The sequence below is a fragment of the Arsenicicoccus cauae genome (assembly GCF_043162025.1).
In the GTDB taxonomy this organism is placed as follows: Bacteria; Actinomycetota; Actinomycetes; order Actinomycetales; family Dermatophilaceae; genus Arsenicicoccus; species Arsenicicoccus cauae.
Map to the genome: position 1 here is coordinate 1 of NZ_CP171001.1, position 57242 is coordinate 57242.

The 57242-nt window shown below is 71.2% G+C and carries 45 protein-coding genes, 1 tRNA gene, 3 rRNA genes and 2 pseudogenes (1 of these 51 running past the window's edge); 19 read left to right on the top strand and 32 right to left on the bottom strand.

The features are described from left to right. Positions 1-51: 51 nt before the first annotated feature. The 5 genes from rrf to ACF3NS_RS00025 all read right to left on the bottom strand — a co-directional run bounded on the left by rrf (position 52) and on the right by ACF3NS_RS00025 (position 8972). Positions 52-168, bottom strand: a 5S ribosomal RNA gene (gene rrf, locus ACF3NS_RS00005). A 71-nt stretch (positions 169-239) separates the two neighbouring features. Further along, positions 240-3344 (bottom strand): 23S ribosomal RNA (locus tag ACF3NS_RS00010). 355 nt (positions 3345-3699) lie between these two features. After that, positions 3700-5220 (bottom strand): 16S ribosomal RNA (locus ACF3NS_RS00015). The 16S, 23S and 5S rRNA genes sit together here, the layout of an rRNA operon. A 532-nt stretch (positions 5221-5752) precedes the next feature. Then, a tRNA-Met gene (locus ACF3NS_RS00020) sits at positions 5753-5829 on the bottom strand. 59 nt (positions 5830-5888) lie between these two features. Then, positions 5889-8972 carry a UPF0182 family protein gene (locus ACF3NS_RS00025; RefSeq protein WP_392467167.1) on the bottom strand — a complete coding sequence of 1028 codons (3084 nt, stop codon included), beginning with the start codon at positions 8970-8972 and terminating at the stop codon, positions 5889-5891. A gap of 127 nt (positions 8973-9099) precedes the next feature. Here ACF3NS_RS00025 and ACF3NS_RS00030 point away from each other — a divergent pair, with 127 nt between their 5' ends. Then, entirely contained in the window at positions 9100-9642 is a 543-nt protein-coding gene (locus ACF3NS_RS00030) for a PPA1309 family protein (protein WP_154594601.1), read from the top strand. A 45-nt stretch (positions 9643-9687) separates the two neighbouring features. Here the strand turns inward: ACF3NS_RS00030 and ACF3NS_RS00035 are convergent, their stop codons facing one another. Both ACF3NS_RS00035 and ACF3NS_RS00040 read right to left on the bottom strand, forming a co-directional pair. Continuing rightward, positions 9688-10779, bottom strand: a complete 1092-nt coding sequence (locus ACF3NS_RS00035; RefSeq protein WP_154594602.1) for a PDZ domain-containing protein — start codon at positions 10777-10779, stop codon at positions 9688-9690. Further along, complete coding sequence (locus ACF3NS_RS00040; protein WP_288799021.1) at positions 10776-11210, bottom strand: molybdenum cofactor biosynthesis protein MoaE; 435 nt, start codon at positions 11208-11210, stop codon at positions 10776-10778. The genes ACF3NS_RS00035 and ACF3NS_RS00040 overlap by 4 nt, the downstream gene beginning before the upstream one ends. 167 nt (positions 11211-11377) lie before the next feature. Here ACF3NS_RS00040 and ACF3NS_RS00045 point away from each other — a divergent pair, with 167 nt between their 5' ends. Together ACF3NS_RS00045 and ACF3NS_RS00050 are read left to right on the top strand one after the other, a co-directional pair. Beyond that, positions 11378-12844, top strand: a complete 1467-nt coding sequence (locus tag ACF3NS_RS00045) for a zinc-dependent metalloprotease (RefSeq protein ID WP_392467169.1) — start codon at positions 11378-11380, stop codon at positions 12842-12844. Continuing rightward, on the top strand, positions 12841-13410 hold the full coding sequence (locus ACF3NS_RS00050) for an NUDIX hydrolase (protein ID WP_288799023.1): 570 nt from the start codon (positions 12841-12843) through the stop codon (positions 13408-13410). Before ACF3NS_RS00045 ends, ACF3NS_RS00050 begins: the two co-directional genes overlap by 4 nt. 6 nt (positions 13411-13416) lie before the next feature. On the opposite strand, the gene ACF3NS_RS00055 is transcribed toward ACF3NS_RS00050, so the two are convergent. Further along, positions 13417-13959 carry a M48 family metallopeptidase gene (locus tag ACF3NS_RS00055; RefSeq protein WP_154594604.1) on the bottom strand — a complete coding sequence of 181 codons (543 nt, stop codon included), beginning with the start codon at positions 13957-13959 and terminating at the stop codon, positions 13417-13419. A 50-nt stretch (positions 13960-14009) separates the two neighbouring features. Then, positions 14010-14843, bottom strand: a complete 834-nt coding sequence (locus ACF3NS_RS00060; RefSeq protein WP_392467171.1) for an enoyl-CoA hydratase/isomerase family protein — start codon at positions 14841-14843, stop codon at positions 14010-14012. Positions 14844-15075: 232 nt separating this feature from the next. Here ACF3NS_RS00060 and ACF3NS_RS00065 point away from each other — a divergent pair, with 232 nt between their 5' ends. The 3 genes from ACF3NS_RS00065 to ACF3NS_RS00075 all read left to right on the top strand — a co-directional run bounded on the left by ACF3NS_RS00065 (position 15076) and on the right by ACF3NS_RS00075 (position 17702). Continuing rightward, positions 15076-15231, top strand: coding sequence for a DUF5679 domain-containing protein (locus tag ACF3NS_RS00065; protein WP_019287526.1), 156 nt, complete (start codon positions 15076-15078; stop codon positions 15229-15231). 184 nt (positions 15232-15415) lie between these two features. Then, positions 15416-16366: a hypothetical protein gene (locus ACF3NS_RS00070; protein WP_392467173.1), complete on the top strand. Its 951-nt coding sequence runs from the start codon at positions 15416-15418 to the stop codon at positions 16364-16366. A 10-nt stretch (positions 16367-16376) separates the two neighbouring features. Then, a complete protein-coding gene (locus ACF3NS_RS00075) occupies positions 16377-17702 on the top strand; it encodes an ABC1 kinase family protein (protein WP_392467175.1) in 1326 nt (441 codons plus the stop codon). A gap of 42 nt (positions 17703-17744) precedes the next feature. Here ACF3NS_RS00075 and ACF3NS_RS00080 read toward each other — a convergent pair whose 3' ends face one another. The 5 genes from ACF3NS_RS00080 to nudC all read right to left on the bottom strand — a co-directional run bounded on the left by ACF3NS_RS00080 (position 17745) and on the right by nudC (position 22314). Next, positions 17745-17942: a hypothetical protein gene (locus tag ACF3NS_RS00080; RefSeq protein ID WP_392467177.1), complete on the bottom strand. Its 198-nt coding sequence runs from the start codon at positions 17940-17942 to the stop codon at positions 17745-17747. 289 nt (positions 17943-18231) lie between these two features. Next, the gene (locus ACF3NS_RS00085; RefSeq protein ID WP_392467178.1) at positions 18232-18519 is read right to left on the bottom strand and encodes a WhiB family transcriptional regulator; all 288 of its coding nucleotides are present in this window, start codon (positions 18517-18519) and stop codon (positions 18232-18234) included. Positions 18520-18706: 187 nt separating this feature from the next. Beyond that, positions 18707-18970: a hypothetical protein gene (locus ACF3NS_RS00090; protein WP_392467180.1), complete on the bottom strand. Its 264-nt coding sequence runs from the start codon at positions 18968-18970 to the stop codon at positions 18707-18709. 153 nt (positions 18971-19123) lie between these two features. Continuing rightward, on the bottom strand, positions 19124-21277 hold the full coding sequence (locus ACF3NS_RS00095; protein ID WP_195849259.1) for an ATP-dependent DNA helicase UvrD2: 2154 nt from the start codon (positions 21275-21277) through the stop codon (positions 19124-19126). Positions 21278-21336: 59 nt separating this feature from the next. Beyond that, positions 21337-22314 (bottom strand): NAD(+) diphosphatase, encoded by a 978-nt coding sequence (nudC, locus tag ACF3NS_RS00100; protein ID WP_392467183.1) that lies wholly within the window; start codon positions 22312-22314, stop codon positions 21337-21339. 42 nt (positions 22315-22356) lie between these two features. On the opposite strand from nudC, the gene ACF3NS_RS00105 reads away from it, so the two are divergent. Then, entirely contained in the window at positions 22357-23754 is a 1398-nt protein-coding gene (locus ACF3NS_RS00105) for a phosphotransferase (RefSeq protein WP_392467185.1), read from the top strand. 45 nt (positions 23755-23799) lie between these two features. Here ACF3NS_RS00105 and ACF3NS_RS00110 read toward each other — a convergent pair whose 3' ends face one another. From ACF3NS_RS00110 to moeB, 4 genes are all read right to left on the bottom strand, one after another. After that, positions 23800-27147, bottom strand: coding sequence for a UvrD-helicase domain-containing protein (locus ACF3NS_RS00110; RefSeq protein ID WP_392467187.1), 3348 nt, complete (start codon positions 27145-27147; stop codon positions 23800-23802). Next, on the bottom strand, positions 27144-30320 hold the full coding sequence (locus ACF3NS_RS00115) for an ATP-dependent helicase (protein ID WP_392467189.1): 3177 nt from the start codon (positions 30318-30320) through the stop codon (positions 27144-27146). The genes ACF3NS_RS00110 and ACF3NS_RS00115 overlap by 4 nt, the downstream gene beginning before the upstream one ends. A gap of 71 nt (positions 30321-30391) precedes the next feature. Then, complete coding sequence (locus tag ACF3NS_RS00120) at positions 30392-30778, bottom strand: MGMT family protein (protein ID WP_288798022.1); 387 nt, start codon at positions 30776-30778, stop codon at positions 30392-30394. A gap of 4 nt (positions 30779-30782) precedes the next feature. After that, complete coding sequence (gene moeB, locus ACF3NS_RS00125) at positions 30783-31967, bottom strand: molybdopterin-synthase adenylyltransferase MoeB (RefSeq protein ID WP_154594614.1); 1185 nt, start codon at positions 31965-31967, stop codon at positions 30783-30785. 108 nt (positions 31968-32075) lie between these two features. Here moeB and ACF3NS_RS00130 point away from each other — a divergent pair, with 108 nt between their 5' ends. The 3 genes from ACF3NS_RS00130 (at position 32076) to ACF3NS_RS00140 (ending at position 33533) form a co-directional block, all read left to right on the top strand. Further along, positions 32076-32738, top strand: coding sequence for a TetR/AcrR family transcriptional regulator (locus ACF3NS_RS00130; RefSeq protein ID WP_154594615.1), 663 nt, complete (start codon positions 32076-32078; stop codon positions 32736-32738). Between the two features lie 88 nt (positions 32739-32826). Continuing rightward, entirely contained in the window at positions 32827-33051 is a 225-nt protein-coding gene (locus ACF3NS_RS00135) for a DUF3107 domain-containing protein (protein ID WP_288798023.1), read from the top strand. Positions 33052-33260: 209 nt separating this feature from the next. Continuing rightward, the gene (locus tag ACF3NS_RS00140) at positions 33261-33533 is read left to right on the top strand and encodes a GlsB/YeaQ/YmgE family stress response membrane protein (protein ID WP_154594616.1); all 273 of its coding nucleotides are present in this window, start codon (positions 33261-33263) and stop codon (positions 33531-33533) included. A 90-nt stretch (positions 33534-33623) separates the two neighbouring features. Here ACF3NS_RS00140 and ACF3NS_RS00145 read toward each other — a convergent pair whose 3' ends face one another. Continuing rightward, on the bottom strand, positions 33624-34283 hold the full coding sequence (locus ACF3NS_RS00145; protein ID WP_154594617.1) for a ferritin-like fold-containing protein: 660 nt from the start codon (positions 34281-34283) through the stop codon (positions 33624-33626). A gap of 213 nt (positions 34284-34496) precedes the next feature. Between ACF3NS_RS00145 and ACF3NS_RS00150 the strand changes: the two genes are divergently transcribed. Then, positions 34497-36092, top strand: coding sequence for a DEAD/DEAH box helicase (locus ACF3NS_RS00150; protein ID WP_154594618.1), 1596 nt, complete (start codon positions 34497-34499; stop codon positions 36090-36092). A gap of 200 nt (positions 36093-36292) precedes the next feature. Continuing rightward, positions 36293-38179, top strand: a complete 1887-nt coding sequence (locus ACF3NS_RS00155) for a BCCT family transporter (protein WP_392467193.1) — start codon at positions 36293-36295, stop codon at positions 38177-38179. Positions 38180-38309: 130 nt separating this feature from the next. On the opposite strand, the gene ACF3NS_RS00160 is transcribed toward ACF3NS_RS00155, so the two are convergent. The 4 genes from ACF3NS_RS00160 to ACF3NS_RS00175 form a co-directional block, all read right to left on the bottom strand. After that, positions 38310-39191 (bottom strand): RecB family exonuclease, encoded by an 882-nt coding sequence (locus ACF3NS_RS00160; protein ID WP_392467195.1) that lies wholly within the window; start codon positions 39189-39191, stop codon positions 38310-38312. 97 nt (positions 39192-39288) lie between these two features. Beyond that, the gene (locus ACF3NS_RS00165; protein ID WP_154594620.1) at positions 39289-40137 is read right to left on the bottom strand and encodes a PHP domain-containing protein; all 849 of its coding nucleotides are present in this window, start codon (positions 40135-40137) and stop codon (positions 39289-39291) included. A gap of 35 nt (positions 40138-40172) precedes the next feature. Beyond that, entirely contained in the window at positions 40173-41228 is a 1056-nt protein-coding gene (locus ACF3NS_RS00170; RefSeq protein WP_154594621.1) for a MaoC family dehydratase, read from the bottom strand. 58 nt (positions 41229-41286) lie between these two features. After that, positions 41287-42843: a threonine/serine exporter ThrE family protein gene (locus tag ACF3NS_RS00175; protein ID WP_392467197.1), complete on the bottom strand. Its 1557-nt coding sequence runs from the start codon at positions 42841-42843 to the stop codon at positions 41287-41289. Positions 42844-42912: 69 nt separating this feature from the next. On the opposite strand from ACF3NS_RS00175, the gene ACF3NS_RS00180 reads away from it, so the two are divergent. Further along, positions 42913-44412 carry an aminopeptidase P family protein gene (locus ACF3NS_RS00180; RefSeq protein WP_154594623.1) on the top strand — a complete coding sequence of 500 codons (1500 nt, stop codon included), beginning with the start codon at positions 42913-42915 and terminating at the stop codon, positions 44410-44412. A gap of 413 nt (positions 44413-44825) precedes the next feature. Here the strand turns inward: ACF3NS_RS00180 and ACF3NS_RS00185 are convergent. Together ACF3NS_RS00185 and ACF3NS_RS00190 are read right to left on the bottom strand one after the other, a co-directional pair. Continuing rightward, positions 44826-45071 (bottom strand): annotated as a pseudogene (locus ACF3NS_RS00185) (general stress protein); the annotation flags it as partial. A 58-nt stretch (positions 45072-45129) separates the two neighbouring features. After that, positions 45130-46326, bottom strand: a complete 1197-nt coding sequence (locus ACF3NS_RS00190; protein WP_154594624.1) for an acyl-CoA dehydrogenase family protein — start codon at positions 46324-46326, stop codon at positions 45130-45132. Between the two features lie 401 nt (positions 46327-46727). Here ACF3NS_RS00190 and ACF3NS_RS00195 point away from each other — a divergent pair, with 401 nt between their 5' ends. Continuing rightward, a complete protein-coding gene (locus ACF3NS_RS00195; RefSeq protein ID WP_392467199.1) occupies positions 46728-47447 on the top strand; it encodes a serine protein kinase RIO in 720 nt (239 codons plus the stop codon). Positions 47448-47683: 236 nt separating this feature from the next. Here ACF3NS_RS00195 and ACF3NS_RS00200 read toward each other — a convergent pair whose 3' ends face one another. Then, complete coding sequence (locus ACF3NS_RS00200; RefSeq protein WP_154594626.1) at positions 47684-48493, bottom strand: L,D-transpeptidase family protein; 810 nt, start codon at positions 48491-48493, stop codon at positions 47684-47686. A gap of 87 nt (positions 48494-48580) precedes the next feature. Between ACF3NS_RS00200 and ACF3NS_RS00205 the strand changes: the two genes are divergently transcribed. From ACF3NS_RS00205 to ACF3NS_RS00215, 3 genes and pseudogenes are all read left to right on the top strand, one after another. After that, positions 48581-49861 (top strand): magnesium transporter MgtE N-terminal domain-containing protein, encoded by a 1281-nt coding sequence (locus ACF3NS_RS00205; protein WP_288798394.1) that lies wholly within the window; start codon positions 48581-48583, stop codon positions 49859-49861. A 124-nt stretch (positions 49862-49985) separates the two neighbouring features. After that, positions 49986-50288 (top strand): annotated as a pseudogene (locus ACF3NS_RS00210) (DUF1003 domain-containing protein); the annotation flags it as partial. 201 nt (positions 50289-50489) lie between these two features. Then, positions 50490-51623, top strand: a complete 1134-nt coding sequence (locus ACF3NS_RS00215; RefSeq protein ID WP_288798395.1) for an Mrp/NBP35 family ATP-binding protein — start codon at positions 50490-50492, stop codon at positions 51621-51623. An 85-nt stretch (positions 51624-51708) separates the two neighbouring features. Here ACF3NS_RS00215 and ACF3NS_RS00220 read toward each other — a convergent pair whose 3' ends face one another. Both ACF3NS_RS00220 and sigE read right to left on the bottom strand, forming a co-directional pair. Next, positions 51709-52110 carry a twin-arginine translocase TatA/TatE family subunit gene (locus ACF3NS_RS00220; protein WP_154594630.1) on the bottom strand — a complete coding sequence of 134 codons (402 nt, stop codon included), beginning with the start codon at positions 52108-52110 and terminating at the stop codon, positions 51709-51711. Between the two features lie 101 nt (positions 52111-52211). After that, entirely contained in the window at positions 52212-52895 is a 684-nt protein-coding gene (gene sigE, locus ACF3NS_RS00225; protein WP_154594631.1) for an RNA polymerase sigma factor SigE, read from the bottom strand. Between the two features lie 139 nt (positions 52896-53034). On the opposite strand from sigE, the gene ACF3NS_RS00230 reads away from it, so the two are divergent. Further along, positions 53035-53667 carry an O-methyltransferase gene (locus ACF3NS_RS00230; RefSeq protein WP_154594632.1) on the top strand — a complete coding sequence of 211 codons (633 nt, stop codon included), beginning with the start codon at positions 53035-53037 and terminating at the stop codon, positions 53665-53667. A 124-nt stretch (positions 53668-53791) separates the two neighbouring features. On the opposite strand, the gene ACF3NS_RS00235 is transcribed toward ACF3NS_RS00230, so the two are convergent. Next, entirely contained in the window at positions 53792-53959 is a 168-nt protein-coding gene (locus ACF3NS_RS00235) for a DUF3117 domain-containing protein (RefSeq protein ID WP_019286178.1), read from the bottom strand. Positions 53960-54174: 215 nt separating this feature from the next. Here ACF3NS_RS00235 and ACF3NS_RS00240 point away from each other — a divergent pair, with 215 nt between their 5' ends. Further along, positions 54175-55005 carry an enoyl-CoA hydratase/isomerase family protein gene (locus ACF3NS_RS00240; protein WP_311966746.1) on the top strand — a complete coding sequence of 277 codons (831 nt, stop codon included), beginning with the start codon at positions 54175-54177 and terminating at the stop codon, positions 55003-55005. A 103-nt stretch (positions 55006-55108) separates the two neighbouring features. Here ACF3NS_RS00240 and ACF3NS_RS00245 read toward each other — a convergent pair whose 3' ends face one another. From ACF3NS_RS00245 to ACF3NS_RS00255, 3 genes are all read right to left on the bottom strand, one after another. Then, positions 55109-56341, bottom strand: a complete 1233-nt coding sequence (locus ACF3NS_RS00245; protein WP_392467202.1) for a hypothetical protein — start codon at positions 56339-56341, stop codon at positions 55109-55111. Beyond that, entirely contained in the window at positions 56338-56814 is a 477-nt protein-coding gene (locus ACF3NS_RS00250; RefSeq protein ID WP_311966748.1) for a DivIVA domain-containing protein, read from the bottom strand. The genes ACF3NS_RS00245 and ACF3NS_RS00250 overlap by 4 nt, the downstream gene beginning before the upstream one ends. Before the next feature lie 163 nt (positions 56815-56977). Then, a protein-coding gene (locus tag ACF3NS_RS00255; RefSeq protein WP_154594634.1) for a TIGR00730 family Rossman fold protein crosses the window boundary here: on the bottom strand, positions 56978-57242 show its 3' end. The gene runs 491 nt beyond the window's last position; only the last 265 of its 756 coding nucleotides appear in the window; its start codon lies off the right edge, out of view; it ends in the stop codon at positions 56978-56980.

The following is a 57242-nucleotide window of genomic DNA, read 5'->3' on the forward strand; positions in this document are numbered from 1 at the left end:
GAACGCAGAAAAGCCCCGGACCTGGTGGTCCGGGGCTTCCCCACAATGTTTGTCCGGCGGCGTCCTACTCTCCCACACCGTCTCCAGTGCAGTACCATCGGCGCTGTCAGGCTTAGCTTCCGGGTTCGGAATGGGACCGGGCGTTTCCCTGACGCTATGACCGCCGTAACTCTATCGACTTGTCAAACCACCTGAATGGTTTGTGTGTCGGGAACTACACAGTGGACGCGAGCAATCTTCGGGTCAAGTCATCGGCTTATTAGTACCGGTCAGCTCCACACATTGCTGTGCTTCCACATCCGGCCTATCAACCCAGTAGTCTAGCTGGGAGCCTCTCACCCACAAGGGGCATGGAAACCTCATCTTGAAGCGTGCTTCCCGCTTAGATGCTTTCAGCGGTTATCACTTCCGAACGTAGCTAATCAGCGGTGCCCTTGGCAGAACAACTGACACACCAGAGGTTCGTCCATCCCGGTCCTCTCGTACTAGGGACAGCCCTTCTCAAGTTTCCTACGCGCACAGCGGATAGGGACCGAACTGTCTCACGACGTTCTAAACCCAGCTCGCGTACCGCTTTAATGGGCGAACAGCCCAACCCTTGGGACCTACTCCAGCCCCAGGATGCGACGAGCCGACATCGAGGTGCCAAACCATGCCGTCGATATGAACTCTTGGGCAAGATCAGCCTGTTATCCCCGGGGTACCTTTTATCCGTTGAGCGACGGCGCTTCCACAAGCCACCGCCGGGTCACTAGTCCCGACTTTCGTCCCTGCTCGACATGTCTGTCTCACAGTCAAGCTCCCTTGTGCACTTACACTCGAAACCTGATTGCCAACCAGGCTGAGGGAACCTTTGGGCGCCTCCGTTACCTTTTAGGAGGCAACCGCCCCAGTTAAACTACCCACCAGGCACTGTCCCTGATCCGGATCACGGACCGAGGTTAGATATCCAGAACGACCAGAGTGGTATTTCAACGACGACTCCACACACACTGGCGTGCATGCTTCACAGTCTCCCACCTATCCTACACAAGCCGTACCGAACACCAATACCAAGCTATAGTAAAGGTCCCGGGGTCTTTCCGTCCTGCTGCGCGTAACGAGCATCTTTACTCGTAATGCAATTTCGCCGAGTTCGCGGTTGAGACAGTGGGGAAGTCGTTACGCCATTCGTGCAGGTCGGAACTTACCCGACAAGGAATTTCGCTACCTTAGGATGGTTATAGTTACCACCGCCGTTTACTGGCGCTTAAGTTCTCAGCTTCGCCGTAAGGCTAACCGGTCCCCTTAACGTTCCAGCACCGGGCAGGCGTCAGTCCGTATACATCGAATTACTTCTTCGCACGGACCTGTGTTTTTAGTAAACAGTCGCTTCCCCCTGGTCTCTGCGGCCACTCACGCTCAACACGCAAGGTGCGTCACGATCATGGCCCCCCTTCTCCCGAAGTTACGGGGGCATTTTGCCGAATTCCTTAACCACGATTCACTCGATCGCCTTGGTATTCTCTACCTAACCACCTGAGTCGGTTTGGGGTACGGGCGGCTCAGTCCCTCGCTAGAAGCTTTTCTCGGCAGCATAGGATCACCCTCTTCCCGCATACGCGGTCACTATCAGATCTCACCCGTACAGTGTGCGGATTTACCTACACACAGGGCTACATCCTTGGACGTGGACAACCATCGCCACGCGGAGGCTACCTTCCTGCGTCACTCCATCGCTTAACTACTACTGGCTCAGGTCACCTCATCCACTCCTCACCCACCCGAAGGCGGTTAAGAGAAGCTTCACCAGGTTTAGTATCACCAGCCTCGCTAGGGGCGGTACTGCGCCGGTTCCGGAATATCAACCGGATGTCCATCGACTACGCCTGTCGGCCTCGCCTTAGGTCCCGACTTACCCAGGGCAGATTAACTTGACCCTGGAACCCTTGGTTATTCGGCGGACGGGTTTCTCACCCGTCATTCGCTACTCATGCCTGCATTCTCACTCGCGTAGCGTCCACGGCTGGATCACTCCGCCGCTTCACTCGCCACACGACGCTCCCCTACCCATCGACACGCCTGAACCACAAAGGCTTGGCAATGTGTCAATGCCACAGCTTCGGCGGTGTGCTTGAGCCCCGCTACATTGTCGGCGCAAAATCACTTGACCAGTGAGCTATTACGCACTCTTTAAAGGGTGGCTGCTTCTAAGCCAACCTCCTGGTTGTCACAGCAACTTCACATCCTTTTCCACTTAGCACACGCTTAGGGGCCTTAGCTGGTGATCTGGGCTGTTTCCCTCTCGACTACGGAGCTTATCCCCCGCAGTCTCACTGCCACGCTCTCACTTACCGGCATTCGGAGTTTGGCTGACGTCAGTAACCTGGTGAGGCCCATTAGCCATCCAGTAGCTCTACCTCCGGTAAGAAACACGTGACGCTGCACCTAAATGCATTTCGGGGAGAACCAGCTATCACGAAGTTTGATTGGCCTTTCACCCCTACCCACAGCTCATCCCCCCAGTTTTCAACCTAGGTGGGTTCGGTCCTCCACGCGGTCTTACCCGCGCTTCAACCTGGCCATGGGTAGATCACTTCGCTTCGGGTCTAGACCCAGCGACTCTGACGCCCTATTCGGACTCGCTTTCGCTACGGCTTCCCCACACGGGTTAACCTCGCCACTGAGCACTAACTCGCAGGCTCATTCTTCAAAAGGCACGCTGTCACCCCACAAAGAGGCTCCAACGGATTGTAAGCGCACGGTTTCAGGATCTATTTCACTCCCCTCCCGGGGTACTTTTCACCTTTCCCTCACGGTACTAGTCCGCTATCGGTCACCAGGGAATATTTAGGCTTAGCGGGTGGTCCCGCCAGATTCACACGGGATTTCTCGGGCCCCGTGCTACTTGGGATACTCATCCACAGTCTCGAACGTTTCGGCTACGGGGGTAACACCCTCTATGCCCGGCCTTTCAAGACCGTTCGCCTACGAACAAGATTTCTCACTGTGCGCCCGCATGTCAGTACGGGCAGACAAGTCCCACAACCCCGACCGTGCAACCCCTGACAGGTATCACACACGACCGGTTTAGCCTCTTCCGCGTTCGCTCGCCACTACTGACGGAATCACTGTTGTTTTCTCTTCCTGTGGGTACTGAGATGTTTCACTTCCCCACGTTCCCTCCACACACCCTATATATTCAGGTGCAGGTGACTGGACATAAACTCCAGCCGGGTTTCCCCATTCGGAAATCCTCGGATCACAGTCTGGTTATCGACTCCCCGAGGCTTATCGCAGATTCCTACGTCCTTCATCGGTTCCTGGTGCCAAGGCATCCACCGTGCGCCCTTAAAAACTTGGCCACAAAGATGCTCGCGTCCACTGTGTAGTTCTCAAAACACAAACCCCAACCACCTACACACCCAAGCACACGCTCGAGCTATCAGCAGTCCAGGCACAACCAAGACAACCAGTCCCACCACCAGCACGACCCCCACACAGGAGACCCCACCAGCAGCCGGCCCGATGTCTCAGGACCCAACAGCGCGCCACCACACCCAGCCAACACCACCAACTTTCCCCACCACCACACTCCCCACCAGGAGAAGCATGACAGCCGTACTCGCCAGCAGCGCCAACCAGACGCGACCCATTCGATGTTCCACCCTTGAGCACCCCCACCACACGAACGGTGGTGCAGAGGCATATGCTCCTTAGAAAGGAGGTGATCCAGCCGCACCTTCCGGTACGGCTACCTTGTTACGACTTAGTCCCAATCGCCAGTCCCACCTTCGACGGCTCCCCCCACAAGGGTTAGGCCACCGGCTTCGGGTGTTACCGACTTTCGTGACTTGACGGGCGGTGTGTACAAGGCCCGGGAACGTATTCACCGCAGCGTTGCTGATCTGCGATTACTAGCGACTCCGACTTCATGGGGTCGAGTTGCAGACCCCAATCCGAACTGAGACCGGTTTTTTGGGATTCGCTCCACCTCGCGGTATCGCAGCCCTTTGTACCAGCCATTGTAGCATGCGTGAAGCCCAAGACATAAGGGGCATGATGATTTGACGTCATCCCCACCTTCCTCCGAGTTGACCCCGGCAGTCTCCTATGAGTCCCCGCCATCACGCGCTGGCAACATAGAACGAGGGTTGCGCTCGTTGCGGGACTTAACCCAACATCTCACGACACGAGCTGACGACAACCATGCACCACCTGTACACCGACCTTGCGGGGCACCCATCTCTGAGTGTTTCCGGTGTATGTCAAGCCTTGGTAAGGTTCTTCGCGTTGCATCGAATTAATCCGCATGCTCCGCCGCTTGTGCGGGCCCCCGTCAATTCCTTTGAGTTTTAGCCTTGCGGCCGTACTCCCCAGGCGGGGCGCTTAATGCGTTAGCTGCGGCACGGAACTCGTGGAATGAGCCCCACACCTAGCGCCCAACGTTTACGGCATGGACTACCAGGGTATCTAATCCTGTTCGCTCCCCATGCTTTCGCTTCTCAGTGTCAGTTATGGCCCAGAGACCTGCCTTCGCCATCGGTGTTCCTCCTGATATCTGCGCATTTCACCGCTACACCAGGAATTCCAGTCTCCCCTACCACACTCTAGTCTGCCCGTACCCACGGCAAGCCCAACGTTAAGCGTTGGGATTTCACCGCAGACGCGACAAACCACCTACAAGCTCTTTACGCCCAATAATTCCGGACAACGCTCGCACCCTACGTATTACCGCGGCTGCTGGCACGTAGTTAGCCGGTGCTTCTTCTGCTCCTACCGTCACTTTCGCTTCTTCAGAGCTGAAAGAGGTTTACAACCCGAAGGCCTTCATCCCTCACGCGGCGTCGCTGCATCAGGCTTTCGCCCATTGTGCAATATTCCCCACTGCTGCCTCCCGTAGGAGTCTGGGCCGTGTCTCAGTCCCAGTGTGGCCGGTCGCCCTCTCAGGCCGGCTACCCGTCGTCGCCTTGGTGAGCCACTACCTCACCAACAAGCTGATAGGCCGCGAGTCCATCCTCCACCACAAAAGCTTTCCACTCCCACCCCATGCGAGGAGGAGTCATATCCAGTATTAGCCCCGGTTTCCCGGAGTTATCCCAGAGTGAAGGGCAGGTTACTCACGTGTTACTCACCCGTTCGCCACTAATCCACCCAGCAAGCTGGGCTTCATCGTTCGACTTGCATGTGTTAAGCACGCCGCCAGCGTTCGTCCTGAGCCAGGATCAAACTCTCCGTAGAAAAATTTGCAACCCCAGCAAAAAGACAAAACAACATGACGTTGAATCGTCCATCTACCAAAGGAACCTCAAACGAGGTCAAAAACTTGGCATCGAATTTCGGCACGCTGTTGAGTTCTCAAACATCGGACGCTCACGACCGACTCACGAGTGTTTCGCTCGATCTCCGTCGTGGCAACCATTCAATCTTACGCTTCCGCGCTCCCCGCGTCAAGTCCGCCTCGCTACTCGCTGTGGAGTGAGCTTGGATCGTGACTGTCCGCGCCGAGCACCCGCTAAAGGTACTCAGTGCTGGCCACCTCGTCAACTCGGCGTGATCGTCCTCCCCCGAGGGGGTGACTCCCGCTTTGCGCTCCGTGGCCGGGGCACGAGCGGAAACATTACACAGTCGTCCGGGTCGTGCCAAATCGGCCCGAGCGGACCTGGTGGCCGCGCGCAGCGACCCGGATGCGAGCACCCCGTCGGCTGCGTCCTCCCCGGTACGCACGAAGGCCCGGACCAGCTGGTCCGGGCCTTCGTGTCGCCGATGCGATTGGTAGCGGGGGCAGGATTTGAACCTGCGACCTCCGGGTTATGAGCCCGGCGAGCTACCGAGCTGCTCCACCCCGCGTCGGTGACTCCAGGTTACGCGACGGTGTACGGGGGTGCAAATCGTGGTCCCGCCCGAGCTCAGGGGCTTGGCGACGGTGTCGCCGAGGTCGATCCCGTCACGGACGCAGAGGGCGTCGAGGGCACGACGGTGGTCTGTCCTGGCTGCTGGGCCTTGAGCGCGGCGTCGACCGCGGCGCGCACCCGCTTCTGCGCTTCGCCGTACGCCCCGAAGTCACCCTTGGCCAGGGCCTCGTCGGCCGCCTTCATCGCCTCCTGCGCAGCCGTCAGCTGCTTGACCACCTCGGTGTTGCCCGTCGGTGACGTGGGGCGCTGACCGGGTTGGGGTGCTGTCGGTGCTGTCGATGCCGTCGGACCGGAGGCCCCCTGGTCTCCCGCCGTCGCGCCGGAGTTGCCCCCGAAGAGCCCGTCCAGGGCTCCGGCCAGCGTGTCCGACCAGGCCAGCTTGTCGCCGAACGAGGCGACGATGGCTTTGGACTGCGGGTATGCGGAGGATCCCGAGGATGCCTGGACGTAGATCGGTTGGACGTACAGCACTCCCCCGCCGACGGGCAGTGTCAGCAGATTGCCCATGGACACCTTGGAGCCGCCCTGCGAGTTGTTGTTGAGGAACTGACTCAGCGTCAGGGCGAAGCGCGGCGACGAGTCGTTGGAGGAGAAGATGTTGTTGGCCACCTGCCCCGGCCCCTGCACCTGCGTGTCCCGGGGCAGCTCCAGGAGCCTCAGGGTGCCGTACCCCTCCTTGCGCTGCCCGTCCTTGCCCCCCGCGTCCGCGTCGGCCGCGAGGAAGGCGGACAGCACCGAGCGCTTCTCGGGCGTGTACGTCGTGGTGAGCGAGAAGGTCGGCGAGGCCTGGCCCGGCACGGCCAGGGAGAGGTAGTAGGGGGGCTGGCTGGGTGCGCCCGTCGTGCGGTCGCTCGGATCGGTGGGGACCTTCCAGAAGTCCTGCCCGCCGAAGAAGCTGTTGGCGTCGGTCACGTGGTACTTGCCGAGCATGGATCGCTGCACCTTGAACATGTCCTCGGGGTAGCGCAGGTGCTGCATCAGCTCCCCCTTGATCGCCGACATGGGCTCCACCGTGCCTGGGAAGGCCTTGGTCCAGGCCTTGAGCAGCGGGTCCTGGTCGTCCCACGCGTAGAGGTGGACGCTGCCGTCGTAGGCGTCGACGGTGGCCTTGACCGAGTTGCGCATGTAGTTGACGCGCGCCGGCGCCAGGGCCGCGACGTTGGCGGACCGTGCCGTGAGCGCGTCCGAGGTGGCGTCCTCGATCTCGGTCAGCTGGGAGTAGGGGTAGTTGGCACTGGTCGTGTAGCCGTCCACGATCCACTGCACCCGCCCGTCGACCACCGCTGGGTAGGGGTCACCGTCCAGGGTCAGCCACGGCGCGACCTTGCCGATGCGCTCGCGCGGCTTGCGGATGTCGAGCAGGCGCGACTGAGGGTTCACGGCGCTCGACAGGAGGATGTTGGGCTCGCGGTAGGCGATCGCGTAGGCGAGCCGGCGGGGGAAGGACCCGATCTCCACGCCGCCGGCGCCTCGGTAGGTCGTGTTGCGCTGGCCGCCGGCGCTCCCGTCGGGGTGGTCCAGCTCGGCGTCTCCGCTGCCGGCGGGGGCGCCCACGATGGAGTAGGTCGGGGACTCCTCCCCGAAGTAGATGCGGGGCTCGTAGGTGCCGAGCTTGCCCGTGGAGGGAATGTTCTGCTCGAAGAAGACCGGCTGACCGTCAGGTCCGCGCCGGTTGCCGTACGCGGCCACCAGGCCGTAGCCGTGGGTGTAGACGGTGTGGTCGTTGACCCAGTTGCGCCAGGAGCGGTCCAGGTCGTCCAGGCGCAGCTCTCTAGCACCGACGACGGCGTCGACCAGCTTGCCGTCGAGGCGGTAGCGGTCGACGTCGAGGCTGGCGGGGAAGGAGTAGAAGGCCTTGACCGCCTGGATGGCTTCGAAGGTCTGCCCCACGATGGCCGGGTCGACGATCCGGATGCCGGGGATGGTGTCCGCATCACCGCGCAGCTGCCCGCTGGAGACCGTGGTCTCGGCCTTGTACGGCGTCTTGACCACCTTGTCGAGCCCGAAGGCCGATCGCGTCGCCTCGATGTTGCGCTGGATGTAGGGCGCCTCCAGGGTGCGCTCGCTGGGCTTGACCTTGAGGCTCTGCACGAGCATCGGATAGATGGTCCCGATGACCAGGGCGCACACGGCGAGCAGGCTCACGCCCACCACGGGCAGCCGCCAGGACCCGGTCCAGATCGAGGCGAGGAAGAACAGGGCGCAGAGCAGCGCGGCCACCGCGAGGATCGACCGTCCGGGCAGCACGGCGTGAGCACCGGTGTAGGTGATGCCCGTGATCCGGCCCGAGTCGGCCACGGCCAGGTCGTAGCGTCCGAACCAGTAGCTGAGCCCCTGCACCAGGGCCACCGCTGCAAACAGGCAGGAGAGGTGCACGATCGCCGCCTTGGTGGACCGGCCGCTCATGCCCGGTGGGCGTAGACCGCCATACAGGTAGTGGGTGAGGGCCGCCACGATGGCGGCGAGGACCAGACCCATCAGGGCGAAGTCCAGCAGGAAGCTCACCCACGGCAGGGTGAAGACGAAGAACCCGATGTCCATACCGAACTCCGGGTCGTCCTTGCCGAAGGGCACCCGGTGCAGCCACAGGAGGAAGGTCTGCCACTGGCTGGCCAGGGCGGTGCCGCTGAAGACGCCCAGCACCCCCGGCACGACCCACACGGCCAGCCGGCGCAGGGGGTCCAGCATGGCGCGGTACCGGTCGAGGGCGACCTGCTCGTCGGTGACGGGGGCGTAGACGGGCCGCAGGCGGTGCCCGATCACGATGCTGGAGCAGGCCAGGGCCCCGACGACCAGCGCACCCGCCACGAACAACCCACCCTTGGTGACCAGCTCGGTGGTGAGCACCCGGCTGAAGCGCACGCTGTCGAACCACAGGACCTGGGTCCAGAGGGCCGCCAGGGCGCCCAGGGCCAAGGCGGCGACCGCGACGATCGTCAGGAGCGGTCCGAGCCAGCCGCGACCTGCCCTCCCGCCGCCCCGACGGCGGCGGGCACGTGCCGCGCCTCCAGGGCCCGCGGGCTCACCCGGACCCGACGCGGTGCGCCCCTCGTCACTCACTGCGCGGTCCTCCTGCATGATCGGTCCGTCGGGCCGCGACTGCAGCCCGTGGTGCTCGCGGTCAACCTACCCCGCCTCGCTGGACGCCGGCGGGAGACGTCACCGCAGGCCGCCGGGCTGGGGGTTCGGGTCCCGGTCAGGCAGCATGGACCCCGTGACCCCGACACCCCAGCTCGTCCCCACCCCCCTGATCACGTGCGCCGTCGACACGGAGCAGCACGTGGCCCGCTCCGGATGGGACCAGCCCACGCGGTTGTTCGCCCTCGTCCGCACCAGCGAGCTGCTCGCGGCCGAGCCGCAGCTCGCTGCCCGGCTCGAGGGCGAGGACCCGGACGGCCTGACTGCCATCGAGCAGGAAGAGCTCCCGGAGGGATCCGGGCTCGACGGGCTGCTGGCCGGCATCGTGTGGCCTGCCGAGGTGGCAGGCGCCGCCATCAGCGTCGAGCGCATCGTGGTGCCGCCCGAGGCGGAGGCGGGCCTGCCCGATGACCCCGAGGCCGCCCTCGAGCACCTGGCCGCCCACCCGGCTCGCCAGGACGTACGGCTGCTGGTGGCGGTGGACCGGACCGGTGAGCAGGTGACCCTCCTGCGCCAGCGCGCGCACGACAGCGACGACGCCGTCGCCATGGGCGCGGACATCGCGCCGGGCCTCGTCGAGGCGCTGCGGGCCACCCTCGTCGAGGGCTGAGCCGAGGGCCGTCCGGTCACCGGGTCCCCAGACCCCTCAGACCCCTCAGCCACAGCCCTGCAGAGCCGACCCCTTGCCCGCGGCGATGGCGCGGACGTCCGCGAGCGCGTCGTCGAAGTCCTCCACCCGGACCACCGTCAGCCCTGCCGGCACGTGGCCGACGACCTCGCTGCAGTTGCCCGCCGGTGCGAGGAACCACTGGATCCCCGCTGCCCGCGCGCCGGCGAGCTTCTGCTGGATCCCCCCGATGGGGCCGACCCGGCCGTCCGACGAGATGGTGCCGGTGCCCGCGATGCGCTGGCCCGCGGTCAGCTCCCCGGGGGTGAGCCGGTCGAGGACCCCGAGGGCGAACATCATGCCGGCGGAGGGTCCCCCCACGTCGCCGGCGTCGATGGTGACCTTGACGGGAAATCTGTAGTCGACCTTGAGCCCGACGCCGATGACCTTGCGCCCCTGCTGCTCGCCCACCGGCAGCGACACCTCACGGCGCACCCCGTCCCGCTCGACGGTCACGGGCGCGGACTGACCGACCTGGTAGGCCTGGATGGCTGACCGCAGGGCGGCGCTGCCGGTCACGGAGGTGGAGCCGATCCGCACGAAACGGTCGCCGGGCTCGAGGCGCCCGATCGCGGCGGACCCGGTCGGGAGCACGCCGACGGAGACCGTCTCCGGCACCGTCATCCCCAGCGCCCGCTCGGCCACCACGACGGCGTCCTCCTGGGAGTGCGTCATCTCGGCGGCGTTCTCCCGCTTGATCTCCTCGTTGGTGGCACCCCGGGGGAAGACCTGTTCCTCCGGGACGACGGATCGGGCGTCCGAGACGGAGGCTGCCAGCAGGTCGTATGCCGTGACCGTGGCACCCGGGCCGCCGCGGACGGACACCGTGGTGAAGCTGAGCACGCCGGAGGCCGGATGGTCCTCGGCCTTGGGCACCGAGATGAGCGGACGCCCGTCGCGCGTCGCACCCAGGGTGTTGGTCACCGGACCAGGACCCATCACGACATACGGCAGCGGGATGAAGGCGAGGGCGACCAGCAACGCGCACAGCAGGGCCAGCGCCAGGGTCAGCGCTCGTCCGCGTCGCGGGCGGCGGCGGGGCGCCGGCGGGCCCCCCGCGGCGGGGAGGCTCCCCGTCATGGGAGGCCCACCCACTCCTCGGTCCCGTCGGTGAAGGCCTGGTGCTTCCAGATCGGGACGGTGCTCTTGAGCGTGTCGATGAGCTGCCGGCACGCGTCGAAGGCCTCGCCGCGGTGCGCCGCGCTCACCGCGCAGACGACGGCGATGTCGCCGATGTCCAGGTGCCCCACGCGGTGCACCGCCGCCACCGAGAGGACGCCGGGCAGCTCCTCGATCCGCGACACCACCTCGGCCAGGCGGTCGAGCGCCGTGGGGTGGGCGGAGTAGTCGAGCCCGGTGACGCCCTGGCCGCCGTCGTGGTCGCGGACGATGCCGACGAACGGCACGACCGCCCCGGCCCGGGGATCGTTCACGGCCGCCAGGACCTCGTCGACCGACAACGGCTCGTCACGCACGGCGACGAGCCGGGCGCTGGGGACTGAGTGGCTCACGGTGGCCCTTCCGTCGAGGGGACGTCTGCGGGAGAGGCTAGTCTCCACCACCGCCCGGGAGACGCACGTCGCCCACGTCGTCCCTGGACGCGGGTGACGGAACGCCCCTTGGCCTCCTAGCGTTGACGCTGCAGTACCCCCTGATCCGCCGACCGGAGGAGCACGTCGTGACCGTCCCACCCACCCACGGACCCGGGTCCGGACCGCACGACCCGCAGGACCCCGACGCCCTCGCCCGCATGCTCGGTGAGATGATGGGCGACCCGTCGCTCGCGGACAATCCGCAGGTGCGCGACGCTTTGCGCCAGCTCGGCATGGAGCAGCTCGACCCCACCCAGCTGGCCATGGTGCGCCAGCAGGTCCAGGCCATGTTCGCGGGCCCGGCCCCCGAGGGCGCGATCGACGACGCGGTCGCCCTCGACCTCGCCCGCAAACGGGTCGCCCAGGGGGGCGACGCGGTGGTGGGGGACGCCGACCAGCGCTCGCACGCCGACGCCATCCACGTGGCACAGCTGTGGCTCGACCAGGTCACCGCGATGGAGGCGGCGCCGTCGCCCGACGCGGTGTGGAGCCGCGCCGAGTGGGTGGAGGCCACCATGCCCACGTGGATCGAGCTGGTCACCCCGGTCGCGGACGGGGTGACGGCCGCCATGACCACGGCGATGCGGGGCCAGCTCGACGACCTAGCCGAGCACGGCGGGCTGGAACAGCTGTCACGCACGCCGGGGATGCCACAGCTCCCCCAGGGCCTGGACCCGACGGCGATGATGGCGCAGATGGGCCCGATGGTGCACCGGATGGGGGCCGCCATGTTCGCCGCCCAGACGGCCGAGGCGGTCGGTGGCCTCAGCGAGGACCTCGTCTCGGGCACCGAGGTGGGGCTGCCGCTGGTGCCCGGGCACGCCGTGGCCCTGCTCCCGTCGGGGATCCGGGCCCTGTCCGAGGGCTTGGAGGTCGACCCCGCCGAGGTGCGCCTGTACCTCGCCGCGCGAGAGGCCGCCCGGTCCCGGTTGTTCACCGCCGCACCGTGGCTCACCGCGTCCCTCACCGCTGCCGTGCAGGCCTACGCACGTGACATCTCGATCGACGTGGAGGGCATCTCCGCCCGCATGTCCACCGTCGACCCGAGCGACCCCGCCGCCCTGCAGGAGGCGCTGGGGTCCACGCTGTTCACCCCCGAGCCCTCGGAGGCCCAGCAGCGGGCCCTCGCCTCCCTCGAGACCCTGCTGGCACTCGTCGAGGGCTGGGTCGATGTGGTCGCCGACCGCGCCACCCGGCAGCACCTGCCGGAGGCGGCTGCCCTCGGCGAGACCGTGCGGCGACGCCGCGCGACCGGCGGCCCGGCCGAGAGGGCTTTCGCCCAGCTCGTCGGCCTCGAGCTACGACCCCGCCGGCTGCGCGACGCCGCCAACCTGTTCGCCGCCCTGGAGGACGCCGGCGGCCAGGAGCTGCGCGACAGCGTCTGGGCCCACCCCGACGTGGCGCCGACGGGCGACGACCTGGACGACGTCCTCGGCTACGTCGAGCGCGTGCGAGCCGGCCAGGGCGATGACCTGGACGCCGAGCTCGACCGGCTCCTGTCCGAGGGCCGAGAGGACCGCTCGGGGGACGACGCCACCGACGGCCGGGCGTGACCGCCCCCGCGCGTCCGGGCAACCTCGATGACCTCCGGGCGGACGCCATACGGCACCTCGCCCAGCTGTCGCCCGTCGACGCGAGGGAGGCGTCGCTCCGCCAGGAGTTCCTCGCGCACCTGGAGCGCCACCCCGACGCGTGGTGGAAGCACGGGCCGCCCGCCCATCTGACGGCGAGCGTGCTCGTGCTGTCGCAGGACCGACGTCAGGTCCTGCTCACCCACCACCGCAAGGCCCGCACGTGGTTCCAGCTCGGGGGTCACGCCGAGCCCGGCGACGAGGACGTCGTGGGGGTCGCGCAGCGCGAGGGGCGCGAGGAGTCGGGCATCCACGGGCTGCGCGTCGACCCTCGCCTGGTGGACCTCGACCGGCATGCCCTCGGAGCAGCCTTCACCGTGTGCCGCGAGCACCTGGACCTGAGGTTCGTCGCCGTCGTCGGCGACGTCTCCCCCGTCGTCAGCGCCGAGTCGCTCGACGTGGCCTGGTGGCCGGTGGATCGGCTGCCCCACCCGCACAGCGAGGAGCTGCCGCGGCTGATCGAGCGCGCCGCGCTGCGCGCGGCCTGAGGCCGCTCACTCGTCGACGCAGTCCCCGGCGGCTCCCGGCTCCCCGGGCGGGGCGTCCTCGCGCGACCCGTGAGCCACCCCCTCGAGGAATCCCTTGGCGCGTTCGAGCTTGGGGTAGGTCCGCAGCAGCCGCCAGAACTCCGGGCCGTGCCCCGGCTGCAGCAGGTGCGCCAGCTCGTGCAGGATCACGTAGTCCTGGACCCAGACGGGCAGCGTGGCGACCCGGTGGGAGACCCGGATCGTGCCGTCGGCCGGGGTGCACGACCCCCATCGTCGGCGTTGGTTGGACACCCACGTGATGCTGGTCGGTTTGGCGAGGCCTCCGAGGTAGGAGTGGGACAGCTCCGCCGCGCGCGCGGCGAGCCGCTCGTCGCTCGGGCGGACCCGCTGCTCGCGGGCCTCGATCCGACCGACCATCTGCTCGATCCACTCCTGCTCCTGGCGGCGGGAATGACCGGCGGGAATGAGCACGACGATGCGGTCGCCCTCGCGGTAGGCGCTCACGGTCCGCCGACGACGGGTGCTGCGGCGCACCTCGACCTCACTCATGACGGCACCCTAGCGACGCCCCGGCACGCCCTCTGGCAAGCGCGCCGTGCTCACCGACCGGTGAAGGCGGGTGCGCGACGCTCGGTCGCCGCTCGCACACCCTCCTGAAGGTCCGCGGTGGCCATCGTGGTGGCCTGCGCCAGGGCCTCCCACTCGAGCGCCGCACCGGGGTTGGCGTGCCCACCGCCGCGCAACGCGGCCAGGGTCAGCCTCGTGGCCACCGGTGCTGCGGCGGCGACCCGGTCGGCGGCGGCGAGGGCCAGGCGCAGCACCTCGTCGGCCGGGGCCGCGGCGGAGGCGAGCCCGAGTCCGACCGCCTCGTGCCCCATGACGACCCGACCCGTGAGCAGCATGTCGGCGGCCAGCGCCGGACCCGCGACGGCCGGCAGCGACCATGTGGTCGCCATACCGGGGTGCAGACCCAGCCCGGTGAACGGCACCGCGAGACGGGCCTGCTCGGCGACGTAGCGCACGTCGCAGGCCAGCGCCAGGGCGAGTCCCGCCCCGATCGCGTGACCGTTGACCGCAGCGACGACCGGCACCTCGAGCCGCGTCATGGACAGCCAGCGGCAGTAGAAGTTCCGCATGCGGGCCCGCAGGTCGCTGACCGAGGCATCCGGCTCGGCCATGAGCCACCCGAGGTTGCCACCGGAGGTGAAGGCGCTGCCGGCGCCCGTGACCACGACACACGCCAGCTGAGTGTCGTCCCGCAGCAGGTCGGCCAGACGGGCCCACGAGGACGTCATCTCCTCGCTCATGGCGTTGCGCTGCTGCGGCAGGTCCAGGGTGATGACGGCGGTATGGCGGTCCCCCTGCTCTCGTCGGGTCACCGACAGGTGCTCGAAATCCTGCTCCCACCAATATTTTTCGGGGTACATGACCATCCTCGTCGACGTCGCTGCGCTGGCGTGCTCCGGGTGCGGCCGCCCGCGCCTCCCGAGCCTAGCCATCGTCTGCGGACCGTGGGTCCGGCGGCAGGCGGCAGCATGGGGGCCGCAGCACGGCTCCGTGCTCAGCAGGTGACGGGGCGTAATCCCCGGAACCTGCTCCCGTGTGCTCTATGGTGACCGGAGTCCGATTGCCGCACCCGTGGCACGAACGACAAGGAGAGACGACATGGCCGACACCTACAAGGGTGAGTTCTACTGCGTCAAGTGCAAGGCCAAGCGTGAGGCCGAGGGCAACATCGTGGAGACCAACGGTCGCCGCATGGCCAAAGGCAAGTGCCCTGAGTGCGGGACGAACCTCAACCGCATCCTCGGCAAGGCCTGAGCGCCGCCTGCGCAACCTGCCGTCCGAGAGGCGGTGCTGGCACCTGTGCCGGCACCGCCTCTCTCTGTGCATCCCCAACCCCCCGGCCAGCATCGACGTTGTCCACAGGGCTGGTTTCATGCAATTTGCGTGCGCTTGCATGTGGAATGCTCGGTTCCTCATCCCTCGGTGCAGGAGAGACCCGATGACCCGTTGCGACCGCCCCGCCCTCCGTCCCGGCCTCCGGCTGCTGGACCGTGGCGGCGACGAGCTCCAGCTCGGAGCCCATCACCCGACCGCCGTGGTGCTCGGCGGCCTGAGTCCCGCCGATCGCGAGATCGTCCGCGCGCTCGACGGCAGCCGTTCCAGGGCCGACCTGCAGCTGGTCTACACCCGCCACGGCGAGGACAGCCGCCGCCTGGACGACCTGCTGGACCTGCTCGGCAACCATGGCCTGCTCGACCCTCGGCCCCCGGGCACGGGCCGCCCCGCGGACGTGCTGCCGTTGCGGGCCCCCGCGTGCGAGCCACCGTCGGACCCGTCAGACCTGTCCCACACGCCCGTGCTCGTCGCCGGGACCGGCGACCTGGCACAGCACGTCGCGGCCACCCTGCAGCGGCAGCACCCCCGCCTGCACCTGCAGGACGAGCTGGGCCCCTCCGGCCTGCCGTCACCGTCCACGGGCACCGCCAGGGGGTCGCGGCGCCCTCCGGCCCTCGCGGTACTGGTCGCGGACGGGGCCATCGACCCCGTGGTCGCCCGGCAGTGGGCGCCGTGGGCCATGGTCCTGCCCGTCGTCGTGGCCGACAGCTCGGTGACCGTGGGTCCGCTCTGGAGCAGCCTGGCCGACCCCTGCCCACTGTGCCTGGACCGCTACCGCACCGACCGGGACCCCGCCTGGCCCCGCCTGCTCGCGCAACTGACGACGCGTCACCTCGACGGTCTCCATCGCCCCGCGCGGACCGATCCCACCACCACAGCGCTCGCGGTGGGGGCCGTCGCGGCGCACGCCCGCGATGCCGTGGGTCGGCGACGCCTCCCCGTCGGGTTCACCACCGAGGTCCACGACGCAGACCCCGTGCCGCGGCAGCGCATCTGGTCGGTCCACCCTCGATGCCTCACCCACCTACCGGCCCGGGTCTCGCTCGCGGGGTGACAATCGAGGGGTGAACGACATCCCCCGCCGGTCCGCCCATCGCACGGCCCGACTGGCCTCTCTCCCGCTGACCTATGCCGGACGGACCGCCGTGGGGCTGGGTCGGCGGCTCGGGGGCGCCCCGGCCGAGGCCGTCGTTGCCCAGGTCGCCGCACGCACCGCCGACCAGCTCTTCTCCGTCCTGGGGCAGCTCAAGGGGGGTGCGATGAAGGTCGGACAGGCGATGTCCATCTTCGAGGCGGCCCTGCCCGAGGAGGTCGCCGCGCACTACCGCGGCGCGCTGACGGCCCTCCAGGACGCCGCACCCTCGATGACGGCCGAGACGGTGCACCGCGTCCTGGCGAGCGAGCTCGGCGACGACTGGCGGTCCCTCTTCCACGAGCTGGACGACGTCCCCGTCGCCTCCGCCTCGATCGGACAGGTGCACCGCGGTCGATGGGCCGACGGCCGCACGGTGGCGGTCAAGGTGCAGTACCCCGGCGCCGGGGACGCGCTGCTGTCCGACCTGCGCCAGCTCGCCCGCGTGGCACGAGTGACCGGCTCGCTCAGGACCGGCATCGACATGCGGGCCGTGACCGACGAGCTGCAGGCCCGGATGGTGGAGGAGCTGGACTACACGCGCGAGGCGGAGGCGCAACGGCAGTTCGCGGACGCCTTCGCCGAGAGCGAGTTCTTCGTCATACCGAGGGTGCTCGAGGCGACGGCCCGGGTCATCGTGATGGACTGGCTGGACGGCACGCCCCTGTCCGCCGTCATCCGCGAGGGGACCGACGAGCAGCGGGACCGCGCCGCCACGCTCTATCTCGACTTCCTGCTCGCGGGCCCGGACCACGTGGGTCTGCTGCACGCGGACCCGCACCCCGGGAACTTCCGGATCACCGAGGACGGCCGGCTCGGGGTCCTGGACTTCGGGGCCGTCAACCGGCTCCCCACAGGCATGCCCAGCGCGGTCGGGCGCCTCCTCGGGCTCGCGCTGAGCGGGGAGGACACGGGGCCCGCCGTGCTGACCGGGCTGCGGGAGGAGGGGTGGGTCCATGCCGGAGCCGATCTCGACCCCGATCTCCTGCTGGCGTTCCTCGACCCCTTCCTCGAACCCGCACGCCATGACCGCTACACCTTCAGCCGGGCCTGGCTGCGGGGGTGCTTCGCCCACGTCGGCGAGCCTCGTTGGCAGCCCGTGCTGGGCGTCCTCGACCTCCCCCCGGACTACCTGCTCATCCACCGCGTCTGGGCCGGCGGCATCGGTGTCCTGTGCCAGATCGGCGGCGAGGTGGAGGCGCGGGCCATCCTCGGCCACTGGCTGGACGACCTGACCCTGCACCCGTCGGCCGAGTGAGCCGGGCTGGCGGGTCGACCGGCCGTCGACGCGCCGGGCGCCCTACCACCACTCGGAGTCGAGCTTGCCCTCGATCGACCGGGCGTGCAGGCGGCTGCAGCGGTCGCAGACCCACACCGTGCGCCTCCGCTCCGTCCCGAAGGTCCACCGGACCCGAGCCTCGGCCAGGCCCTCACCGGTCGCCTGCCGGCCGCAGGTCCCGCACGTCATCGTGTCGTCGCCCGCCCCGCCGTGATCCACCCGGGGATCGTATGACGACCCCGACCCAGCCGCCACGCCGGGCCGGCTCGCCACCGCCCCTGCACGCATGACGAGGCGGGCAGGACCCCTCGGTCCTGCCCGCCTCGCGTGATCCGACGACCGTCAGGTCATCGCTGCTGCCGGCGCCGCACCGCCACCCGGATCTCAGCCGCGCCCCGCGGCTGCCGGGGCCTCGGAGCGCGGTCGACGCGCACGCGCGCCAGCTCCTGGCTGAAGTGGTGGAACATGATGGAACTCCTTGCTGGTCAATCGTGCTCATGGCCGTCGCCTAGGCGGCGGCGGTGTTCTTGCGCGGCCGTCCACGCGGCCTCTTGCGGGGCAGGACCACTCCCGCGACGAACAGCTCTCCGCCCCAGACGCCCCAGGGCTCCCGACGCTCCAGAGCTCCGGCGAGGCAGTCCTCCCTCGCGGGGCAGGTGCCGCACAGCGCCTTCGCGAACTCGACGCCGTCCGGCGTGTCGGCGAACCACATCTCGGGCTCGTTCTCCTGGCAGGGGATGGTCTCGGCGGCCGCGATCGCGGCGACCTGGTTGTCGATGAGCTCCGTGAGTGTCATCGCTGCCTCCTCGGTGTGGTGCCCCTGGGTGGTGGGGCGGCGGGTGCCCTGCTGGGGCGGTTGGTGGGTGCGGTGGTGCGACATGCGGTCCTCTGCGGTGGTGGTCGGGGGCTGCCCTGAGATGCACGAAGGCCGCGGATCCCGGATGTCGGGTTCCGCGGCCTTGGAGAGGACCTGGGTCTAGGGACTAGACCGGCGGCCTCCCGAGGGGCGGGACGACATAGGAGACGGCGAACGGGGTGGACGGCGCGATGGTGCGGGCGTAGCCGAGACGCCCGCCGTCGACGACGCGCGTGTCGGTGCCGCCGACGCCGGACACACCGATCCCCTGACCGGTGCCACGGGCGTCCACGGACGCACGGGGGGTGCGCAGGTCGGGGGCGGTCGAGCGCAGGGGCGCGACGGCGTCGACGCGGATGCGCGTCGCGATCGTCATCGTCGTGATCTCCATGCGGAACACCCTCCCCTCTGCTCTCGTCGGCACCTCGGTGCCGGGACGTGCGTCACGAGCACCGCTCGCGACAGGACACCTCGGACTGTAGCCCCCGCCCCCGAGAGGGGGCAATGCATTTATCCATCCCACCGGGCCGGCGACTCGGTGGCGTCAGCCGCCCTCCGCTGATCCCTTTGCGGCAGAGAGGATCTCATCGACATCAGCGCCCCCCAGGATGGCCAGGACCGACTCGCCGTAGAGCCCCAGCTTGCGGGCTCCCACCCCGGACACCCTGGCCAGCGCCGCGACGTCGGCGGGCTGCTGCTCGGCGATCGCCGTCAGGGTCGCGTCCGTGAAGACGACGTACGCCGGCACCCCGGAGGCCGCGGCGGTGGCCTTGCGCCAGCTGCGCAGCGCCTCGAAGGTGGCCTCGTCGTAGGTGGGTGGGCACTGCGCGCAGCGCCCTGTCTTGCGCTCGGCAGCGGTGCTGAGCTCGGTCCCGCACGTCCGGCAGTGGGCCGGCTTGGCCACCGACGGCTTCCGCTGGCGGCCTGTGGTGCCCGTGCCGCCGCGGGGCACCGACCTGGCTCCGTCTCCGAGGACCGAGGCCGCGTCGTCGAGGAATCGGCTCGGTCGACGCGTGGCACGTCCCCCCACGTTGCGGGACGCCGCCCAGGACAGGGCGAGCTCGCGGCGCGCGCGCGTCAGACCGACGTAGAGCAACCGCCGCTCCTCCTCTATAGCCTCCCAGCCCTCCGCCATGGAGATCGGCAGGAGGCCGTCGCTGCACCCCACGAGGTGCACGACGTCCCACTCGAGGCCCTTGGCGCTGTGGAAGGACGCCAGCGTGACGCCCTGGACCGTGGGCACGTGCTGGGCCGAGGCGCGCTCGGTGAGGTCGGCGACGAGCTCCGGGAGTCGGGCCTGCGGCTGCGCGGCCACGAGGTCGTCGGCGAGGGCCACCAGCGCCTGGAGGGACTCCCAGCGCTCGCGGGTGGCCCCGCCCGACGCCGGGGGCTTGGCCGACCAGCCCACGCCGCCGAGGACGTCGCGCGTCAGCTGGCCTAGGGGCACCGACCCGTCGTCGGCTCGCGCCTGCCCCCGCAGCAGCAGGATCGCGTCGCGCACCTCGCGTCGGGAGAAGAACCGCTCCCCGCCTCGCACGAGATAGGGGACGTCCACGTCGGCGAGCGCTGACTCCAGGGCCTCGCTCTGGGAGTTGGTGCGAAAGAGGACGGCGATCTCGGCGGGGGGCGTGCCGGCGTCGATGCGGCGCCGGATCTCGGCGGCGACCCCGCGCGCCTCGGCCTGGTCGTCGTCGTACGCCGTGAGCCGGGGCGGGGGGCCGTCCTCGCCCTGGGCCTGCAGCTGCACCAGGGCTCGACCTGCGCCGGTGCGGCTGGCCTGCCCCTGGGCCCGGAGCAGCACGTTGGCGAGACCGACCACCTGAGGCGTCGAGCGGTAGTTGCGGACGAGCTTGACGACGGCCGCGTCCGGGTAGCGCGCCGAGAAGCCGAGCAGGTGCGCGGGCGAGGCCCCGGTGAAGGAGTAGATGGTCTGGGCCGCGTCACCGACCACGCAGACGTCCTGACGGTCACCGACCCACAGGTCCAGGAGCCGCTGCTGCAGCGCGTTGACGTCCTGGTACTCGTCCACCACGAAGTGGCGGTACTGCCCGCGGACCTCGCGTGCCACCGCGGGGTGCTCGTCGAGGATGCCGGCCATGATGAGCAGGACGTCCTCGAAGTCGATGACGCCGCGCTCGCCCTTGACCTCCTCGTAGGTCTGGAGCAGGCGGGCCATCGCCGTCGCATCGAGCCCCGCGGGGTCGCGCCGAGCGTGCCGCGCGGCGGCCGCGTAGGTCTCAGGGGTCAGCAGGCTGACCTTGGCCCACTCCACCTCGGCCGCGAGGTCCCGGATGGCGGGCCGGTCGAGCTGCAGGTGCAGCCGGGCCCCGGCCTCCGCGACGGCACCGGCCTTGTGCGGCATCACCTCCGGGGCCGCGCCCCCGATGGCCCGGGGCCAGAAGTAGTGGAGCTGACGCAGCGCAGCGGCGTGGAACGTGCGGGCCTGGACGCCCGCGGCCCCGAGGTCGCGCAACCGCGTGCGCATCTCGCCGGCCGCCCGCGCGGTGAAGGTGACGGCGAGGACCCGCTGCGGCACGTAGACCCCGGAACGCACGCCATAGGCGATGCGGTGGGTGATGGCGCGGGTCTTGCCGGTGCCCGCGCCCGCCAGCACGCACATGGGCCCGAGGGGTCGCTCGGCGACCGCCCGCTGCTCGGGATCGAGGGCGGTCAGTATGTCGTCGGGGGTGGCAGCCATCGCCGGAAGCCTCCCAGATGCCACCGACATACCTCGTCGTGCCGCTCGTCCTCGGGCGCTCACCGCGGGACGGAGGGACCCTGCTGCAAGGCGGCGATGGGCTCGCCCAGCCACCGCTCGATGAGGTGGTAGGCCACCGAGATCGGCATCCCACCGGCCAGCACGGCCCCGGCGCGGATGTCGCCCCGCAGCTCCTCGCGGGAGTACCACCTGGCCTCGGCGATCTCGTCGTCGGCGAAGCACAGCTCGCCGGCGCGCGCGCGAGCCGTGAACGCCAGCATCAACGACGCGGGGAAGGGCCACGGCTGGTTGCCGGAGTACTCGACGGCCTCCACCTCCAGCCCGACCTCCTCGCGCACCTCACGGACCACCGCCCCCTCGAGGGACTCCCCCGGCTCGACGAACCCCGCGAGCACGGAGAGCCGTCCCTGCGGCCAGGACGCGTTGCGGGCCAGCAGCAAGCGGTCGCGGCCGTCGACGACCGCCATGATCACCGCGGGCGACGTGACGGGATAGGACTCGTGGGCGCCAGAGCACCGCCGCACCCATCCCGAGCTGACGACGGACGTGGGCAGCCCGCACCGGGAGCAATAGCCGTGCGCGCGGTGCCAGTGCGACATGCCGATCAGGGTGGCGGCCAGGGCGACGTCGAGCGGGTCGAGCGTGAGGCCCAGGTCGCGCAGCCCGGCCCACCGGGTCGAGCCGCCGGCGACGTGGCCGTCCCCGGGCGCCTGCCGACGGTCCTCGTCCTCCAGAGGACCTCGCACCAGGCCCAGGTGCTGACGACCCCGCTCGTCCGCCCCCAGGTAGACCACGATGTCGTCCGTCGTGACGGTGACCTCGGCCGGGGTATGGCGCACCAGCGCGGATCCGTCGGTGCGCGCCTCGAGCAGGTCTCCCCGAGCGAGGACGACCTGGGTGCTCTCGTCGTCGAGGAGCCGCGGCACCCAGGTGACGTCGCCACGGAGCCAGCTGGAACGGTCCAGCGCAGACGGGGACAGGGCAAGTTCAGGCAGGATTCGCGGCGCTCCGGTCACGCCTCACAGCCTAGACGCCGGGGCTCGCCTACCGTGGGTCGCGTGACAGCCGCCCCTCGTTCCCCCCTGCACCTCGCAGCCCTGGCCAGCGCCGCCGTCAAGGGCCTGGACCCGGTGTCGGTCGAGCCGGTGCACGGGGAGGACGACCGCTGCGACGTCGCCCATGTCCGGGACTCGCAGCGTCGCAGCTGGACGGTCCGGGTCCCCCGCTCCGCCGCCGACGCCGCGCAGATGGAGTCCGCCGCGGCGCTGCTGCCCCACCTCGACAAGCGCCTACCGTTCGAGATCCCCCAGGAGGCCGGCAGCGTCACCCTCCCCCACTCGGGCCGCGCCATGGTCTATCCGCAGGTGAGGGGGCGCAACCTCGACTTCTCGGGGCTACCCTCCGGTCCAGGCCTGGCGGCGGCCCTCGGGCGGGCGCTCGGGGAGATCCACAACCTCGACCCGCGCCTGTACGACGAGGCGGGGGTCCCCGTGTACGACGCCGAGACCTATCGTTTGCGACACCTGGCCGAGCTCGACCGCGCGGCAGGGACGGGGCACGTGCCCGCGCGACTGCTCGGCCGGTGGGAACGCGCTCTGGAGAACGTCGCCCACTGGCGATTCGCCCCCGCCACCATCCACGGCCGCCTGTCCGGTGAGCTGCTCCTCGCCGACTTCGACGACGACGACGCGGCGAGCGGACGGATCGTCGCGATCACCGGCTGGGACGAGGCCCGCGTCGCTGACCCCGCCGACGACTTCGCCGTGCTGTGGTCGCAGGCGACCCCCGAGGCGTTCGACACGGTGCTGGAGGCGTATGCCGGAACCCGGCACGAGCGGCCGGACCGCGCGCTGGAGATGCGGGCCAGGCTGGCGGGCGAGCTGCGGCTGGTGCGTGAGCTCGTCCACGCTGAGGCCGGGCAGGACGACCGGGGCCGCGCGGAGGCGCTGGCCGCCCTGCAGAGGCTGGACGACGAGGTGGCTGGCGACGACCTGGTCGCCCACATCCCTTCGGTGACCCTGCCTGCGCCCGTCGGCGACGCGGATCCCGAGCTGCGGGGGCCACTGGCGTCGGCCCCTCGGAGCAGTCCCACCCAGCCTGTGGTGCTGCAGGACTCGGGCCCCGCTCAGACCCCGCGCGCCGGTCTCGCCCAGGCACCCATCGAGTCCCCGCGGGTCATCCCGGTGGCGGACTCCGGGGCGGAGCCGGACGCCGTGTCAGGTCGGGACCGTGCAGCACGGCGGGGCGCCCCAGCAGAGCACGACGAGGCAACGACGAGCGCCGCGGCCGCAGCGACCCGCCCGTCCGAGGAGGACGCCGCCCAGGAGGCCGGCTCCCCCGGCCACGGGGCGCAGCTCTCCCCGAGGGGCGTCGAGCAGGTCCAGGAGGACGAGTACGTCGTGGACACCGCTCGGCACACGACCACCCATCTGCGTCCCGGCGACCGGTCCGGCTGACGGGCCAGGTCCGGAGCTGACGGGAGCCACCGACGCGGTGGACCCTCACCCTCCGGTGAGCCCCGCCACGATCGTCTCCAGGGCCACCTCGTCCGGGAGGTCCGGTCGCACGGTCTCGCCGGTAGCCGCGTAGTAGAACGCGCCGTCGACCAAGGCCGGGTCGACCTGCCGCAGCCGGGCATAGGCCAGCCGGTAGACGGCCAGCTGGAGTCGGCGCACCTCGGCCCGCCGACCGGTCGGCGGGGCGCCTGTCTTCCAGTCGACCACGGTGAACCCACCGTCCTGACGGGGGAACACGGCGTCGATGCGACCACGCAGGCTGGTGCCCGCGACGGTGGACTCGACGGGCAGCTCGATGTCGACCGGCGAGAGCGCTGACCACTCGCTCTCGAGGAAATGCGCCTTCATCGTGTCGAGATCCTCCGCGTCGCAGGCTGTCTCGTCCGCGCTGCCCGGCAGCTCGGACAGGTCGATGATGGCCGCCTGGGCGTAGTGCTGCTCGACCCAGGTGTGGAAGGCGGTGCCACGTCTGGCTGCCGTGGCGGGTGCTGCTGGCATGGGTCTGCGCAGCCCACCGGCGAACTCGTCGCGATCGTCGGCGAGCGCGACGAGCGAGGACGTGGACAGGTGCGGCGGCAGCGCGACCAGCACCTCTGAGCGTTGCTGCGACGCCTCGCGCTCGGCGAGGAGGACGGCGACCTCCCGGTCCAGGTCGCTCCACTCGTCGAACGGCTCGTCGACCCCCGGGCGAGCCGGCGGCTGCGCGGCAGGCCCCGTGGTCATGCCGGACTCGGCGAACGAGGCTGACGAAGCGTGGCCACGCGCGGCCCGGACCGCCTCCGCAGCCCGGGCGAGGGCAGGATCCGGGGCGTCCCGCGCCGGCCACGGCAGGCTGAGCTGCTCCGCGAGCCGCGGGTTGCCGAGGTCCTCATCCCGTGAGTCCGGCATCTCCGCCCAGGTGGTGACGTGGGCGACACCCGCCTCACGCATCTCGTCGAGCAGGCGGGACGTGATGCGTGGGGTCCGCTGGGTGGCCCAGACGGGAGCGGTCAGCAGCAGCTCGTGACGTGCCCGGGTGACGGCGACGTAGGCCAGTCGACGTTCTTCGACCACGGCATGCTCCCCGCACGCCAGCGCGAAGCTCTCGATCCGCGCCGCCAGCTCCTGCCGGTCCGGGCAGGTCGCCCAGTCGAGGTGCGGCAGCCCGCCCCGGTCGCCGCGCAGGCCGAAGGGGAGACTGTCGAGGCCGCTCAACCATGCCTTGTCCTTGGGCGGTGGCACGCGCCACCCACCATCCTCGCGCCCGGCCACACGGGCGTCGTGGGCGGGAAAGGTGCCTTCCTCCAACCCGGGGACGACGACCAGGTCCCACTCGAGCCCCTTGGAGGCATGAACCGTCAGCAGCTGGACCGCCCCCGGCACGGGAGGGACCTGACCGGCGGCGAGTCCCCTCTCACGGTCCTCGGCGACCTCCAGCCACGACAGCAGGCCCCCGAGGTTCGGGCGTTCGGAGGAGGCCGCGTAGGCGGTCACGACGTCGGCGAAGGCCTCGAGGTGCACCCGGGCGTCCGCGACCGGGCGGCCCGGCCGGGCCATCAGCTCGAGGTCCAGCCCGAGCACGCGCTCGGCCTCCCCGACCACCTCGGGCACCGTGGCGCCGAGCAGCTCGCGCACCCGGCGCACCCGGCGCCGCAGGTCGACCAGCCGTGCTCGCCCGGTGTCCCCCAGCCCGCGCCCGTGGGGGTCCTGCCAGCCCGGTGGCGGGAGGCGGTCCACGGCCTCGACGAGGCCGACCTGGTCGGGCTGGCCCGACTCGCCGCCAGGCCCGAGCGAGCGGGCCCACGCGTGCAGGCCCGCCAGGTCGGCGGGGCCGAGACGGACGAGCGGTCCCGTGAGGAGGCGCATGAGGTGGTCGCCTCGGGACGGGTCGTCCACCACGTGCAGGAAGGACACGAGATCGACGACCTCGGGCATGCTCAGGAGTCCTCCGAGTCCCACGACCTCGACCGGCAGTCCGGCGGCGGCGAGGGTCTCGGCGAGGAGGGTGAACTGGCTCCGCTTGCGGCACAGCACGGCCGCCGTCGGGCGGGGCTCTGGCGGGGAGGCCGCCGCGATCGCGGACCCGGGTCCGGTCCAGGGCCCCAGACGCTCACCAAGCCAGGAGGCGATGTGCGCCGCCTCGGCCTCCAGGGTGTCGAGCCGGGCTGCCTCGACCTGCCCCCGCCCGGCCGCGGGACGTGGCGTAAGGACCGCGACGTCCACCGGGCACGCGGCGCTGAGAGGTGCGGCGACCACGTTGGCGGCGGCGAGGATGGCAGCGTCGTTGCGCCAGGAGGTGGACAGCGGCAAGGTGCGGGCAGGCCCGTCCGGCCCCGGGAAGTGCCCGGGGAAGGACGTGAGGGTGGTGGAGCTCGCTCCGCGCCAGCCGTAGATCGACTGGTGCGGGTCGCCGACGGCCATGACCGGGACGGCGTCGTCCGCCTCGGCGTAGAGCCGCCGGAGGAGGACCAGCTGCGCCTCGCTGGTGTCCTGGAACTCGTCGAGCAGGACGGCGCGGTAGCGCCGGCGCTCCGCTCGTCCGACGTCAGGGAAGGCGCCGGCGATGCGGGCAGCCAGGGACATCTGGTCGGCGAAGTCCAGGCTCTCGCTGGCCCGCTTGGCGCGCTGGTAGTCAAGGATCAGCGGAACGAGGGCCTGCCGCTGCCGCAGGACCCCGAGCGCGTCCAGCACCGGCTTGAGCGAGGCCTTGCGTCCCTCGCCGTCGGGCAGGCGGTCCCAGTCCGACAGCAGCCGGCCGAGGTGGTCGGCGAGCGCGTCGGGGGTGCACAGGTGCTCGGCGAGCTCCCCGGACAGGGACAGGACCGCGTCGACGACCGTGGACACGGCCGGCACGGTGCGACCGGCCGCGTTGCTCACGGCGTCCAAGGGACCGGGGTAGGCCTCGACGACCTCCTGCGCGAGCTGCCAGCAGGACGCCTCGGACAGCAGGCGCGCCCCGGGCTCGTAGCCGAGCCGCAGCCCGTGCTCGGACACGAGCCGGCCGGCGTAGGCGTGGTAGGTGGACACCGCGGGCGTGAGGTCGAGCCCGTCGTCGCCCGTGACCTCACGCCACAGGCCGACGGACTCGAGCTGGCGGAGTCGACGTCCGATGCGCTCCGCCAGCTCGCCGGCGGCCTTGCGCGTGAACGTGAGCCCGAGCACCTCGTGGGGCTGGACCAGGCCGTTGGCCACCATCCACACGACGCGGGCAGACATCGTCTCGGTCTTGCCCGAGCCGGCCCCTGCCACGACCAGCAGGGACTCTGCGGGAGCCTCGATGACGGCCTGCTGCTCCGGTGTGGGGGGCGCCTGCCCCAGGGCCTGGGCGATGTCGAGAGCGCCGATCCGCGTCACAGGGTCCTCCCCTCGGGCTGCGCCGGGCAAGACCGACGGACGGGGCAGTAGGAGCAGTGGTCGCCCGGTGTGGCAGGGAAGCTGGCGCCCGCCATGCCCTCGGCCGTCGACTCCACGAGGTCACGAGCCCACCCCGGGTCGGCGGCGTCGACGACCGGCGCCTGCGGCTGGACCCGGGGGGCACGCCGGTCCCCGCCCAGCTGCAGGAGCGCCGCGCCTGCCGACCCGGTGCCCGCGGGGAAGGCGCCGGCCTCGACAGCGGCCTGGTAGGCCGCCAGCTGCGCGTGCTCGGCCAGCTCGGCCTGGGTAGGGGCGCTGCGGCCGGTCTTGATGTCGACCACCCGCAGCCGACCGTCCGGGGCACGCTCCAGGCGGTCCACCCGGCCGGTGAGCAGGGCACGGCCGATCTCGACCCGGGCCTCCTGCTCGACGGCGACGAGCTCCCACCCCTCGTCCCGGATGGTGCGGGCATAGTCCGCGAGCTTGTCGACCATGCGACCCGCCCGGTCGTGGTCGTGCCGGCTCCGCCAGCTGTCGGCGAGACCGAGCTCCGGCCATCGGCGGTCCAGCTCGCGCCGCAGGGTCGAGGCGTCGGTCAGATCCAGGGCAGGGTCCGCGGCGACCTCGTGCACGAGGGTGCCCAGGTCGGCAGCCCCCCGGTCGGCCCCCTCGCCACCGTGGGTGCGAAGGATCCACATCAATCGGCAGCGACCGAAGCTCTCGATGCGGGACGGCGACACCGGGACCGGCAGGTCGTCGGGGTAGAGGGGCCGGGCGTCCGTCTCCTGCCGCAGTGCCCACCAGCCGTCGGGATCGGCGCCCGGGACCCCGGCCTCTGCCAGCGTCGCCAACCGAGCGGCCGCCTGCTGCCGCGTCGACGGGTCGTCGGACAGCGCACGACGCCGCAGCTCGGCCACCACGCCGCTGAGGGTCATCGGTCGCGGGACCTCGTGGACGACACGGGCATCGCCCGACGGAGGGTCGACGACGTCGAGGTAGGAGGACGGCTGCTCGTCCTCGGAGGACACGGCGGTGACCACGAGCCGTCGACGGGCCCTGCTCACGGCGGTCAGCAGCAGGCGTGCCTCGTCGGAACGGACCGCGGCCAGCGCCTCGCGGGGGCCGTGGCCTCGTCCGGCCAGCAGGTCGACGAGGTGCTCGGAGCCCAGCAGCGACCCGCGCAGGCGCAGGTCCGGCCAGACCCCCTCCTGAACCCCGGCGACGACCACGAGGTCCCACTCCCCGCCGGCCGCGCCCTGAGGGGTCAGGACCTGGACGACGTCGGTCAGGGGCGCCTGGGGGACGAGCGAGTCGGCCGCGACCTCCTGGCCCTGGACCTGCTCGAGGAAGGCCTGGGGCCCTGCTCCGGGGAGGCGTTCGGCGAACGCACCGGCCGCTCCGAACAGCGCCACCACGGCGTCGAGGTGCCGGTCGAAGCGCACGGACATCGGGCCACCGGACAGGGCCGCCGCACGCCAGGTGTCGGCGACACCGAGGGCGGACCACAGCGCCCAGAGCAGGTCCTCGGCGGTGACCTGCGGCGCCCACCGTGCGCCGTCGGCGGGTCGGGCCGCGTCGGCGGCCGCTGCGATCGCACGCCCGAGGCGCCGGATCGGCTGGGTGTCCACGGACGAGAGTGGCTCGTCGTCGAGGTCTGCCTGGTCCAGCAGGGCGACCACGAGGAGCTGGTCCGGGGATCGGTGACCGCCCGCGGCCTGCTCGCGCCGCCGGAGGGCGCGGCGCAGTCGGCGCACGGCGACCGGGTCGCTCCCTCCGAGCGGCGACAGCAGCAGTTCGACGGCGACGTCGGGCTCAAGTGGGCGCTCCTGGCCCCGCGCGACGCGGATCGCCACCTCGAGCAGGCCGAGCAGGGCCCGGGCCGCCGGCTCCTCCCGCACCGGCAGGTCGGTCATCGCGGTGGGGACCGGCACACCGGCTGCTGCCAGCGCCCGCCTGAGGGCGGCCAGCCTGGACCGACCGCGGCACACCACGGCCATCTGGGCCCACGGCACCCCGTCGACGAGGTGGGCCCGCCGCAGCAGACCGGCCACGTGCGCGGCCTCCTGGGCGGCGCTGCGGAGCAGGACCGTCTCGACGGCACCCTCGCCGGGCGGCGTCGAGCCGGTCCCGGCCGGGTCGTGACGGTGCGTCGTGACCCCCACGGAGCCCACCTGACGCGCAACCCGCGCGGTGACGGCAGCGAGGGCACCACCCTGTCGATGCGAGGGCCCGAGGACGTGGGTCTCACCCAGGCTGAGCAGGTCGTCGCCTCCGAACCATCGCTCCCAGTCCGAGGCGAAGACCCGGGGGTCCGCCCCACGGAAGGACTGGACGGCCGTGTCCGGGTCTCCCACGAGGACGAGGGGCGTCGACGGCGCCCGCACGACCGACAGCAGCTGCGCCGCGGACCAGGTCAGCTCCTGGGCGTCGTCGACGACGACCAGCCCGATGCGGCCCCGCACGCGGTCCAGCGCCTCCGGCGACTCCTCCAGCCGGTCGGCGGCCGCCGACAGCACCCAGGCCGGGTCATAGGCCCCGGGGCGCGAGAAGGCCGTGACCTGGTCGTACTCCTCGAGGACCGCCGCGGCGGCCCGCCACTCGGGCCGGCCGTGCCGCTCGCCCAGCGCGACCAGGTCGTCGGGGACGAGGCCGCGCTCCACGGCCCGCATCAGCAGGTCGCGCAGCTCGGCGCGAAAGCCCCTGGTGCCCAGGGCCTCTCGCACGGAATCCGGCCACTCGGGGCCGCGCCCGAGACCGAGGGCGTGGCCGTCGAGCAGCTCCTTGAGGATGGCGTCCTGCTCGGCGCCGGACAGCAGGCGCGGCGCCGGGTCCCCCACCAGCGCGGCCTCGGAGCGCAGCAGACCGAAGCCCAGCGACTGGTGCGTGCGCGCGAGCGGGGTCGTGGTGGTGCCGCCCAAGCGCCCGGTGATCCGGTCCCTCAGCCCTGCTGCGGCCACGCGGGAGGAGGTGAGCAGCAGGGCTCGGTCCGCCTCGACCAGCCCCCGACGGACGCGATCGACGACCAGCTCGACCGCCAGGGTGGACTTGCCCGAGCCCGGACCTCCGACCACCTGCACCAGCGGGGAGGTGGACGCGAGCACGGCTCGTTGCTGCTCGTCGAGGACGGGTGACCCGACGAGGGCGGGAGTCGGCGTGCGCCGGAGCTGGACCATGCACAGATCACACCAGAGACCACCGACACACCCCTGCGCGACAGCCCGGCGGCGCCTGGTGGAGCGGAGGGTCACCCCGTCGTCGCCGCCGGGGGCGGGCACGAGCTCCCGTCACCGGGGACCCACGCGCCGTCGGCACCCCACCGCGCACGGGCGAGGTCGATGCGCGTCCCGGTCGTGAGCCCCCCGACGAGCGGCATCGACTCCGCCCGCCAGTGCTCCCGGGCCCTCGCCGTGAGCTGCTCGGGCAGCGACCCGTCGGCGCGGACGACGCGCCACCAGGGGGAGCTCCCGGCATACCGGCTCATCACCGACCCGACATGGCGTGGGCCACCACGGCCGAGGAGCCGCGCGACGTCGCCGTAGGCGAGGGCGCGCGCGGGTGGGATCTGCTCGACGACCTCGAGGACGTCCTCGGCGAAGTCCCCGATCGTGCCGGCGCCGGCCCCCTCCACCACGACGTCAGTAGGTCGGGAGGGAAGGGTCCACCTCACGCACCCAGGCGAGCACGCCTCCCTCGAGGTGCCGGGCGTTGGTGTGGCCCCCGGCGATCAGCGCCTGCAGGGCAGTCGCCGACCGGCCCCCGACCTTGCAGTGGATGACGACCTCCTCGCCCTCCTCGAAGCGCGACGCGGCCCTCCCGGAGACGAACTCCTCGAGCGGGACGGGCTCGGCTCCGGGGATGGAGACGATGGACCGCTCGTCCTCGCCCCGCACGTCCACCAGGCGGAAGCTCTCGGGACGGTCGCGCAGCATCTGGGCGAGCTCGGGGGCGGTCACGGTCGGGAGCATGGCGTGCACGTCGTCCTCCTGCTGGGTGGGCAGTCCGCAGAACTGCTCGTAGTCGATGAGCTCGGTGATGGTCGGGTGGTCGCCGCAGAGGGGGCACTCCGGGTTGCGCTCGACGTGCAGCTCGTCCCAGCGCTGGGACAGGGCGTCGTGCAGCAGCAGCCGGCCGAGGACCGGCTCCCCCATCCCCACGATCAGCTTGACGGCCTCGGTCGCCTGGACCGACGCGACGGCCGCGCACAGGACCCCGAGCACGCCACCCTCGGCGCACGACGGCACGGATCCGGGCGGCGGCGGCGTCGGGAAGACGCAGCGGTAGCAGGGCCCCTCCCCCGCCCACCAGACGCTCACCTGGCCCTGGAACCGGAAGATGGAGCCCCAGACGTGGGGTATGCCGACCAGCGCGCACGCGTCGTCGACGAGGTAGCGGGTGGCGAAGTTGTCGGCGCCGTCCACGACGAGGTCGTAACCCCGGAGGAGCTCGAGGGCGTTGCTCGAGTCCAGCCGCAGCTCGTGCTCGACGACGCGCACGTACGGGTTGACCTCACGGACGGTCTCGGCGGCCGACCTGACCTTGGGACGGCCGATGTCGGACTGGCGGTGGATGATCTGGCGCTGGAGGTTGGACTCCTCCACCACGTCGGCGTCGACCACGCCTAGCGTCCCCACGCCAGCGGCGGCGAGGTAGAGCAGCGCGGGCGACCCCAGCCCCCCGGCGCCCACCACCAGGACGCGGGCGTTGGCGAGGCGACGCTGACCCTCCCGACCCACCCCGGGCAGGAGCAGGTGCCGGGAGTAGCGTTCCACCTGCGAGGTGGACAGCTCGGGCCCTACGTCGACGAGCGGTGGTCGTGCCATGCCGCGACGATACCGTGCCCGGGGTGCGAGGCGGCAGGCGCGAGGCCGTCCGAGTAACATGGCCGGACCCGCGGCCAGGTGCCTCGGGCCTCGGCTGAAAGGACCCCGATGACCGCCGCACCTGACCACGTCTCCGCCGACGCCGCCCGTCCGGGGCGCCTGCCACGGTCGGAGCGCCGGGCGCAGCTGCTGGAGGCCGCCCAGGACATCTTCGTCGAGGCGGGCTACCACTCCGCCGCGATGGACGCGATCGCCGAGCGCGCGGGGGTCTCCAAGCCTGTTCTCTACCAGCACTTCCCCAGCAAGAAGGACCTGTACCTGGCGTTGTTGGACCAGCACTGCACCGCCATCGTCGACCTCGTCCGCGAGGCGCTGGGGTCGACGGACAACAACCGGGCCCGCGTCACCGCGACGATCGCGGCCTACTTCGAGTTCTTCGACCGCGACGGCGCCCCCTTCCGCCTCGTCTTCCAGTCCGACCTGACGGGCGAGCCAGCGGTGCGCGAGCGCCTGGACCGCGTGGAGACGGAGTGTGCCGAGGCCATCGCCGACGTGATCAGCGACGACGCCGCCCTGCCTCGCGAGCACGCCCTCATCCTGGGGATGGCGCTGGCGGGCGCCGCCCAGAACTCCGCGCGCCACTGGGTCACCAGCAGCGCCGAGACCGGTGTCGCCCGGACCGAGGCCAGCCGGCTGGTGGACACGCTGTCCTGGCGCGGCATCGGTGGCTTCCCCAAGGCGGATAGGGCCAGCGAGGCCGCCCCGGCCTGACCGGGAACACCACAGCCCTCCTGGCGGTTGCTCACCGACGAGAGCCCCCGGCGAACCCGCCGGCCCGACCACGACGAAAGGACCCCCCGTGGAGGTCAAGATCGGCGTCCAGCACGTCGCCCGCGAGATCACCTTCGAGTCCGCCCAGTCCCCCGAGCAGGTGTCCGAGGCCGTGGCCTCGGCGGTCCGCGAGGGTTCGCTGCTGACGCTTCAGGACGATCACGGACGCACGGTCGTCGTCCCCGGGGACCGGCTCGGCTACGTCGAGATCGGCGAGTCCACCAAGTCCCGGGTGGGCTTCGGTTCCCTCTGACCGGGGGTCTGCGCCGCAGCACATCGGGGGTTCGGCACACGCCCCGCCCCAGGTCTCTTGCGGTTGTCATCGTTTCGTGATGGTGGAGTGATCGAAGAATCGCGCGACGGCGATCCCGACATGACACCGTGTCAACAGCCCCCCGAGACCGCGGGGTAGCTCACGAGGCGAGGCACCCCTCGCGTCACGCAACTACCAAGGAGAGTCACATGTTGGGCACCATCATCACCGCCATCATCATCGGCGCCATCATCGGCGGCCTCGCCCGTCTGGTCATGCCGGGCAACCAGAACATCTCGGTCCTGATGACGATCGTCCTGGGCATCCTCGGCTCGGCCATCGGCTCCTGGCTGGTCTCCCAGTTCGGCTACCGCAACTCGTCCGGCGGCATCGCCTGGATCGCCGTCCTGGCCGGCGTCGTCGTGGCGGCCATCCTCATCTCGATCTACCTCAGCATGACCGGTCGCAAGGGCCGCGTCTGACCTGCGCCCACACCGTATGCCGGAGGGCGGCACCCCCATGAGGGGTGCCGCCCTCCGCGCGTGCCGCCAGCGGACGGCATAGGTGCGTGGTCAAGCGGTCAGGCCGAGCCGGGACATGCGCTCGGTGTGGGCCTCGGCGAGCCGGGTGAACATCCGCGACAGCTCGACGAGGTCGTCGCCCGGGACGAGCAGGGCGACCAGCTCCGGGTGCACCGCGGCAAGCTGCTGGGCCTGGGACATCGCCTCGCCCATGAGCCGACGCCCCCACAGGGACAAGCGGCCGGCCGCGGCCGGATCGGCGTCCAGGACCTTGCGGAGCTCCTGCTGCACGAACTCCGCCTTGCCCTCCGACTGGAGCACCCGGTGCATGAGCGGCCGCTCCGCCTCGCCCACGAAGTCGCTCGCCTCGCGATAGAGGTCCATCGCCAGCCCGTCGCCCACATAGGCGTTGACCAGTCGCTCTGCCCAGGACCCGGGAGCGGTGCGACGGTGGAAGGCGTCGATGGCGTCCACGAACGGGGCCATGGCCTCCTGCGGGTCGGCGCCCAGCTCGCGGAGCCGCTGCTCAAGGGCCTCGTAGTGCCGGAACTCGCGAGCTGCCAGCCGTCCCAGCCCGGCCCGGGCGGCCGTCGTCGGGGCCAGCTCGCTGTCCCCGGCCAGCCGGGCGAAGCCCGTGAGCTCGCCGTACGCCAGGGCTGCCAGGAGCTCGACCACGCCGTTGTGGGGTGCGGTGGACGCTGTGGGGGTCATGTGCACCCAGAGTAGTCGGCCCGCCGGTAGACTGGGGCGGACCAAGGTGCCCGGTCGGCACGAATCCAGGAGGACCACGTGGTCCCCTCCGCAGCGCTCAGGCTGCCCGAAGACCTCCGATCGGCTCCGCTCACCACGTGAGCCTCGTCGCAGGTCGCCGGCCGCCCCGCGGCTGTAGCCCCGGCGGCTCACCCTGCCCGACAGGACACCAGCATGACTGATCCCGACCTCGACACCTCCGTCGACGAGCAGACTCGCGCCGAGGCCGCGCAGGTCGCCCCCGAGCTGACCTTCGCCGACTTCGACGTCCACCCGGACATCGTGGCCTCGCTGGCCGCGCTCGGCATCGAGCACCCCTTCCCCATCCAAGCCATGACCCTTCCGGTCGCCCTGGGCGGCCACGACATCATCGGCCAGGCCAAGACCGGCACGGGCAAGACCCTGGGGTTCGGCATCCCGATGCTCGACCGGGTCGTCTCCCCGTCCGACGAGGGTTTCGCCGACCTGCGTCACGCCGGCAAGCCGCAGGCCCTGGCTGTCGCGCCCACCCGTGAGCTCGCCGTGCAGGTCGCCGGCGACCTGGAGCGAGCAGGGCGTCGGCGCGGCGTGCGCATCGCGACCATCTACGGCGGGCGCGCCTTCGAGCCCCAGGTCGAGCAGCTGCAGCGCGGCGTCGAGATCGTGGTGGGCACTCCCGGACGCCTGCTCGACCTCGCCAAGCAGGGGCACCTTGACCTCTCGCATGCCTCGATCGTCGTCCTGGACGAGGCCGACGAGATGCTCGACCTGGGCTTCCTGCCCGACGTCGAGCGGATCCTGGCGCTCACCGCCCCCAGCCGGCAGATGATGCTCTTCTCCGCCACGATGCCCGGTGCCGTCGTCGCGCTGGCCCGCCGCTACATGAGCCAGCCCACGCACATCCGCGCGATGGGCGACGAGACCGAGAACAAGCACACCGTCAAGGCCATCGAGCAGTTCGTCTACCGCGCCCACGCCCTCGACAAGGTCGAGATGCTCGCCCGCATGATGCAGGCCAGGGACCGCGGCCTGACCATCATCTTCAGCCGCACCAAGCGCACGGCGGCCAAGGTGGCCGACGAGCTCACCGACCGCGGCTTCGCGGCCGGTGCGATCCACGGCGACCTCGGCCAGGGTGCGCGGGAGCAGGCGCTGCGCGCGTTCCGCAACGGCAAGATCGACATCCTCGTAGCCACCGACGTCGCCGCCCGCGGCATCGACGTCGAGAACGTCACGCACGTCGTCAACTACCAGTGCCCCGAGGACGAGAAGACCTACGTCCACCGGATCGGCCGCACCGGCCGCGCAGGCCACACCGGCATCGCCGTGACCTTCGTCGACTGGGACGACGCGCCCCGCTGGGGCCTGATCAACAAGGCCCTCGACCTCGGGATCCCCGAGGCCGTGGAGACCTACTCCTCCTCCCCGCACCTGTACACCGACCTCGACATCCCGGAGGGCACCAAGGGGCGGCTCCCCCGGGCCGCCCGCACGCGGGAGGGCCTGGACGCCGAGCGTCTCGAGGACCTCGGCGAGACCGGCCAGCGTGCCGGCAAGGGGCGTCAGGGTGGCGGGGGTGGCCGCCGAGCCCGTGACGGCGGCAGCGGGGGACGCGACGGTGGCCGCGGCGACCGGGATGGCTCCCACGGCACCACCGAACGTGATCGCCGGTCCCCGGATGGCGGTGACGGTGGCCCGGCCCGCCCGCGTCGCAACCGCAGCCGCCGCCGCACCCGCGGTGGGCGCCCGATCGACGGCCAGGCTCCCACGCAGGGCGGTCAGGACTCCTGACGCAGGCGCCGCACGGCACCCTAGGTCTGCTGACTGCGCAGGTCACGGGCCCCTCGACGACATCGTTGAGGGGCCCGTGACCGTGTTGTCCGATTTGCCAGGCGGCGGTCAGACCCGACACAGTGGTTGCTTCCTGGGGACGACCAACGACGGGCCGGGATCCTCGGGGGGTCTGCTGGCCTCCTGAGGAGGAACCACCCATGTCCGATCAACCACCACGCACGGTGACGACTAACCCGACCGACGGAACCAGCGCGAAGCCCGACAGCACGGGGAGTCCGGCGCCCCAGGCGCCCGCGTCGGACGGCGCACCTGCTCCCGGTCACGACCACGAGCTCCTGACCGGCCTCACCAATCCCCTGCCGGAGTCCCAGCCGCGTCGGCCCGGGGTCGACCGGATCACCTTCGGTACCACCGCCGCCATCGCGCTCGGGTTCGTCGTGTGGGGCTTCGTCGGAACGTCATCGCTCTCGACCGCCTCCTCCTCGGCCCTGGACTGGGTGATGACCAACGCCGGCTGGAGCTTCGTGCTCATGGCCTCGATGTTCGTCGTGTTCGTCCTGTGGCTGGCGGCCAGCAAGTACGGCGAGATCCCGCTCGGCTCCGACCGCGAGGAGCCGGAGTTCTCCACCCGCTCCTGGATCGCCATGATGTTCAGCGCGGGCATGGGCATCGGTCTGATGTTCTACGGCACCGCCGAGCCCCTCAGCCACTACATCGCGCCGCCGCCGCGCTCGGGCGTGACCGGTCAGCAGCCGGAGGCGGTGCAGATCGCCATGGCGACCACGCTGTTCCACTGGTCCCTGCACCCCTGGGCCATCTACGCCGTCGTCGGCGTCGCCATCGCCTACTCGACCTTCCGCAAGGGGCGCAGCCAGCTCATCTCGTCGGTCTTTGCCCCGCTGCTCGGCCGTCACCGTGCCACGGGCCCGATCGGCCGCGTGATCGACATCCTGGCGATCTTTGCCACGCTCTTCGGCTCCGCCGCGTCGCTGGGCCTCGGGGCGCTGCAGATCGGCGCCGGTCTGGAGCTCAACGGCTGGGCCGCCGGCGTCACCGCTCCGCTGCTGGTCGGGATCATCGCCGTCCTGACCGTCTGCTTCATCGCCTCCGCGGTCAGCGGCATCGCCCGTGGCGTGGAGATGCTCTCAAACGTCAACATGGTCCTCGCGCTGCTGCTCGCCGTCTTCGTCTTCCTCGTCGGCCCCACCCTGTTCATCCTCGACCTCCTGCCCAACGCCCTGGGGTCCTACGCCGACCAGCTGGCCCGCATGGCGGCTCGGTCCGACGCCAGCGGCCTCGAGCCGATGAAGGCGTGGCTGTCCAGCTGGACGGTCTTCTACTGGGCGTGGTGGATCTCGTGGACGCCGTTCGTCGGGATGTTCATCGCCCGCATCTCACGCGGCCGTACCATCCGGCAGTTCGTGACCGGCGTGCTGCTCGTCCCGAGCCTCGTCTCCCTCGTGTGGTTCGCGATCTTCGGCGGCGCCGCCATCGACGCCCAGCGCACCCACCAGGACATGGCCAGCTCGGTGGACGGCGTGCTGACCGTCGACACCAACGCCTCGCTCTTCCAGCTGCTCAACCACTATCCCTTCGCGGGCGTCACGACGGTGCTCGTGATGATCCTGGTCGCCAGCTTCTTCGTCTCGGGCGCCGACGCCGCATCCATCGTGATGGGTACCCTCTCGGAGTACGGCACCATCGAGCCGACGCGCAAGACCGTGGTCTTCTGGGGCGCGGCCACCGGGGCCGTGGCGGCGGTCATGCTGCTCGCGGGCAGCATCGCCGGTGACATGAAGGAAGCCCTCAACGGGCTGCAGAGCATGACGATCGTGTCGGCTCTCCCCTTCGGGATCGTGATGGCGGCGCTGTGCGTGGCCCTGGTCAAGGACCTGCGGACCGACCCGGTCGTGCGTCGCGCCGACCTGGCCACGCGCCTGGTCAACGAGGCCGTCGTCAAGGGCATCACCGACAACGGCCATGACGACCTCGAGATCGTCGTGCGACCGGTGGGCGAGCCCGACCCGGAGCCCACGCGCACCCGCGTCTGGGACCGGCTGATCAAGACCTACACCCGCAGCTGACCCAGGTCTGCCCCCGGCGACCGAATGCGCCGGGGACGGGAGCCACCGAGGGGTCGCGCATGTCCTGTCGCACGACGTGCCGGATGACGTCGTGACCCCTCGGCGGCCCGCACGACCCCACTCGAGTCGGTCACGCCGGGTCGTCCGGCTCCAGGGCCGCCCACGGTGAGCGTTCGGGCACCTGGCTGCCCTCTGCGCAGCGCGCGCGGTAGTCGCACCACCCGCACAACGCCGACACGCGCGGAGGGAACTGGTCGGACTCGGGGCCGCGCCCCTGGAAGTCGGCGTCCGCGCGACGCAGGTCGAGCGCGATGGACTCCACCTCGGCGACCTTGCGGTCCAGGGACTCGGGCGTGTGCCGGTGCCGCGCCACGGCGCCCGTGGGCACGTGGTGCAGCTCGACGTCCACGCAGGGCCGCTGGAACATGCGGGCGACCGCCACGGCATACATCGCCATGGGCAGGGAGGTCCGCAGCTCCTCCACCGTGGAGGGCCGTCGTGAGGTCTTGTAGTCGACGACCACGAGCGCCCTGCCCCCGTCCGACGTCGGCCGATCGTCGAGCCGGTCGATCCTCCCGGTCAGGGCCACGGTCCGCGTGCGGACCGAGACGGTGCGCTCGATCCCGGTCGGACGGTTGCCGGGCGCGATCCCTCGCAGGTAGTCCGTGACCTCCTGCTGAGCCGTCCGCAGCCAGCGGCGGGACATGGCGGAGTCCCGGAAGCCCACGTCGACCCAGCTCTCCGCGACCAGGGCGTGCGCCCGGTCCACCGACCACTCGGCGACGGGGACGTCCCACCAGTCGCGCAGGGCGTTGTGCACGGCGATGCCGAGGCTGGTGTGGGCGCGCTGCGGGGCGGCCTGGGGCTTGGGGCGGTCGAGGTACTGCAGTCGGTAGCGCCGCGGGCAGTCGAGGTAGGCGAGCAGGCGGGACGGGCTGGCTGAGTACAGGCGCTGCGGCATGCCGGCGAAGGTGCCCTGGCCGGCCGGCTGGTCCGTGGACTGCTGCGTCATGCCTGCGACCCTAGGCACGTCGCCCGGAGCGAGCCACGCACCGCGCCGCCCTGTGGACGAGCGGGCTCGGGACGCGACGCGCTGTGGACGGCGGGGGTCAGGGACGCAGCACGGGCACGCCGCTCGCCCGGTCCTCGATCTGCTCCAGCACCCCGGGCGCCGTCGTGTGCTCGCCGATGCGGTTGAGCTTGCCGTCGCCGTGGTAGTCGCTGGACCCGGTCTGGAGCAGCCGCAGGGACCTGGCCATCGCGGCTCCGTGGGCGCGTTGGCGCGGGTCGTGATCGCGGTGGTCGATCTCCAGGCCGGCGAGACCCGCCTCGGCCATCGCCTCGATCACGGCGTCGTCGACCACGCGCCCACGCTTGGCGGCGAACGGGTGCGCCATCACCGGCACGCCCCCGGCCGCGATCACGAGCCGCACCGCCTCGACGGGGTCGGGTGCGTAGTGGGAGACGTAGTAGGGCGACCCGTCGTGCAGGTAGTCGCGGAAGACCGCGTTGCGGTCGGGCAGGGCACCGAGCGACACCAGGGCGTCCGCGATGTGCGGCCGCCCGATCGTGGCGCCCTCCCGCGCCTGCGCCAGGACGGTGTCGTAGGTCAGGTCGGGGAAGGGCTCCTGCAGCCGCTCGACGATGCGCCGCGCGCGGCTCTCGCGCGACTGCCGGGCGTGCTCGATCTCGGCACGCAGCCCCGCGTCGGCGGGGTCGTGCAGGTAGGCCAGCAGGTGGATGCCGATGCCCCGGTGGGCGCACGACATCTCCATCCCGCGCACGAGCGCCACGCCGGTCTCCTCGACGACGCTCGCCGCCTCGTCCCAGCCGCTCGTCGTGTCGTGGTCGGTGAGCGCGACGACGTCCAGCCCGGCGTCGCGTCCCGCCCGCAGCACGTCCCCGGGCGGTTGCGTGCCGTCGCTCGCCAGCGAGTGCGTGTGCAGGTCGATGCGCATCCCACCAATCTAGGGCCTGCGCGCGTCCGGACAGGTCAGCGGCGGGGCATCAGGACGGTGTAGTCCAGGTCGAGCACGACGTGCGGCAGATATCTGCCGTCCTCGCCGCGCAGCGGGAAGTCCGCGCAGGGGTGGTCCTTGGCCGCGACGGTGCGGATCCGCAAGGCACCGACGTCGTGCCGGCCGGGCAGCTCGAGCCGCTCCAGCACCTCCGACCACGCATAGATCGTGTCCCCGGCGAAGGTCGGGTTGGCGTGGTTGCCACCGTTCACGGCCGCCACGGACAGGGCGTTGCCCAGGCCGTTGAAGGACAGCGCCCGGGCGAGGGAGATGACGTGGCCCCCGTAGATCAGACGACGACCGGTCCTGGTGGTCGCCTGTGCGTGCTGGTCGAAGTGGACCTTGGCGGTGTTCTGGTAGAGCCGGGTGGCCAGCATGTGGTCCGACTCCTCGATGGTCATGCCGTCGGCGTGGTCGATCCGCTCGCCGACCTCGTAGTCGTCCCAGAGGTAGGGGCTGCCCGCGAGCGCCGTGTCGTAGCCCCCGACGACGCGCCACGGCACGACCAGGTCCTCGGCCGGCACCGCGCCCGGCAGCTCGGGGATGGTCGCCTCGCCGAGCTCGTCGGCCGCGACGCGAGAGCGTCGGTTGACCATCACCCAGCGCACGTAGTCCACGACCGCGACGTCGTGCTGGTTGCGCCCGATCGTCCGCACGTAGACGTTGCCGGTGGCCCCGCTGGAGTTGGGCTTCAGCCCGATCACCGTGGACGTGGCGGTCAGGGTGTCGCCGACGTGGACCGGAGCCCCGAACCGGCCCCCGGCATACCCGAGGTTGGCCACGGCGTTGAGCGAGACGTCCGGCACCGACTTGCCGAAGACCACGTGGAAGGCGAGCAGTCCGTCGACCGGCATCCGCTCCATCCCGAGTCCCCGGGCGAAGGTCTGCGCCGACGTCAGCGCGAACCGCGCGCCGTACAACGCGGTGTACAAGGAGACGTCACCCTCGGTGATGGTCCGGGGGGTCGCGTGGACGATCTCCTGCCCCAGCGCGAAGTCCTCGAAGTAGTTGCCGGCCATGGTCTTGGACATGGCGACCATGCTGCCGCAGCCCGTCTGCGGTCGGCACCCGGGCGCGGCGTGCCCTTGCTCACTCCGGCCGTATGCCGTCCCCCGGCACGACGGGGATGGTGCCCGTGGTCGCCGCCTCGAGCCGCTGGGTGGCACCCTCGGCCTCGGGGCTGCCGGCCGCCGCCGACTTCTCCGCCCGGGAGCCGTCGCCGCGCGGCGAGGCGTGGCGCAGGTTGCCCCGCCCCTGACGGGCGAGGTAGGTGCCGAGCGAGGCCCCGGCGGCCAGCGCGAGGCCGACGCCCGCGGCGTTGAGCAGCGTCATCGTCCCCTCGCCGGCGGAGGTGCGCGAGCCCGCATGCACCATGATCTCCAGGAGTCCGCGATAGACCATCGAGCCAGGCATCAGCGGCACCAGCGCGGCGGTGGTGAGGGCGAGCGACGGGACCGTCAGGCGGCGGCCGAGGTGCACGGAGACCAGGGTTGCCACGAAGGCGCCGACGGCGCTGGACGAGATGCTGCCGAGGCCGAGGAGGGTGCCGCCGAGGTAGCCGACCCACCCCAGCACACCCATCCCGGCGCACAACACCACGGTCCTTGGGCCGGCATAGGTGGAGATGGCGAAGAACGCGGAGATCAGCAGCGAGCCGCCCAGCTGCTGGCCGAGGCTCCCGAGGGGCGGGGCGGCGCCGCTGAGGACCACGGGGACCCCCACCCGCTGGGCGAGCTGGAGGGTGATCAGGATGCCCACGACGATCCCGAGGGTGAGGATGACGACCTCGAAGGACCGGGCGCCGGCGGTGACGTAGTAGCCGTCGATGGCGTCCTGCGCAGCACCGACGACGGACAGCCCGGAGAGCATCATGACGATGCCTCCCGCGACGATCAGCTCCGGGCGCACCCCCTCGAGCCACGTGATGCCCTGGTAGGCGCCGGCCATCAGGGCGGTCGCGGCGACGGTCGGCACGGCGGCCGCGCACGCCTGCATGAAGAACGGCGGCACCTGCTTGCGCGCCAGCCAGCAGATGAGCAGGTCGATCGCCGCGGAGGCGAGGAACGCGACCACGGTGATCAGGAGGGAGGCGTCGAGCAGCACGCACACGGCCCCGGCCACGCCGGCGTTGCCGAAGGTCACGACCCACCGGCGGTAAGGGTGGGGGGCCCGCACGATGGCGGCGAAGAGCTCGAACGCCTCGTCGACGTCCTGGTCCTCCTCGATGCGTTGGACAAGCGCCTGCAGGCGCTGCAGGCGGGTGTAGTCGATGCTGCGGGCCCGCACGACGCGTAGCGTCGTCAGCGGCTCGCGGTCGTGCCCGCGGTAGTAGGACACCGAGATGGAGGTGTAGGTGACGTCCACGTGGACGGCCTTGAGGCCGAAGGCCTTGGTGATGCGCAGGGCGTCGAGCGTGACGTCGTTGGCCGAGGCCCCGTGCGACAGCATCATCTCCGCGACGCGCATCGCGAGGTCCAGCGCCTTGCGGCTCAGGGTCGGGTCCACCTCGTCGGGGTGCAGCTGGAGGACGCTCGTGCCGTCGCTCGGCCGAAAGACGCGGACGGCCTGCTGGGCCGTGCGTCGCAGCCCCCGGGGCGCGGACGGGCGCCGCGGCAGGGGCGACGACGGGTAGGACGGCTCGGTCACGCTCCGTACTGTCCCCGGCGCTGCACCCGCGGCGCAAGCCGCCTCCCCGTGCGTGGCACGATGGTCGCCATGACGAGCGAAGAGCAGCCGAAGGCCGAGCACCGGAGCCGCCCCACCAGCGCCGAGTTCCGCGACTTCGTGGCGACGGGGTGGTCGCCACGAGCGAGCGAGCCGACGCCCCGCTCCGAGGTCGCCGACGTGACGGCGCCCCGCCGCGAGGCGGTGTCGGCGGAGTTCACCGGCGAGCGGCTCGTCATACCGGCCGGTGGTCTCAAGGTTCGCAGCAACGACTGCGACTACGTCTTCCGCCCGCACACGGCCTTCGCCTGGCTGAGCGGGCTCGGCGCCGACCGCGAGCCCGACGCCGTCCTCGTGCTGGACCCGCTCGCCGAGGGCGGCCACGAGACCACCCTGTTCTTCCGGCCGTTGGCCCCGCGCGACAGCGAGGAGTTCTTTGCCGACAGCCGGTATGGCGAGTTCTGGGTCGGCGCCAGGCCCACCATCGCCGACGTGGAGTCCGAGCTCGGCGTGCGGGCCCGCCACATCGACGAGCTCAAGGACGTCCTCGCCAAGGACGCCGGCCAGGTGCAGCTGCGGGTCGTCCGCGACGCCGACGCCGCCGTCACGGCGCTGGTCGACGAGGTGCGTCAGGAGGCGGGCGTCACCGAGTCCCAGACCGAGGCGGACGAGGCGCTGTCCCGCTCGCTGTCCACCCGACGCATGGTCAAGGACGACTGGGAGGTCGGCGAGCTGCGCAAGGCCGTGGCCGCCACGCACCACGGCTTCGAGGGGGTCATCGCCGACCTGCCGGAGGCGGTCCGTCGCGGTCGGGGCGAGCGTTGGGTCGAGGGCGTCTTCGGCCTGTACGCCCGGCACGAGGGCAACGGCGTCGGCTACGACTCGATCTGCGCGTCCGGCGACCACGCCAACACGCTGCACTGGATCAAGAACACCGGGGACATCCGCGACGGCGACCTGATCCTGGTGGACGCGGGCGTGGAGGTCGACTCGCTGTTCACCGCGGACGTGACCCGCACGCTGCCCGTCAGCGGCCGGTTCAGCGAGCCGCAGCGGCGGGTCTACGAGGCGGTGCTCGCCGCGCAGGAGGCGGGCCTCGCCGCCGTGAAGCCGGGCAACAGGTTCAAGGACGTGCATGCCGCCGCCATCCGGGTCATCGCCGAGCACCTGCACGGGTGGGGCCTGCTGCCGGACGGCGTCACGGTCGAGCAGACCCTCGACGCCGAGCACGGGCAGTACCACCGCCGCTGGATGGTGCACGGCACCTCGCACCACCTCGGCATGGACGTCCACGACTGCCAGCTCGCCCTGCGCGAGGACTACATGGACGCCGAGCTGGTGCCGGGGATGGTGCTGACCGTCGAGCCGGGGTTGTACTTCAAGGCGGACGACGAGCTCGTCCCGGACGACCTGCGGGGCATCGGCGTGCGCATCGAGGACGACGTGCTCGTGACGCGAGACGGCCACGAGAACCTCTCGGGCGACATGCCGCGGACGGTCGAGGACGTGGAGCGCTGGATGGCCCACGTCCAGGAGCGCGGCCGCCCCTGAGCGTCGGCGGCGGGGTCAGCGGCGCTGGTCGTCCTCGCCCACGCGGGTGGCGCCCCCGTCCACGCCCTGGTGGGTCCGGGGCAGGTCGTCGGGCTGCTGCCCGGCCGACGGCGGGGGCGGCACGTCCTGCTGGTGCGCGGGCCCCCCTGCGCGCCGAGCAGGCCGGCGCTACGGAGCATCTCGCGGGCCTGAGCCTGGACCTGGTGCTCGACGAGCACCTCGTACTTGGTGGCCACGACCTGCGAGATCGAGGTGAAGTCGCGCTTGCCGCGGGTGAACGCGTAGCCGAGCAGCGCCCAGACGAGGCCGAACAGCGCGCCGAACAGGACGGTCGTGATCACCGTGCGCATCCCCTGGCCGTCGAAGATCGAGAAGATAAGCCCGACGAACAGACCCATCCACATGCCCGAGGCGAGGCCGCCCAGGGCGACCTTCTGCTGGGTGAGGCGCCCGGTCACGCGCTCGACCTGACGCAGGTCGGTGCCCACGATCATGACGTTCTGCACCGGGAAGGCGTTGTCGGCCAGGTGGTCGACGGCCTCCTGCGCCTGGGTGTACCGGTCGAAGACGGCCACGGACGCCGGCCACTCGAGGGTGAGGCGCTCCGCCATGGACGCGGCGCCGGGGGTGTTGATCGGGCTCGGGGACATGGTCGCCATTATGCCGTCCGGCCCCGGACCCACGCTGGACGTCCACGGCCGCCGGACCGGACGCTACTCACCGTCTGGCGTAGTCCTTGAGCAGACGGCGGCCGATGATCATCTTCTGGATCTCCGCGGTGCCCTCGCCGATGAGCAGCATCGGCGCCTCGCGGTAGAGGCGCTCGATCTCGTACTCCTTGGAGTAGCCGTACCCGCCGTGGATGCGGAAGGACTGCTCGACCACGTCGGCGCAGTACTCGGCGGCAAGGTACTTGGCCATGCCGGCCTCCAGGTCGTTGCGCTCGCCCTTGTCCTTGAGGCGGGCGGCCTTGACCATCATCTGGTGCGCCGCCTCGCACTTCGTGGCCATGTCGGCGAGGCGGAAGAGGATCGCCTGGTGGTCGATGATCTTCTTGCCGAAGGTCTCGCGCTGCTGGGCGTAGTCGATGCCGAGCTCGAAGGCTCGCTGGGCGACCCCGCACGCCCGGGCAGCGACGTTGACGCGCCCGACCTCGACGCCGTCCATCATCTGGTAGAAGCCCTGGCCGGGCTCGCCGCCGAGGATCTGCGCGGTCGTGGTCTGGTAGCCGTCGAGGACGAGCTCGGTCGTGTCGACGCCCTTGTAGCCCATCTTGTCGATCTTGCCGGGGACGGTGACGCCGGGCGCGACCTCCCCGAAGCCGGGTTCCTTCTCGACCAGGAAGGTCGTCATGTTCTTGTAGACCGAGTCGGCGCCGGTGTCGGTCTTGACGAGCACCGCGACGAGGGTGGAGGAGCCGCCGTTGGTCAGCCACATCTTCTGCGCGTTGATGGTCCACGCGTCGCCCTCACCGGGGACGGCCTTGGACTTGATGGCGGAGACGTCGGAGCCGCAGCCCGGCTCACTCATCGAGAAGGCCCCGCGGATCTCGCCGGTCGCCATCTTGGGCAGGTACTTCTGCTTCTGCTCCTCCGTGCCGTGCTGCAGCAGCATGTAGGCCACGATGAAGTGGGTGTTGATGATGCCGCTGACGCTCATCCAGCCGCGCGCGATCTCCTCGACCGTCAGCGCGTAGGTCAGCAGCGACTCCCCCAGCCCGCCGTACTCCTCCGGGATCATCAGGCCGAAGATCCCCATCTCCTTCATGCCCTCGACGATCTGCGTCGGGTACTCGTCCTGGTGCTCCAGCTCCGTCGCGACGGGGATGATCTGCTCGTCGACGAACTCCCGCACCAGCGCGAGCAGCTCGCCCTGCTCCTCGGTCAGTCCGTCGGTGGTCTGGATGCGTCCCATGGGGATCTCCCGGATTCGGTGGTGGGTGGCCTCGGTCTACCAGGGAGTATGACGAAAGGCCGTGGCCGCCGACAGGCCGGGCCGCCGTGAGCCTCACCACGCGACCCCACCCGCCGGGTGCGCGGGAGGGAAAAGGGGTTGCCGGCGCGGTGCGGTGTCGCGGACAGTGGGTGGGCCTGCCGCCATACGGCCAGGCACCGGACGATCTCCAGGAGGTGGCGACATGACGGTCCTCGTGCGCCAGCACCGCCCCGACATCCCCTCCCACCTGGAGATCTCTCATGAACTTCCCTGCCCAGCAGGATCTTTCGTCTGACTCATCGCCTGATGGCCCGCCCGAGGGTGACCGCTGGTCCACCTGGGACGGTGCGCAGCACGGCCCCGAGCCCCACCCCGGCTGGGTGGTGACCGCCCTCGGCGCCGTCGACCAGGACCTCGGCGTCCTCAAGACCGGCAAGGAGGCCGACGTCCACCTCGTCCGACGCTGGGTCCCCGGGGTCGACGGCTCCGAGGTCGCCCTGGCGGCCAAGCGCTATCGCAGCAACCAGCGCCGCCTGTTCCACCGCGACGCGGGCTATCTCGAGGGCCGTCGCGTCCGCAAGTCGCGCGAGACGCGCGCCATGGCGCACCGCACGGCCTTCGGCAAGGAGGTGATCTCGGGCCTGTGGGCGGGCGCGGAGTTCGCCGCCCTGGGGACCCTGTGGGAGGCCGGGCTGCCGGTCCCCTACCCCGTCTCCCTCGACGGGACCGAGATGCTCATGGAGTTCATCGGTATGACGGACGGCCCGACGCCCGTGGCGGCACCGCGACTGGCCGGGTCGAGGCCGGAGCCCGACCTGCTGGCCGAGCTGTGGCAGCAGCTGCGGACCGCGATGCTGCGGCTGGCCTCGATGGGCTGGACGCACGGCGACCTGTCGCCGTACAACGTGCTGCTGCACGACGAGCAGCTCGTCATCATCGACTGGCCGCAGATCGTGGACGTCATCGGCAACCCGCACGGCTTCGAGATCCTCGAGCGGGACGCGACGCACATGTGCGACTGGTTCGTGCGACGCGGGCTCGAGGTGGACGCCGGTGAGCTGGTGGGCGAGCTCGTCGCCGAGGCGACCGCGCGCTACTGACGCCGGCTGCGCTCTTGACCCGGCTGACCCAGCTGACCCCTGCTGCCCGCAGACAGGTGAGGAGGCCGCCGGCACCCCCATGCCGACGGCCTCCTCGGACCGGTCCGAAGGGTGTTGGATCGACCGGTCGTGCGTGCCGGTTCGAGCCCCCGCAAGACCCGGCACATCTCGTACGACGCCGCACCCCGCCATCAGGTTGGGGCCCCCTTCGCGATGTCTCCGCGGGGTCTCCGTGGTCAGTAGACGACCACCGACCCGCGCAGCCCGATCAGCCGCTGACCACGCAGCTCGTCCATGTTGGCGTTGTGGATGCGGACGCACCCGTGGCTGCTCGGGTAGGCCCCGATGTCGAAGCGGCTGCCGTGCACCGCGATGCCGCCGTTGAAGTACATCGGGCGGTACATGCTGCCGAGCCGGCCGTGCTGCCAGCCGGACCCGTCGCCGTACTGCGTCCAGAACCGGAAGCCGCCCGACGGCGTGACGGCGCGCACCCACCGGCCGCGGTCGCGGTAGCGCTTGTTGTTGCCGGTGCTGACGTTGTAGATCCGCGAGACCCGGCCGCCGTCCACGACGTACAACGTCTGACGGGCCTTGTCGATCTCGATCACGTGGCCCGAGCGGCTGCGGGCGGCAGGACGGATGCCCTTGCTCGCGGCGGCCTGGGTGCGGGCGTCGGCGACGCCGGTGCGTGGCAGGCCGGCCACCTTCTGCAGCGCCATGACGGCCTGGCGGGTGCGGGCGGCGTACACGCCGTCGACCCGGCCGAGGCTGTAGCCGAGCGCGTTGAGCCTGCTCTGCAGGGCCGTGACGGCCGGACCGCGCGAACCGACGCGCAGGGTGCGGGCGGCGGCCCGGGGAGCCAGGGCGACCTGCGCCGCGCTGACAGGTGCCGAGCTGACGAGCGTCGAGCTGACGGGTGACGCGCTGATGCGTGCCGGTGCGACGGGCGCGGACTGGGCCGTGGTCCCCCCGACCACGGCGCCGCCCGTGAGCATCGCTGACGCGGCGAGGAGCGTGACACCGCGACGGATGGTGGAGCTGCTCATGATGGTCCCCCCTCTGGGACGTGCTTCCTTGACACCCTCAGGACGTCGTGGCGGGGCACAAGGTTGCACGCCGATAAGGTGACCCCCGTGAGTCTCCGTCGCGTCTTCGTCGCCCGCCTCGCCGGCATCGCGGTCTTCGACCCGCTCGGTGACCAGGTGGGGCGCGTCCGCGACGTCGTCGTGAGCTTCAGCGCGACCCGCCGCAAGCCCCGCGTCCTCGGCCTCGTCGTCGAGGTGCCCGGCCGGCGCCGCGTCTTCGTGCCGATCACGCGGGTCACCAGCATCGACGCGGGCCAGGTCATCACCACCGGCCTGGTCAACATGCGCCGCTTCGAGCAGCGCCCCACCGAGTCGCTGGTCCTGGCCGAGCTGCTGGACCGTGCCGTGACCGTGCGCCAGCCCGCCGAGGAGCCCTTCGAGGCCACGGTCGAAGACCTCGCGATCGAGCAGGACCGGCCACGCGAGTGGTCGGTCACCAAGGTCTTCGTGCGGCGAGGGCACGTGAGCGGCAGCCTGTCGCTGCGCCGGCTCACCGGCCGTCGCGGGGAGACGCTGATCGTCGACGTGCTCGAGACGGCCGGCCTCGCGACCCGGCACCAGGGACAGAGCGCCGCTCGCCTGCTCGAGGCCTACGACGACCTCAAGGCCGCCGACCTCGCCGAGGTCATCCACGAGCTGGCCCCCGGCCGGCGCGTCGAGGTGGCCAGCGCCCTCGACGACGAGAAGCTCGCCGACGTCATCGAGGAGCTCCCCGCCGACGACCAGATCGAGATCCTCACCCACCTCGAGACCGAGCGCGCGGCGGACGTCCTGGAGTTCATGCAGCCCGACGACGCGGCCGACCTGCTGTCCGAGCTGCCCGAGGCGACGCAGGAGCACTACCTGCAGCACATGGAGCCGGACGAGGCCGCCCCGCTGCGCCGCCTCATGGCCTATGACGACAACACGGCCGGCGGCCTGATGACCCCGGAGGCGATCATCCTCGGCCCGGACGCCACGATCGCCGAGGCGCTCGCCTGGGCCCGGCGCGAGGAGCTCTCCCCCGCGCTCGCGTCCCTCGTCTGCGTCTGCCGCCCGCCCCTCGAGACCCCCACCGGGCGCTATCTGGGGACCGTGCACATCCAGCGGCTGCTGCGCGAGCCCCCGCACAGCGCGCTGGGATCCATCCTCGACAAGGAGCTCGAGCCGCTGCAGCCGACCGACAGCCTGGGCACCGTCACGCGGATGCTCGCCAACTACAACCTCACCGGGGCCCCCGTGGTCGACGAGGACGGGCACCTCCTCGGGGTCGTGACCGTCGACGACGTGCTCGACCACATCCTCCCCGAGGACTGGCGCGAGGAGAGGCACGAGGTGACCCATGACTGAGCGCACCCGCCCCCAGGACCGCAACCGGCTGGACCAGCCGCAGGAGGCTCGGGTCAGGTTCCGTCGACCCGCGATCTTCTCCGAGGGCGCCTTCGGCTCGGCCAGCGAGGGCTTCGCCCGGTTCATGGGCACGCCGACCTTCCTCATCTGGATGACGATCTTCGTCGTCGTCTGGCTCGCGTGGAACACCTTCATGCCCGAGGCCGCGCAGTTCGACCCGCGGTCGCTCAACTACACGTTGCTGACCTTGATCCTGTCCCTCCAGGCCTCGTATGCCGCGCCCCTGCTGCTGCTCGCCCAGAACCGCCAGGACGACCGGGACCGCGTCGCCCTCGAGCAGGACCGCGCCCGGGACGAGCGCAACCTCGCCGACACCGAGTTCCTCACCCGTGAGGTCGCCGCGCTGCGGATCGCCCTGCGCGACATGGCGACCCGCGACTACCTGCGCTCCGAGCTGAGGGACCTGCTGGAGGAGCTGGAGGAGCGTGGCCTGGTCGCGGAGGCCACCGACGACGGCGACCCGGAGGCCGCGCGCCCCAAGAAGGCCAAGAAGAAGAGGGCCGCTCCCCCACCCCCGCCGATGCGGGGGCGTGAGGAGGGGCCGGGCGGGCGGCATACGATAGGAGGCATGTCTGCCCCGTCCCTGGACCTGATCCACGCCGCCCTGGCCACGGTCGACGACCCCGAGATCCGCAAGCCCATCACCGAGCTGGGGATGGTCGAGTCGGTCGACGTCGACGACGCGGGACGGGTCGCCGTCCGCGTGCTGCTGACCGTCGCCGGCTGTCCGATGAAGGACCCGATCCGCAGGGGCGTCACCGAGGCCGTCGCGCGCGTCGACGGCGTCACCGGCGTCTCCGTCGACCTTGGTGTGATGAGCGACGAGCAGCGCGGTGCCCTTCGCGACCAGCTGCGCGGTGGCCAGGCCGAGCGCGAGATCCCCTTTGCCAAGCCGGGATCCACGACCCGGGTGTATGCCGTCGCCTCCGGCAAGGGTGGTGTCGGCAAGAGCTCGGTCACCGTCAACCTCGCCGCGGCCCTCGCCCGCCAGGGCCTCAAGGTGGGCGTGGTCGACGCCGACATCTACGGCTTCTCGGTGCCGCGCATGCTGGGCGTCGAGCAGCAGCCGACCCAGGTCGACGACATGATCCTGCCGCCGGTCGCGCACGACGTGAAGGTCATCTCCGTCGGCATGTTCGTCGCCGGCAACCAGCCCGTCGTGTGGCGCGGGCCGATGCTGCACCGCGCTCTGCAGCAGTTCCTCGCGGACGTCTTCTGGGGCGACCTGGACGTGCTCCTGCTCGACCTGCCGCCGGGCACCGGCGACATCGCGATCTCGGTCGCGCAGCTCATCCCCGGCGCCGAGATCCTCGTTGTCACCACCCCGCAGCAGGCGGCGGCGGAGGTCGCCGAGCGCGCCGGGTCGATCGCCGTGCAGACGCACCAGCGGATCGTCGGGGTCGTGGAGAACATGTCCTGGCTGGAGCAGCCCGACGGCTCCCGGCTCGAGCTGTTCGGCTCCGGCGGCGGTCAGGCCGTGGCCGACTCGCTCTCACGCATCGTCGGCGCTCAGGTGCCGCTGCTCGGCCAGATCCCGCTCGACACCCGCCTGCGCGAGGGCGGCGACCAGGGCACCCCGGTCGTGCTGTCCGACCCCGACAGCGCCGCGGGCACGGCCCTCAACGCCATCGCCCGCGGGCTGGGCACGCGCTCGCGCGGCCTGGCCGGTCGCAAGCTGGGCCTGACGCCGACCGGTCGCTGACCCGGCGCGGCCTGACCGCGGACCACCTCTCGCGTCGCCGCACCTGTCTCACGCTGCAGCCCGAGGCACGTCCGGGGCGCCAGGGTCAGGTGGCCTCGGCGTCGAAGGGCGTGTAGGTCTGGTCGTAGCGCTGGCCCGGGCGGACAGGCTCCGGCTCGGGCTGCGCGGTCGCCAGGGTGGCGCCACCCGCCGCGGCCGCGGCGCCAGCCCCTGCGACCGTCGAGCCGGAGGGCCCGTCGTCGAGCAGGGCCTCGCGGACTATGCGGCGTGGGTCGTACTGCCGTGGGTCGTACTGCCGCCAGTCGATGTCGTCGAACTCCGGACCCATCTGGTCGCGCAGAGAGTTCTTGGCGCCCTCGGCGTAGGCCTTGGCCTGGCGGACGAGCTGACCGAGCTTGGCGGCATACTCCGGGAGGCGCTCCGGACCGAGCACGACGACGGCGATCACGATCAGGAGCAAGAACTCGGTGCCGTTGACGTCCGCCATGAGGGCGAGACTACTGCGTCGGGCTGCATGGCGGGGCGGGCCGAGGCGGACGGCCCACCCCGCCGAGGTGAACGTCGGGCGTCCGGCCGGTGAGCACCAGGTCAGACCCCGACCATGCCCAGGCGGCGCGGGCGCAGGGTGGTCGGCCGGGACGCCGCGGCGACGGGCTGGGTCCGCCGCGCGGGGTCGCGGTGTGCCAGCGCCGCCCGCAGCTGGGAACGGCCGCGGTGGATGCGCGAGCGCACCGTGCCGAGCTTGATGCCCAGCGTGTCCGCGATCTCGTCATAGGTGAGGCCCTCGATGTCGCACAGGACCACGGCGGCCCGGAACTCCGGCTTGAGCGAGTCCAGGGCCCGCTGCACGTCGTCGTCGAAGGTCGCGTCGGCGTACGCCTGCTCCGGGCCGACCTCGCGGCTGGGTAGGCGCGCGGCCCCCTCCTCGGAGAGGGCGTCGAACCGGATGCGCTGCTTGCGGCGCATCCGGTCGAGGAAGACGTTGGTGGTGATGCGGTGCAGCCAGCCCTCGAAGGTGCCAGGCTGGTAGCGGTCCAGCGACCGGAACACCCGGACGAAGACGTCGTGCGTGAGGTCCTCGGCGTCGTGCGGGTTGCCCGTGAGGCGGTAGGCGAGTCGGTAGACCCGGGCCGAGTGATCGCGCACCACCTCGTCCCACGTCGGGGGCACCCAGGAGTCCGTGGTGGCGACGGCACCCTCGGGCAGGGTGGTCGGGCCGACCGGCACGCTGGGGGCGGCGTGGCGTGGGTCGTGGGCGACGGGGATGGTCATCTGCTGCCTCTCGGGAGAGAGCGTCGGCGTTCGGGTCACGGTGGCTACCGCTCCATGGTCGACCACGGCGCTGGGCGATGCCTGGGAGATCCCTCGGAGCCCCGTGAGCGCGCCGCCGCCCCTCGGTAGACTCCTCGCCATGAGCACACAGAAGCCCGCCAGCTGGGCCTACGCCGAGGAGTTCGTCACGGAGGACCCGGTGGCGGAGCGGGCCCGCGAGCGTGGCCGGCAGCTGGGCTGCACCCCCGTGCTGCCCGGCGCGGCCGCCGCGCTGCGCCTGCTGGCGGCCAGCGTGGGGGCGCGGGCGGTCGTCGAGATCGGGACCGGCGCCGGCGTGTCCGGCCTGTGGCTCCTGCAGGGGATGGCGCCCGACGGCATCCTCACGACCATCGACGTCGAGCCCGCCAACCAGCGCGTGGCACGCGAGGCCTTCGCCGAGGCCGGCATCCCCCACCAGCGCACCCGCATCATCGCCGGGCGGGCCCTGGACGTCCTCCCCCGCCTCGCCGACGGCGCCTACGACATGGTCGTGGTGGACGGCGACAAGAACGAGTACCCCGCCTACGTCGACCAGGCCCTGCGCCTGCTCCGCAGCGGCGGGGTGCTGGCGATGGACAACATGCTGTGGCACGACCGCGTCGCCGACCCCGCCTCGCGCGACGAGCGCACCGCGCTGCTGCGCGACCTCGGCAAGGAGCTGCGTGAGCGCGACGACCTCGTGCCGGCGATGCTGGCGGCGGGCGACGGACTGCTCGCGGCCGTCAAGCGCTGACCAGCTCAGGCGAGCTCAGACGATCAGCGACGGACGCTGACGACGGACAGCGGGAAGGCGCCGACCCCGTCCGGGGTGGGCGCCTTCCCGCTATACGAGCCGTGCTGGTCGACCGGTCAGCCGGTCAGCCGGTCACCGTCTTGATGGCCTCGCCGAGTGCTGCGATCTCGTCGGGAGTCATCTCCACCACGAGGCGTCCGCCACCCTCCAAGGGCATGCGCAGGACGATGCCGCGCCCCTCCTTGGTCACCTCGAGGGGACCGTCTCCGGTCCTGGGCTTCATCGCCGCCATGCGCTTCCTCTTCCCTTATCAGTGCGACCCCACCCCACGGACGAGGCGCTGGGGTCGCAGACCTGCCTCCATTATCGCAAGTCTCGGGCCGTGGTTCCTAATCTCTGCCACAGGTGCGGCACGTCACGTCCCGTCGCGCTGGCGCCCGCGGGACCGGTCGCTAGATTGGGCGGCAGCCCTGCACCGCCGCAGACACCCCTCACCGAGGAGAGCTCGTGACCGACACGACCGTCCCCCAGCCCACCCCGTCCGCACCGTCCGGCGAGTCCCCCGTCCTCGTCTCCGTCGAGGATGGCGTGGGCATCGTGACCTTCAACCGTCCCGAGGCCATGAACTCGCTGGACATCCCCACCAAGGAGGCCTTCCTCGCCGCCCTGCGGCAGGTCGCCGACGACCCCGAGGTGCGGTGCGTCGTGCTCACCGGGTCGGGGCGGGCCTTCTGCGTGGGCCAGGACCTCAAGTCGCACGTCGAGCTGCTGCAGCGACGCGACCCGTCGCTGTGGGACACCGTGGCGCAGCACTACAACCCCGCGGTGACGCTGATCGCCACCATGGCCAAGCCGGTCATCGCCGCCGTCAACGGTGTGGCGGCAGGGGCGGGCGCCTCGTTCACCTTCGCGGCGGACTACCGCTTCCTGGCGGCGGGGGGCGGCTACAACTTCGCGTTCACCGGCATCGCCCTGTCCTGCGACACCGGCGCGTCATGGACGCTGCCGCGCCTGGTCGGGACGGCTCGCGCCAAGGAGCTGCTGATGTTTCCGCGGACCATCTCCGCGGCCGAGGCCAAGGAGCTGGGCCTGGTCAACGAGGTGGTCGAGGGCGACGTGATGGTCCCCGCCATGGACCTCGCCCGTCGTATGGCGAAGGGCCCGACGCTGGCGTACGCCGCCGTGCGGGAGGCCGTGCACCACTCCGCCGAGCACTCGTTCGCCGAGTCGCTGGCCCACGAGGCTGAGCTCATGAACCGCACCGGCAGCAGCGCCGACCATGTCGCTGCGGTCGACGCCTTCCTCGCCAAGCAGAAGCCGACCTTCGAGGGCCGCTGAGCCTGGGCCACACGTGACCACTCGCGAGAAGGGGGCGCCCCACCACCGACCAGTCGGGGGGAGGGGGCGCGCCATGACTGACCAGTCGCGGGAGGGGAGGGCGTCACGGGGGCCAGGACGCCGGCAGGTGCAGGACCAGGATCTCCTGGGTCCACCACACCTGCAGCGCCACGCCCAGACCCACGAGGGCAGCGGCCCGCACCACGGTGCTCACGGTCACCCGCAGGGTCGCCCCCACCCCCAGGACGGCTGCGGGAAACAGCAGGAGCAGGTAGCGATAGAGGCTCGTCCCCGGGTCCTGGACCGCGAAGAGGTAGAGCGGGTAGGCCAGCATCCACGTCCGCATCACCCACCCGAGGGGGCGGGCCCAGGGCCCGAGGGCCAGCAGGAGCAGGGCGAGCGTGTAGACCACGAGGACGACGAGGGCCCGGTCGTGGAAGAAGTACTGCGCGTTGGTCCACCACGGCACGAAGGGGGTGATCTCGTGACCCGCGCGCCAGGCGGCCATGGTGTCGGTGTAGCCGTCCCGCTGCCCCGTCACCCACCACACGACGGCCGGCCAGACCAGGCCCGCGATCCCGCACCCGACCGGCGTGGCGAGCATCCCCACCCACTCCCCCCGTCCGACCGGACGCTGCGCACGACGCCGCCAGCGCAGGACGACGGCGACCAGGGCGACCAGGCCGAGCGGGACGGCGATGGGGCGGGACAGGCCGATGAGCAGCGCCACCGCGACGGCGCCCCACCAGCGCTCCTGCTCCAGGAGCAGCAGGAAGGCCACGAGCAGGAGCATCGCCAGCGACTCGGTGTAGGCGATCTGCAGGACGGGGCTCGCGAGGTAGGTGGCCCACACCGCCATCGCCAGGACGGCCACCCCGTCGGACACGTGCCGGCGTAGCAGCACCACGAGCAGCACCGCTGCGGCGGCGCCGAGGATGGTGGCGAGGACCGCGCCGGCATACCGGAACTCCAGACCGGTGACCGCCATGAGTCCCCGGGCCAGGCCGGGGAAGAGCGGGTAGAACGCCCACTCGTTCTGCTGGGTCACGCCGGCGGCGTCGACGGGGATCGGCACGGGGTAGCCGTTCTCGGCGATGCGGCGGTACCACGTGCCGTCCCACATGAGGGTCATCCCCCAGTAGTCGACCGGGTCGCCGGTCCACCCGATGGGCACCTGGGACCGGGCGGCCCGGGCGATCAGCACCCCCGAGACGACCCGGGTGGCGGCATAGGTCAGCAGCGCCACGACCAGCAGCCGGGCCGTCCCCCAGCGCCCGGTGCCTCCCCGTGCCCCGGGGACGAGCGTCCGGGTGCCGACCGTGGCGCCCGCCGTCACGACGGCCGGTCGGGCTCGCGGGCGGGACGGGTGCCGGCGTCCGGGTCACGACGGGTCCACAGGCTGGCGCCCGCCGTCGGACGCACGATCTCGGACACGGCGAGCGGGCCGGCGGTGACGTCGGGGTGCGTCGCAGGGTCCACGGGGGCGCCCCGGCCGTCACCACGCCACGCGGGCTCGGCCCGCAGCCGGTCGATCTCGTGGTCGCGCGCGCGGAGCTCGTCGACGAGCCGGTCCAGCACCGCGTCGACCTGGTCCATGCGGTAGCCCCGCAGCACCTGGTCGAAGCGCAGGCCCCGCACCGTGTCGGTGGCCACGGGCCCGTCGGGCAGACCGGCATACGGCGAGCCCGAGGTCGGGTCCGCGAGCGCCTGGTCGGACAGCGACCCGGGGCGGGCGCCGACGGCCCACACGAGCGCCGCGGTCAGCAGGCCCACCACGAGCACGGTCAGGACGATCGTCAGCAACGGCACGCCCCCGATCGTGCCACGGGCACCCGGGGGAAGCCATCCCCGGCGCCCGGGGGCGAGCCGGTCCCGGCGAGCCGAGCCGACCGCGCAGGGCCGAGCCGACCGCGGAGCCGAGCCGACCGCGGAGGCCGAGGCCGCCATCGGGCCCGGTCGCGGCGCGGTCCGGTCACTCGGGGCGACGGGCCGCCTGGTCCTCCCCCGAGCCGCGGACGAGCCGCACGGCCTCGTCCACCGTGTCGACGACGTGCAGCAGCTCGAGGTCGGCGGCGCCGATCGTGCCCGCCGGGAGCATCGAGCCGCGGACCCAGTCGAGCAGCCCGGCCCAGTAGTCGCAGCCGAGCAGCACGATCGGGAAGGACGTGACCTTGCGGGTCTGGACCAGGGTCACCGCCTCGAAGAGCTCGTCCAGCGTGCCGAACCCGCCGGGAAGG

Excerpts from the sequence above, each read along its gene's own strand:
- ACF3NS_RS00025 (WP_392467167.1), bottom strand. The coding sequence starts at position 8,972 with ATGCAGGAGGACCGCGCAGTGAGTGACGAGGGGCGCACCGCGTCGGGT.
- ACF3NS_RS00030 (WP_154594601.1), top strand. The coding sequence starts at position 9,100 with ATGGACCCCGTGACCCCGACACCCCAGCTCGTCCCCACCCCCCTGATC.
- ACF3NS_RS00035 (WP_154594602.1), bottom strand. The coding sequence starts at position 10,779 with ATGACGGGGAGCCTCCCCGCCGCGGGGGGCCCGCCGGCGCCCCGCCGC.
- ACF3NS_RS00055 (WP_154594604.1), bottom strand. The coding sequence starts at position 13,959 with ATGAGTGAGGTCGAGGTGCGCCGCAGCACCCGTCGTCGGCGGACCGTG.
- ACF3NS_RS00060 (WP_392467171.1), bottom strand. The coding sequence starts at position 14,843 with ATGGTCATGTACCCCGAAAAATATTGGTGGGAGCAGGATTTCGAGCAC.
- ACF3NS_RS00065 (WP_019287526.1), top strand. The coding sequence starts at position 15,076 with ATGGCCGACACCTACAAGGGTGAGTTCTACTGCGTCAAGTGCAAGGCC.
- ACF3NS_RS00070 (WP_392467173.1), top strand. The coding sequence starts at position 15,416 with ATGACCCGTTGCGACCGCCCCGCCCTCCGTCCCGGCCTCCGGCTGCTG.
- ACF3NS_RS00085 (WP_392467178.1), bottom strand. The coding sequence starts at position 18,519 with ATGACACTCACGGAGCTCATCGACAACCAGGTCGCCGCGATCGCGGCC.
- ACF3NS_RS00090 (WP_392467180.1), bottom strand. The coding sequence starts at position 18,970 with ATGGAGATCACGACGATGACGATCGCGACGCGCATCCGCGTCGACGCC.
- ACF3NS_RS00095 (WP_195849259.1), bottom strand. The coding sequence starts at position 21,277 with ATGGCTGCCACCCCCGACGACATACTGACCGCCCTCGATCCCGAGCAG.
- ACF3NS_RS00115 (WP_392467189.1), bottom strand. The coding sequence starts at position 30,320 with ATGGTCCAGCTCCGGCGCACGCCGACTCCCGCCCTCGTCGGGTCACCC.
- moeB (WP_154594614.1), bottom strand. The coding sequence starts at position 31,967 with ATGGCACGACCACCGCTCGTCGACGTAGGGCCCGAGCTGTCCACCTCG.
- ACF3NS_RS00130 (WP_154594615.1), top strand. The coding sequence starts at position 32,076 with ATGACCGCCGCACCTGACCACGTCTCCGCCGACGCCGCCCGTCCGGGG.
- ACF3NS_RS00140 (WP_154594616.1), top strand. The coding sequence starts at position 33,261 with ATGTTGGGCACCATCATCACCGCCATCATCATCGGCGCCATCATCGGC.
- ACF3NS_RS00145 (WP_154594617.1), bottom strand. The coding sequence starts at position 34,283 with ATGACCCCCACAGCGTCCACCGCACCCCACAACGGCGTGGTCGAGCTC.
- ACF3NS_RS00150 (WP_154594618.1), top strand. The coding sequence starts at position 34,497 with ATGACTGATCCCGACCTCGACACCTCCGTCGACGAGCAGACTCGCGCC.
- ACF3NS_RS00155 (WP_392467193.1), top strand. The coding sequence starts at position 36,293 with ATGTCCGATCAACCACCACGCACGGTGACGACTAACCCGACCGACGGA.
- ACF3NS_RS00160 (WP_392467195.1), bottom strand. The coding sequence starts at position 39,191 with ATGACGCAGCAGTCCACGGACCAGCCGGCCGGCCAGGGCACCTTCGCC.
- ACF3NS_RS00165 (WP_154594620.1), bottom strand. The coding sequence starts at position 40,137 with ATGCGCATCGACCTGCACACGCACTCGCTGGCGAGCGACGGCACGCAA.
- ACF3NS_RS00170 (WP_154594621.1), bottom strand. The coding sequence starts at position 41,228 with ATGTCCAAGACCATGGCCGGCAACTACTTCGAGGACTTCGCGCTGGGG.
- ACF3NS_RS00180 (WP_154594623.1), top strand. The coding sequence starts at position 42,913 with ATGACGAGCGAAGAGCAGCCGAAGGCCGAGCACCGGAGCCGCCCCACC.
- ACF3NS_RS00190 (WP_154594624.1), bottom strand. The coding sequence starts at position 46,326 with ATGGGACGCATCCAGACCACCGACGGACTGACCGAGGAGCAGGGCGAG.
- ACF3NS_RS00200 (WP_154594626.1), bottom strand. The coding sequence starts at position 48,493 with ATGAGCAGCTCCACCATCCGTCGCGGTGTCACGCTCCTCGCCGCGTCA.
- ACF3NS_RS00215 (WP_288798395.1), top strand. The coding sequence starts at position 50,490 with ATGTCTGCCCCGTCCCTGGACCTGATCCACGCCGCCCTGGCCACGGTC.
- ACF3NS_RS00220 (WP_154594630.1), bottom strand. The coding sequence starts at position 52,110 with ATGGCGGACGTCAACGGCACCGAGTTCTTGCTCCTGATCGTGATCGCC.
- sigE (WP_154594631.1), bottom strand. The coding sequence starts at position 52,895 with ATGACCATCCCCGTCGCCCACGACCCACGCCACGCCGCCCCCAGCGTG.
- ACF3NS_RS00230 (WP_154594632.1), top strand. The coding sequence starts at position 53,035 with ATGAGCACACAGAAGCCCGCCAGCTGGGCCTACGCCGAGGAGTTCGTC.
- ACF3NS_RS00235 (WP_019286178.1), bottom strand. The coding sequence starts at position 53,959 with ATGGCGGCGATGAAGCCCAGGACCGGAGACGGTCCCCTCGAGGTGACC.